Raw genomic sequence first — 49,749 nt, 5'->3', positions numbered from 1 at the left:
GGTAAATACCTTCATATCTCGAGCATTTCCAACTATTACAGGTAGATGCTTTATCAAAGAATCATAAATAGGAACCCAGAAATCACTTGTTGACTCACATGCAACAACATTACATTTTTCGGATATTACCCAATTTTTAAGGGCTAAAATTCCTTCGTCATCTCTGTTGAAACGTTGCTGTTGTTTTTCGCCAGATCTACTGAGAATTGTAGCAATGAAAAAGATTTTGTGAATGTCTAGACCACAAGCTTTGTTTATGACTTCAATCATATAACATCACCCAATTTATTTGGGCAGTCGAATTGCCTAAAAGGCCAATTTAGCATCCGTGATCAAAGTCACATTTGAGCCTTCGATGGCAATTCACTGATTAGTTTTCTGACGGTTTTGAGAAACCAAAATAAGGACAACCTTACTGCCCAAGGTAATAAGGGCTTAATAGTCAAAAAAGAGGGCGTAGAGTACTTTCATTGATTTGTGCATGTTATTCGAAGAATTTCATGTACGTTTTCTAACTTATAACTTTTAAATAAAGTTTAAATTGTATCTGGGGCCTGGAACTTTTTAAAAACTACCCTTCTAATGTTAACAGGCGAAAAGTATATACTTGTTAACAATTGTATATTAAAGAATTCTCATCAATGAAGATATATTGAGTACTTCATTTACGTCTGTAATATTGGTTTCCTCCGATTGCGGTTCCGGAATATCAGTCAAATATAACCGAAAACCCCCTCTTTCCGGTAAAAGCATAGAAAACCGTATTAAAACTGCAATCTGAGGACTTATGTACTTTACTCAAACGGATCAAAATCTTAACCCTGATAATTCCGGAATATCAAATGAAACCCTCCGGAATGACTGTTCAAAGTTTGCTATCAGGAATAGTAAACCCGGTTATTTTGATTCGATTTTAAGAGGTTCATCCATGAGTGTAAAAATTACCGAAACCATCCTCCGAGATGCACATCAATCTCTCCTGGCAACCAGAATGAGGACAAGAGATATGCTCGAAGTGGTTGAACAACTGGACCAGATAGGGTATTTCTCCCTTGAAATGTGGGGAGGTGCCACCTTTGACAGCTGTATCCGCTACCTTAACGAAGATCCCTGGCAGCGCCTGAAGGATATCAAGAAAGAAATGAAAGACACCTACGCTCAGATGTTGCTTAGGGGCCAGAACCTTGTAGGGTACAGGCACTATTCGGATGACGTGGTCGAGAAATTCGTTACTAAATCCTACCAGAATGGAATTGACATTTTCCGGATTTTTGATGCTGTCAATGATATCCGGAACATGGAATTCTCTATCAAAGTGGCAAAAGGTCTTGGTGCGCACGTACAGGGTACGGTCTGCTACACCATAAGTCCGGTACATACCGTTGAGAAATATGTTGAACTTGCAAAACAGCTTGAAGAATTGGAGTGCGATTCCATCTGTATCAAAGATATGGCAGGCCTTCTTTCCCCAAATGGTGCCGCACATATAATAAGTGCCATGAAAAAAGAAATCTCAATTCCGATTTCTCTGCACTGCCACTGCACTTCTGGAATGGCTCCAATGAGCTATATGGCAGCCTGTAAGGCAGGAGTCGATATTCTGGACACTGCACTTTCTCCCTTTGCCTGGGGAACTTCTCAGCCTCCAACCGAAACAGTAGTAGCTGCTCTCAAAGATACTCCTTATGATACCGGGCTGGATCTGAATGCTTTTGAAGAAGCCGTTAAATATTTCAAATCATTAAAAGAGAAATACCGGGGCATACTCGATCCTATTTCCGAACAGATCGATACTAATGTGCTCATTTACCAGATCCCGGGCGGAATGCTCTCTAACCTTGTATCTCAACTAAAAGAACAGAACGCTCTTGACAAATATGATGCGGTACTTGCTGAAATGCCCAGGGTTAGAAAGGAGCTTGGATATCCGCCTCTTGTCACTCCTACAAGCCAGATCGTGGGCACTCAATCAGTTCTTAACGTGCTCATGGGCGAACGCTACAAAGTTATTCCTAAAGAAGTGAAGGATTACGTTCGCGGCCTTTACGGGCGCCCTCCTGCTCCAATAAGCCCGGAAATAATAGGCAAGGTGATCGGGGACGAAGAGCCTATTCACTGCCGTCCTGCCGATCTCCTTAAACCTGAATATGAGAAAAGGAAGAAGGAAGCCGAAGAAATGGGTATTGCTAAATCTGAAGAAGATATACTTACCTATATTCTGTATCCGGCTATCGCTCCCAAGTTCCTGAGGGGAGAAATGGAAGAAGAAGCTCTAGCAGTAGTTGCATCTGCACCTGCAGTCCAGCAGGAACACAAAGTTCCAACTCATTTCAAGGTAGAAGTGGATGACGAAATCTATGAGGTCAGGATTGAACCTCTCGGTGGGGAAGTATCCATATCTGAAGCTTCTCCCAAAAAGCCGAGTGTCGAGTCCGTTAAAGGAGCTGTGAGCGTTTCAATGCAGGGCATGGTTCTCTCTCTTAAGGTCAAGGTCGAAGATACTGTTGCAGAAGGCGACACAATTGCTGTTATCGAAGCTATGAAAATGGAAAACACTGTTCATGCTGCCCATTCAGGCGTTGTAAGAGAGATTTTTGTTTCCGAAGGGGACACTGTATCTCCTGGCGACATAATCATGTCAATCGAATAATATAGTGAGGTGGAAGGCATTATGTTCAAAAAAGTACTCATTGCAAACCGCGGTGAGATTGCAATCAGGGTTATGCGTGCCTGCCGCGAACTTGGAATTTCCACGGTTGCGGTCTGTTCGGAAGCTGATAAAAATGCCCTTTTTGCCAAGTATGCAGATGAGGCCTACCTGATAGGCCCGGCCCCTTCCAGCCAGAGCTATCTGAACATGGAGGCTATTCTTGCAGTTGCAAAAAACACAGGAGCTGAAGCAATTCATCCGGGTTATGGCTTCCTCTCCGAAAATCCTGTCTTTGCAAAACGTTGTGAGGAAGAAGGAATTGTTTTCATAGGTCCTCCAAGCCATGTGATTGCCGAGATGGGAAGCAAGATCAGAGCCAGAAACCTTATGATGAAGGCTGGCGTTCCTGTTGTGCCCGGGACGAAAGATGCGGTTGAGGATCCTGTTGAGGCTGTAAAAATTGCAGAAGAGATCGGCTATCCTGTTTTGATTAAAGCCTCGGCAGGCGGCGGCGGAATTGGGATGAAAGTAGTTGATTCCAGCGATGAACTTGCTGCTGCACTCAGCTCTACCAGGCAAATGGCTGGCTCAGCGTTTGGTGATTCCTCAGTTTTCATTGAAAAGTATGTAGAGGAACCCAGGCACATAGAGATTCAGATTCTGGCAGACGGATATGGAAACACAATTTACCTCTCAGATAGGGAATGCTCCATTCAAAGAAGGCATCAGAAACTTATTGAAGAAGCGCCTTCCCCTATCATGACTCCTGAACTGAGGGCCCAGATGGGAGAAGCCGCGGTCAGGGTAGCAAAGACAATTGGTTATGTAAATGCAGGGACAGTGGAGTTTCTTTATTCAAAGGGCAACTTCTATTTCCTTGAAGTCAATACTCGCTTGCAGGTCGAACACGGAATAACTGAGATGGTTACAGGTGTTGATATTGTAAGAGAGCAACTCAGGATAGCCTGGGGAGAAAAGCTTGAATTTAATCAGGAAGATATCGTTATCAATGGACATTCTATTGAGTGCAGGATCAACGCAGAAGATCCGTTAAATGATTTTGCTCCTTCCCCCGGAAAAATCCGTGGATACCGGTCAGCAGGTGGGCCTGGAGTTCGAGTGGACAGTGGAGTACATACAGGTTACACCATTTCACCTTACTACGATTCAATGATTTCGAAACTTTGTGTCTGGGCAAAGACAAGAGATGTAGCGATTGCCAGGATGGAAAGGGCTCTTTACGAGTATGTGGTCGTTGGAGTAAAAACTAATATCCCCTTCCATAAAGCGGTTATGCGCAACCCTGCTTTCCGTAGAGGCGACCTTACAACGGCTTTTATTGAAGACCATAATATTCTGGAAGCCGTTGAAGAGGTTGTCAAAGCAGATGCTGAAAAAGGAGCTACTCTGGCTTCGGCTCTTCAAGCAAAAGACAAAAAAGTTGCGGCCATTACAGCTGCCGTGCACGCCTATGTGAGCATGGCACAGAATACACAGAGGTGACATGTGTCCTCCTGGGAAACAGGGACAGGATTCAGGTCAGTTTAATATGAAACGACTTAAACTAAAAAAATATATACGGTGTAACGCATACATCTGTATGGGGTACGAGGATGGGAGATAAAAGATCTCGAATTATCAAGGCACTTAAAGATGCACAGGAAAGTCCTGTTTCCGGAGAGGAATTGGGGCTTAAGTTAGGGATCTCGAGGACAATGGTCTGGAAATATATCAAGTCCCTTCAGGCTGATGGTTATGAGATAGAATCATCTCCGAAAAGAGGATATGTCCTGAAATCCGTACCTCAACTTCTGTACCCGGAAGAAATCCAGATGGGGCTTAAAACAACTCTTCTAGGAAAAAAAATCCACTATTTCGAAGAGGTAACTTCTACAAACAGTATTGCAAAAGAAATCGCGGCATCGGAAGAAGAAGGCGCGCTTGTAATTGCTGAAGTGCAGAAAGGAGGCAGAGGTCGGATGGGCAGAGAATGGGTCTCACCTCATGGCGGGATCTGGATATCTGTGATATTGAAACCCGGAATTCCTCTAAGGCATGCCTCAAGGCTAACTCTGGTTGCAGGGCTTGCAGTTGCAAACGTTATTCGCAATATGGGCCTTGATTCACGTATTAAATGGCCAAATGATGTCCGTATTAACGGGAAGAAAGTTTGTGGAATTCTTACCGAAGCAAAGGCCGAAGTGGATAGGGTAGATTATGTTGTGCTGGGAATAGGAATTAATGTAAACATGGATTTGAAAGATATCCCTGAATCTTTCCGTGCAGGCTCTACAACTTTGAAAGCCGAGCTTGGAACGCATATAAAAAGGGTTTCGTTCCTGCAAGATTTCCTTTTTGAGCTTGAGCAACAGTATATACTCTTTAAGACCCAGCCTTTCTCACACATTCTCAATGACTGGCTTGCTCTCTCCGACACCATAGGAAGAGAGGTAAAGGTCACGACGCCCTCACGAATTATAGAAGGCAAAGCCGTAGGAGTAACCCCGGACGGAGCTCTCGTAATAAGAAAAGCCGACGATACCAAAGAAGAAATCATTGCAGGCAGATGCATTTATGCGCGTTCCAGATGAAAAGAGAAGAAAGGAAATTAAGAGGATAAACCTTGTTTCCATATTTTCTTTTTTCCTTCTTATTTCCTTATGCTTCTCAGTCTTTTACTCGATAACACCTGTTTTAGCTGCTGCTGATAACGAAAAAAAATTTTCCATTATTCCTGCCGATAAATCCAGTCTTTCCATTATTGCTATCAATGGAGAGGAAATATATATCAGGTCAGGATATTCCCATAATTTTTTACAGGATTATCAACTTTACGTAAAAGGCGCGGACACCGAAGGCAAAAGAGTCTGGATTGAACTTAGTAGAAACGGAGTTCCCCTTCAGGATGATATCGTTACTGAAGGATCTCAGTTTGTATATTCTCAGAACTCTACCAAAATTCTTAACCTTACCGTAGATACGATATATGAAGGAGCGGATGGGGTACTTGTGAAATTTTCACCTGTGTACCAGTATATTGATCCCAGGCTTCCTGTACCTCAAACACCAACCGAATCTATTGACAACTCTTCGAATAATAATACCTCCTCTTCCGCCGACCCAGAACTGGAAACTCAAGCTGAAGGTTTTGATATGCCTCTCTTCCTCCTTGGGATGGGAGCCATGATTCTGGTAACAGGTTTCTTTGCAGGAAAAGTAAAGAGAAAATAAATTTTTTAGTGACTTTATGGGAAGACTTTATGGAAAAATTGATTTAGGAAAAATTGATTTAGGAAAAATCGATTTATGAAATAACAAAGGATTTTAATCAAGTAATGAAATAAAATTATTTAAATAGAGTAAATGGAAAGCCATTTTTTGTAGATACAAATAAAAATATTAAATAGAGTAAATAGAATGTCATTTTTTGTAGATATAAAGGAAAATTATTTAAATGGAGTAAACCGGGGATATTTTTAATGAAACTGATTTTTGTCTCCGGCCTCTGAATTTCACGAATTTTTAATCATTGGAGAATTTAACGTCCCCTTTCTCGATAAGGAGCTTAAGATCTTCAAGGCTCATACGAGCGTTTTTCTGAAGTTTTTCACGGGCATCGTTATGTTTCTGGCTTACTTTGTGCTCTTCTTTGGTAAGTTGCAGATCTTTTAACCTTTCTAAATATAAAGAGAGTGCCTTCCGGTTATTAGCAATACTGGTCTTAAGCGGGTCAATTTTTTCTTTAATCGTATTTATATTTGTGATTTTATCCGTAAGCTGGGCATGATATGTATTTGCTTCTTTGCGGATCTCATCCGCCAATTTGAAACTTTCTAGCATTTCCAGGTGGCAAGCCTGAGATTGGTCTGAAAGAGTCTGGATTTTTTCATGGAGTTCGTCTCCTCTCTTATGTATTCCTTTTGACTCTTTATAACTTTCCTGGATTTGCGCATGCAGTTCATTTGCCTTATTTGCAGCTTGCAGGCGTTTACTTATGTCAGTCAGTTTCTGGAATATTTTGATTTCCACTGCAAGAGGCAGTTCTTTATTAAGAAAAGCGTCAAGTTCGGCTTCATAAGCCTTTGTGAGAGATTCCACACTTCCATGGGAACATTTATTGTATTCGTCCCGCTGTTCCTTGAGTCCAGCAATTCCTGAAAACAGTTCTTGCGTCTTTAAGTTCACATTACTTCTTTTTCCTTTGTACTCACCGATTTCTTTGTTAATCTCGTCCCGCTTGTCTCTTAGTTCCTGTGCTTTTGCAACCTTTTCCTTAACCTGTTGGTTCAGAGAGTCTCTCTTTTCTTTCAGCTCGTCGATATCGGTCCTGTTAATCTTCAGTTCCCTAAAAATCGATGCCAACTGCCTTTCGCTTTTCTCTATCCTGCTCCTGAGCTCGTTTACCTTGCCCTTCAGCTCCCGTTCGTTAAGGTTTGAAAGGTCGGCCGTTGCAATTTCTGTGCTTGAAACGTCGTTGGTCATGTACTATCACCCGTATATTTTCGAAAAAGGGTTATACTTTTAATTTTTCCCAGTAGCTCAGTGCCTCTTCATGGTTTTTTATTCTGGTGCCAAGCCACTTATGCTGGGATTTGCTTTTAGAAATCTCTTCACTTTTGCTGCTGTCATCCTCTACAAGCTGTTTTTCAGAATTTTTTATTTCTTTTAATTCAACATTAGAGTTCCTGGCTTCCTCCATTCTGGCATTCGCTTGCAAGAGAACAGTTTCTCCAAGTCCAGCTGCCAGAATAGTTTCACGCAGGTTTTGCATAAATAAATCTTTAAGTTTCTGTTCCTCGTCAGGTTCGATCTGCCCTTTGAGTTTTTTAAGCTCTTCCCTGAGTCTGCTTGCAGTAATCGGGTCCAGTTTTGGGAAGATTTCTTTTTCAAGGAGTGCTTCGGTCTGATGGTAGAATAGCTGGCGTTTTTCCTTGAGGATTTCCTTTCTCTCTTCCATCCGGGTTCTGAAATTCTTTGCATTTTTTATATTTTCTTCGACCTGGTTTAAACTGCTGTCCAGTTCTCTAAACTCCTTTTTATTTTCTTCCAGAAACCGTCTATGTTTTTCCACAACTGCGGAGATCAGTTCCTCTTCTGTCAGCACTCTGATTCCGGCTTCGTCAATGTTCTCAGTCACTGTATCACAATCTGTATTTTATTTTATACATATGTTGTTCTGTTCCGGTATATAATCAGCCCTGAAAGCCAGTGGTTTGGCTTTCGCTGACTTATAATTTCTCAAGGATTAATAAGCAATTGGATTAAACCCTGAAGATCTGGGCATGAGGTACGCCGTCAATTATTATTACGGAGTCCGGATCTATTAACTCGCATTTTATAGCAAGATTGATTGTTTTTTCTCCAAAGAGATTTGCAGTCGTAGCTCCCTCAAGAGCTTTTTTGAATTCTTCTTCGGAAACGTATTTCCCTTCATAAAAGGCCCTGCTGATCTCCACTACGGTCTTGCCGCATTTCAGGGTCTTACCGAGCACTTCCTTATCGCAGGCTGCAACAAGCACATGCTCCCCATTTTTATATATCTTTATATACATATTCTCCCTTTTAAATAGTATTGCCTTTTAGTATTTACAGCTTAACCGTTCTCACATAATCGCTATGTATGTGTTGTGCAGGCTTTTTTACTTTCCAGGATCTGGAAAAAAGATCCTGGAACTTTCAGCGTTTTGCTTCGTTTCGTTTAAACAAACCTTAAACTTAAGCAAATCTTAGATTTAAACAAACCTTAAACTTAAGCAAATCTTAGATTTAAACAAACCTTAAACTTAAGCAAATCTTAGATTTAAACAAACCTTAAACTTAAACAAACCTTAAACTTAAACAAGTCTTATATGATTTTGATCCGGAGAAAGCAGGTCTCCCCTTTGTTTCATTTTCTTAATGTTCTCTTCAGCATGAACTCTATCAATCCCGTGTTCGCTTTCAGCTATTGCATAAACCTCTTCGAGAGGGGCTTTAGCTCCCGGATGTTTTTCACTTACCTTTTTAATTATATCTCTGAGGGTTTTTATCTTGTTTCTCTGGCTCATACTTGTGCCAGATGCAAGTATATCCGCATCAAGGGCTCCGGTCTCAGGGTCAACACCTACATTTTTCAGGCAGTTCATAGTAATTCGGATAGTTCTTTTTGCGTCTTCAAGTGTGACTGTATTGCTAAGGCGGACTCTTGCGCTTGCTTCCGAGAGGCGAACAAGTGCTTCAAGCTGCCTGGCAGTTACGGGTACAGGAGTGTTTTTGCTCTCTCCGGTTTTTCTGAGATCCGTATAGAATTTTATAAGATGAGCCCTTGCATCTTCCTCCATTACAGGAAACACGTTTTTCCGGGCATATGCAACGTATTTTCTCATTATTTCAGGCTGTATGACGGGTTCAATTACCTCCATTTCGGCTTTGACAAAATCTTCCTTTATACGGGACCCAGGAAGTTTTTCACGCTGCTCAAAGAGTTCTCCTGCATAATGAGACTGTATAATATGGTTCGCAATTTTTGTGTCCAGGTTATGGTCAGGAGTATCGAGCAAAACAAAGATAAGGTCAAAACGTGAAAGCAGTGCAGGCGGCATACTTATCTGCTCTGCAAGGCCTTCATACCGGTCAAAACGCCCGTATTTCGGATTTGCAGCTCCCAAAAGAGCACATCTGGATTTAAGCGTAGCAATAATTCCCGCTTTGGCAATACTTATCGTCTGCTGTTCCATTGCCTCGTGTAGGGCGCTTTTATCCTCGGTTTTCATTTTGTCCATTTCGTCAACAGCAGCAATTCCCATATCAGCCATGACAAGGGCACCGCCTTCGATTGTCCATCTTCCGTCGTTAAGGTCGTCTTTTACGGCTGCTGCAGTCAAACCGCTTGCTGACGCACTCCGCCCTGAAGTAAACACGCCTCTGGGAGAGAGTTTGACCACATAACGCAGGAGCTGGGATTTTGCAATTCCAGGGTCTCCTACAAGCATAATATGTATATCGCCCCTTATTCTGGAACCGTCAGGAAGGTTTTTCACAACTCCAGAAAACAGTTGAAGGGCGAGTGCCTCTTTTATGTCCTCGTATCCGTAGATCGAAGGTGCAACAGAGCTAACAATTTTACCATAGATTTCAGGATCACGGGAAAGTTCAAGGATATCTTCTTCATCTTCAGAAGTTATTTCGAGTTCGTCATAGTCCTTATCCAGGTGCTCTATGGAATTTGCTTCTAACACAAGGTCATAAAAGGTAGATTTTCCATCTTTGAGAGTACGCTGTCTGGATTTAAGGACTCCGTTAATTATAACCCTGTCTCCTGGTGTGACATCTCCTGTCAGGTCGTCTTCCGAGTCAACCTCAAGACTCTGGGGCTGGGAACCTCCTTTCAGGTTTTCGGGTGACTCCTGGATTTGCAGTTTCTGTGCATCTATAAAGGTAGAGTCCTCTATCCTTACCTTAAAGGGTCCTTTCTTTCCGCAGTTCTCGCCTTCGCAACCTGCAAATGGCTCCTCGAACTTGAAGCTGTTTTGGTCCACAAAAGTAAGATATCCGCACCTGAGGCATTCAAAAGCTGCTTTGGTAATTCTCGGTCTAACCTCAGTTGCTTTCCTTATCATACCCTCGATTGCAATAAAGCGTGAGAGGTGCTTGCTCCTTAACTCCCTTATAGATATTCGGTTTGGAGTTTTTATTACCCTTACATGAGCCTCTTCCAGGTTTTTTTCTACAGGAAGGTCAATTTCTATCAGGGCAGCTTCAGCCGCCTTTATAAGTTCTTCTGGGTGGTCAAGAAATTCTTTTGAAAGCTCTCTATCAAATTTTTCAATATCCGTAAAATCCACGCTAAGGCTTCGCTGATCCGGATACTCATTTGCAAGCTGGAGGATTTCATTCCAGTAATAGTCTTTAAAAAACCTCTTTAGCTTTTCATCCCACTTGCTTTCTGTTTCAGTCATATCATTCTCTATCTGGCTTTAGGCAAAACTTTCATTTGTCGTTACGGTTTTTGTCTGAAAAAGGATTTAAAAAAAGTAATAATAGGTATCACAAATTCTGATGTAAAAACAGGTTTATTCTCATATGAACTTTTCTATACTTGCCGAAGCTTCTGTTTCCTGGCCCTCAGGCTCGTTTAATGCATATCCCATTTTTCGCTCGGTTTTTCTGATTATACCCCTCAAAGTCTGAACTTCCCTGGGAGTTAACCCTGCCCTTCCAAAAATTCTCCGCAGCATCAGAAAAGTTTTATCTTTTTTATGAGGAGGATAATCGATTTCCTCCAGCAGCTCCTCCAGATGTTCGTATAAAAGCTGGAGGTCAAGTCCGTCGGCAAGGGGACTGTTTCCTCCTTCCAGGTCCGAGAGTTCGTAAAGCACCACTGCAACAGCGTGTGAGAGATTCATAATCGGATATATCTCAGAAGCTGGGATTGTAAAAAGCATATCAAAACTTTTGAGCTCATCGTTCCGGAAACCGGTATCTTCTCGTCCGAAAAGGATTGCAATTGTTCCGCTGTAATCTTTCAGTCTCTCTTTTAGTTCTCTGGAGGTATAAAGCGGAAGACGAATATGTTCCCCGGTTTTCAGGCTTGCCACCCCTGTAGTTCCTATCATCAGGTTTGCGCCTTTTACAGCCTCTTCAATCGTTGAGGCAATTCTTGCTCCTTCAAGGATATCTCTTGCATGCGATGACATGGCTCTTGCTTCTCCTTCTAGTTTACAGGGATTTACAAGCACCAGGTCAGTATATCCAAAGTTTTTCATTGCTCGTGCAACAGATCCGACATTTCCCTGATACATGGGCTCTACAAGTACTATACGAATCTTAAGTGACAAATTTCTCAATCCTTTTTTAAAATCAGTTTTCAAGGGTGATTGTTTCTTCCATGCAGACAGTTACATACATTCTGCAACCCAGGTAATAAGATGGTCCTTTAAAACGCAGACGTTGCTTCTATCTTTTTTGCTATTGGATAAAACCTGGATCTTTTGGGCAGGCAGCTTTTCATTTACAACAGCCTGTACATTTCTTCTCATCAATATATATTTTCATGCAGATTATTTTTAGTGTGTTCTGGCTTCATTGTGGTGTGCAATGGTTTTATTATGCTTCATTCTTATTATGCTTCGTTCTTATTGTGCTTCGTTCTTATTGTGCTTCATTCTTATTATGCTTCGTTCTTATTATGCTTCGTTCTTATTGTGCTTCGTTCTTATTATACTTCGGTCTTTTTGTGGTTTATTTCGGTTTTATTGTCATTTCTTTTTCCCATTTCAGTCCTTCCTGTTTTAGCTTTTGCTTTTTGTTTTTCTTCCTTGTAGTTTCTTCATTGTTCTAGTTCAGAAATCTTATTCCTCCTCACGTTACTCCCAGATATGTTAGTCTTAAGTCGCTGGCGAGATAGAAAGATGAGATTAAAATGAGATAGAAAGACGGATAGAAAGACGAGATAGAAAGACGAGATAGAAAAATGAGATCGAAATAAGATCAAGTTCTGGTATTGACATCAACTGTGGCTAAAACTTAAATTCAAAGACTACTCTATGTTTAAACTATAAAATTGGTTATTTTAAAAAGAAATGGTGATTTAATGACTCTTGAAGAAATCTTAAAAAACACATTTAAAGGAGAAACTACTGAAGTTGGCTGGTATCTTGCAATGTCAAAGATCGCTGAGCGAGAAGGATTTCCGGATGTTGCGGTTTATCTTCGTCAGGTCGCCATGGATGAAGCCTGGCACGCCACCGAGGTAGCTGAAATCCTGGGACTTGTTAAAGAAACAACTCTTGAAAATCTGGAAATGATGTTTGAAGGAGAGCGTAAAGCCGAAATTGAGAAAGCTGAAGCTGCAGAATTAGCCAGAAAGGAAGGTAATACAAAAGCTGCTCTTTTCTTTGAGAAGGCATCTCTGGATGAAGCCAGGCATAAAGCAGGGCTTAACGGATTTCTGGAAAGGATGAGAAAACAGCAATAAGAAAGGATCCTTTGATCCTTTTTCCGTTTTAAGTTACTAAACTGGCGTTTTTGATTGCTAACTATTTTTTATCGCTACTTACTATGCTTATCGAATTAAACTGGTTAATTCACTAAAGATTTAAAATTTTATTACAGCCTGCAATTTTTTAAAAATTCATGGGACTATATTAAACTCAGGTATTACGCCAAATGTAATTTCCAGTTATGTAGTTAATACCTGATTTATAATGTTATGACAGCCTGTAGAATATACCTGATTTATAATGTTATGACAGTTCTGTAGAAACATAAAAAGCTGAATTCTCTCAGGCATGCGATTTTATATTATTTCGAGAAATATAGTTTGGGTCTGAAAACTCTTCCTGGATTCTGGATGTATTTTAATCAGGAAAAGTGGTTGAATATCAGATTCTTCACCTTCTGCATTGGGGTCTAATTTCAGGGGAAGCCGAACTAGAACTAGGGGGAACTAAACCAGAACTTGCTGTGTCTGCTAACTGATTCAGTAATTTATCAGCTTTAATCTATGAACTTAGCTTTTGCTTCCTATTTTCAATACCAGTAGGTTAAGTTATTGTATTAAAATCTAAGACGGGCAGTAGTAAAATTGTAAAAAAGACCTCAAATCAAGTAAATTTTGAAAAATAACTATTAAATCGAGAAAATTCAAATTAAAGATTAAACTAAACAATCTGGAAGTAAATATGAGTCAACTAAGTTAGAGGAGTGTATAGTATGGTAAGTCGTGAGTATGTGAAAGGGGATCTTCCCGAAAAAGCTGCAATTCTACAAAGAGATGGTGAAACGTATGCGATTGCTCCCCATATTCCTGGAGGAATCGTATATCCGGAAACTCTTAGAAAAATAGCTGACATTGCAGAAAAGTATGGGGCTGCTGCCCTTAAAATTACCTCGGCCCAGAGGATTGCAATTGTAGGGTTAAAAGAAGAAGATCTGGATGCAGCTTGGGGAGAGCTGAACCTACAACCCGGAGCTGCTATAGGACTTTGTGTCCGCAGCGTTAAGATTTGTCCCGGAACTACGTTTTGCAAGAGAGGTAAACAGGACTCAGTCGGGCTTGGATTAAAACTTGATGAAAAGTACCATGGGATGCAGCTTCCTTCCAAATTTAAAATGGGGGTTTCCGGCTGCCAGAATTCATGTTCCGAACCTATGATAAAGGATATAGGGCTAATAGGTACGGCAAAAGGCTTTACTTTGTCCGTAGGGGGAAGCGCAGGCCCACGTCCGAGACTAGGTAGCATAGTGGCAAAAGATCTCACCGAAGAGCAGGCACTGGATCTTGTTGAAAGGATAATCAATTTCTACAAAAAATATCCGAGGCCAAGAAGAATCGGAGAAGTTATAGAAGAGATCGGGCTTGAGAAATTCAAAGAAGAAGTAGGATTGTAAAAAACTCTCTTAATTTTCAAAGGTTAATTTTCAAAGGCGTTTTTATTTTGGCCTGTTTTTATTTTGGCCTATATTTGTCGATCAACCGTTGCGCCGGTTGATCACGCCTATAGGGTTTGGGGATAAGGTTTAAAACTCAAACGTCAGTACGGTTCTCGATCAACCGTTGCGCCGGTTGATCACGCCGTCACGATGTTTTAGATTTAGCATTGATTTTCGGTCAAGCCTTTTTTGAAAAGGGTAGTGATCACACCGTCACGATGTTTTAGATTTAGCATTGATTTTCGGTCAAGCCTTTTTTGAAAAGGGTAGTGATCACACCGTCACGATGTTTTAGATTTAGCAGTTGTTTTCGCTCAAGCTTTTTTAAAAGGCTTGCAGGCAAGCAGTTTTTTAGAAGGATTGTTAGAAAAATCTCGTTTGAAAATTGTATTTTACTTTTTCTTTTCCTGCACTTTTACTTTTTACTTTTTTTGTTACTTAATTTCTTATTTTACCGTCCGTAAGAATTTTATGAGATCTTAATATCTTCATTATATTATAATTTTACTATTATTATTTATACTTACACTTTTTTCTTTCTCGTTTGATTGCTTTCACTCAACTCATTTTTGCAACCCAGTGGGCTTTTTAATATGTCGTTTAATAAAGATAATGTTTAAATATAATAGATACAAACACTAACAGACTATACTAACCTTATGTAGACAGTCGCTGCGGCTATCATTCTGTCTTTACTATCATTGATGTCCTGTAACGTGACAATTGTAAAAGAAGTATTGTTCCCAGTTTTTGATCCATACATAGGAGGAATAAATTATTAGTGAGGAAATGCTTTATTTTTCTGGGCTCTCGGATGCACTAAGGTTGACGTTTGTCCAGATTATGATATTCAGCGCAATAGCTATTTTAATTTTCTTATATGGTCTGATAGGTAACTTCCAGAAATGGGGGGCAGGAGTCACAGGCTATGGTCTTGAACCTCAGGAAGGAAAAAAAGGAAGTGCAATCACATTCTTAAAAACCTGGTGGAATCAGGTAACAGCAGAATCTCACCATCATGGAAAGCCTATTCTGGAGGTTCTTATACTTGATATCATCTTCCAGAGGAGAATTCTCAAGAGAAGTCCTTTCCGCTGGTTTATGCACATATTTATTTTTGGGGGCTGGATGACCCTCTTTGCTCTGTCAGGAATGATGTTTGCAGTTGAAATGACCGAAAAAATCGGAATTGAACTCCCATTCACCCCCGCAGAATTTAGAGATTTTCTCTCAATTCCGAACTATATCTTCGGGTATATCCTGCTTATCGGAATTCTTATAGCATTAGTAAGAAGACTGTTTGTCTCTGAAGTCAGGGAAGCTTCCATTATGTATGATTGGGTCTTGATCGGAGTAGTTTTCTTAGTTACTATTTCCGGTTTCATCGCCGATGGAATCCGAACAAGCTTTATATGGAGCTTTGGGCTTGACCCCTCAGCAGCACCACCGGCCGCTCTCTTCCATTCCATAATTTCCCTGCTCTTCTGTATTGCATTTATACCATACAGTAAATATATTCATGTAATCGCCATACCGCTTGCACTTCTTGCAAACAAAGGAGGCGAATAAAAATATGGCAAAACGTACCCCTTCAATCGATACGAAGAATCTTACTGCAGTCCAGCTCATGGAGCTTGATTCCTGCGTTCGCTGCGGTGAGTGTGTAAAATGGTGCCCGACTTATGCTGCTTCCGGCGGGAAACCAGGCTTGGCTCCAAGAGATAAGATCCTGCGCTGGAGACAGTACATGAACAAGTCCTATGGACTTAAAGCAAAACTCTTTGGTCCAGAGGAAATTCCTCAGTCAGAGCTTGAAGAATTCAAAGATGATGTCCACGGCTGTACTACATGCGGTGTCTGTGCAACAGTCTGTGAAGCAGGTATTAACACTGTGGAACTCTGGGAAGCTATGAGGACAAACCTTGTAAAGAAGGGTATAGGCCCTTATGGGAAGCAGAGCGCGTTCCCAAAACTTGTTGGGCAGTACCATAACCCTTACATGAAGGACCAGAAAGACAGACTTGCCTGGGTTCCCCCAGACGTGAAAATAGAAGATAAAGCAGACATTGTCTATTTCACTGGCTGTACTGCAGGGTACAATCAGCTCGCTCTGGCCTTTGCAACATCACGTGTGCTCAACAAGCTGGGCATTAAATTTGCCATGCTTGGTGAAGAGGAATGGTGCTGCGGCTCAGCTCTTATCAGGACAGGTCAGGTGCATGTCGATGATGTGGCCCGTGAACTTGCAAGACATAACGTCGAGGCACTCAAGAAAAAAGGTGCTAAAAAGGTTCTGTTTGCATGTGCAGGCTGTTTCCGTGCTGCAAAGATCGACTGGCCCAGGCTTCTTGGTGAAGAACTGCCTTTTGAGGTTATTCATATTACACAATTCCTTGCAGACCTGATAAAAGAGGACAAAATCAAATGGGAGAAGCCGATCAACAAGACGGTTACCTATCACGACCCCTGTCACCTTGGCCGTCATGTTGGTGTCTTTAATGCTCCCAGGTTTGTCCTTTCCCATATTCCTGGCATTAAGTTCGTTGAAATGGACAGGTCAAAGGAATTCCAGCGTTGCTGTGGAGCTGGCGGTGGTGTAAAAGCAGGAATACCTGACCTTGCCGTAGCAATGGGAGAAGCCAGAGTTAAGGACGCCCTTGAAACCAATGCAGATATCCTATCGAGTGCATGCCCCTTCTGTAAGAGGAACCTCTCGGATGGTCGGGATGCCCTCAAATCTGATATTGTTGTAGAAGACGTCATCGAGCTGGTTGCAGAGGCTCTGGGTCTTAGCACTACATAAGTGTGAAAATGAAGGCTGGATTTCCAGCTTTCTTATTTTTTTTTTCTTTCTCTCTTTTTATTGTTATATGGCAAAACTTAAATATCGATAGTTACTTCCCCTTGAACATGTATATTCCTTACGAATTTCTAGGAAAAATATTCACATATCTGGTTCTTTTTGCTCTTGCAGGAACAGGGATCGCTCTGCTCTTAGGGGCGTATTCTTTTAAAAAACGCAGGATAATCTTTCCGGGGTTCGTGCTGTTTACACTTTATCTTTTCTATTCTCCTTCAAAATTATTATGCAGATTTTTTAGAATCAGGGAAAATCTTGTAGATGATATTCTTATAGATTTAAGAAATGCCTTAATGTTGGATCGTTTTGTTCACACAAAAAAAAACAGGGTTGTGTTCCTTCCTCAGTGTATGAGACACCCGGAATGCAGGGCAAGGTGTGACCCTATTCATGGTTATGAATGCAAACGTTGTGGGAAATGTGATATTTCAAAGATATATGAGGCTGCAGATAAGTACAATTTCAAGGTTTTTATAATTCCTGGAAGTAGCTTTGTCAAAAAAATCTTCAAAGAATACAGGCCTCAATCTTGCCTGGGTGTTGCCTGTTACAATGAGCTTGCAGAAGATATGCAGGAAGTATCTTTTATCCCTGTTCAGGGCGTTCTTCTCCTTCGGGATGGTTGTTTCAATACCAAAGCTGATGTAGAAGAAATTATCCGAAAAATGGAGATATGTGATGTATAGTTTTATAGGAAAAGCTCTGCTTTTTACCATAACTTTTTCAATTTTAATCTCGATGTTTGCTCTCATAGTGAGTCGAATTAGCCTGAAAAGGAATGTATGGCTTGCAGGTTTCTTTTCAAATGTACTTGACTTTTTTTATTTGCCCTTAAAATACTTTTTCTGTAAATTATCAGATCCACGAATCCTGGATAAGTGGATAGTATCTTTGAAGAACATAGCTAATGCCTCAGATTTCTCAAAAACCAAAAATCGCATAATTATTGTTCCGCATTGTGTGCGTGCGTTAGATTGCCCTGCGTCGTCAACAGTCTTAGGAATTCAATGCCGGGACTGCGGGAAGTGCATTGTATCTCAATTAAGAAAAGATGCCAAAAAATATGGATACGACTTATATATAACTACCGGTTCTTCAGCTATTGCTAATATCCTTAAACATAAACCTGCAGATGGTATACTTGGAATAGCATGTGATTACGAAATAAACAAAGGAATGTGCGCTTTAAATGGGAAAAAAGTTGTGACTTATGGTGTCCCTCTGTTGAACGATGGTTGTTATAATACGAAAGTGGACTATGAGAAAGTAATTGAAATGCTCGAATATTTCGACAAGAAGAAGATATAACTAAAAGCTTCTCTATCGTTATACAAGACTGTAACCTTTTCAATTATTGGGACTTACTTACTTCTTTTTTATGGGATTTACTTACTTCTTTTTAGTATTGGGATTTACGCATTTCTTTTTTATTATTGGGACTTACTTACTTCTTTTTATTATTGGGACTTACATACTGATGTATAAAATCAACTTCAATGGCCATAATTGTTCAATACTTGGTATAAGTGATGTAAGGATGAGTTTTCGATCAGAAGTACAGCTTCATTAGTTTACCTTACCTTGAATAATGGTTTTCTTTTTACATTTTTTTATATATAATGAACTTGTCTACCAGGACCTAAGCATCTAACATGGCATGACCAGTCTTCTTTATTTAAAGATATTCCGAAAATGTTATCAATAAAAACATTGATTTTTCAAAAACAATGCAGACAATCATTTATAATCGTTTAGTCTGTTTATTTTTCCTTAACTTGGGATGCCTATGTATGACGTAATTATTGTCGGTGGTGGCCCTTCCGGTACTTCGGCCGGAAGAAGGGCAGGAAGACTTGGAATAAAGACACTGCTGCTTGAGAAAGAAAATTTTCCCAGATATAAGCCCTGCGGAGGTGGACTTTCGGAGCATGCGATGTCTTATCTCGATTTCGAACTTCCTCAAGATATTATTGAATGGGAAGTTACAGGGGCAAAGGTTATTTTCAAAGATCAGTCAGTCAACGTACACAAGGATCGTCGAGTATCTACGCTCGTATCCAGAAGCGAATTTGACAACTTCCTTCTTGAAAAAGCAAAAGAAACAGGGATTGAAATTCATACCGGAGAAAAAGTTCTATGCTGCAGGGAAATGTCCGACTTTGTTAAAGTGGATACTAGTCAGGGGACATACCAGGCAAAGTTTGCAATAATTGCAGAAGGTGCCCAGGGATTTGTCAAGACCTGTGTGCGGTCCGTGGATAATAAAGAGGAATATGGAATCTGCCTTGTTACTGAAGTTCCTGCAGACGAAAGAGAAATTGAAAAACGCCTGGGAAAAACCGTTGAACTGCATTTTGGGGTCGCAGGTGGTGGATATGGCTGGATTTTCCCTCATAAGACCTATTATTCCGTTGGAATAGGCGGAGTTGTCAAAGACTTCCCTCATCCTAAAGAGTCAATGCTTAACTTTCTCAAGGAAAATAGCTTTTTCGGAGAGTATAGACTTCACGGTCACAAGATTCCCTGGGGAGGAATTAAAAGAAAAGTGATGGGTTCAAGGATTCTCCTAAGTGGAGATGCTGCCGGATTTGTAGACGCTTTTTCAGGTGAGGGACTTGCCTATGCGATTCGTTCAGGGCAGATTGCGGCTGAGGTAATTGCAGGAATTTGTCTGCAAGGCAAAAACCCTGCAGACCTGAACGAATATAAGGCTCTTTGTCAGGCAGAGTTTGGAACTCATCTTAAGTATTCCCTTATTTTTTCCAGATTAATCCATAGTTTCCCGGAAAGGTCTTTCAAATTGCTTACAGGTAATAGAGAAATATTAGACAAATATCTTGAGGTTATGGATTTCAAGATTGATTATAAGGATTACTTGCGCTGGGCTCTTTTGAACTTCAAACTCAGGTAATCTCGAAGGTGGTTGGACATGTATGATCTAATAATAATTGGAGGAGGGCCTTCCGGAGCATCGGCTGGAAGAAGAGCAGGAAAGCTTGGCTTAAACACATTACTGCTTGAGAAAGACAAGTTTCCCAGATACAAACCCTGTGGAGGAGGACTTTCAACACATGCTATTTCTTATCTTGACTTCGAGCTTCCTCAGGATATTATAGAGTGGGAAGTCACGGGCATAAGGGGTGTTTTCAAAAATCAAATGACTGAGGTACACAAGGATCATAATATCTCTTTGCTGTTATCTCGAGCTGTTTTTGATGACTTCTTGCTCAAAAAGGCGGAAGAAACCGGAATTGAAATTCATACCGGAGAAATGGTTCTGAGCTGTACGGAAAAACCCGAATTTGTGGAAGTAATTACAAAAGAACAAACTTATCAGGCAAAATTTGCTATTGTTGCCGAAGGGGCACATGGACTCCTTAAAACCTGTGTTAGGCCTGCAGATACCAGGGAAGAGTACGGGATATCCGTAGTTACTGAAATTCCTGCTGAAGAAAGAGAAATTGAAGAGCGCCTGGGAAAAAGCGTTGAACTGCAGTTAGGGGTTGCAAGTGGCGGATACGGCTGGATTTTCCCTCATAAAACTTATTATTCCGTCGGAGTCTTTGGAATTGTCAAAGATTTTCCTCATTCTAAGGCTACAATGATTAAATTCCTGAAGAATAATGATTTTACCGGGGATTACAAATTGTCCGGGCATAAAATCCCTCTAGGTGGTATTAAAAGAAGAATTGCCGGTTCCAGAGTTCTTCTCGTTGGAGATGCTGCCGGATTTGTAGACGCTTTTTCGGGTGAAGGGTTAGCCTATGCCATTGGCTCAGGTCAATTTGCTGCCAACGTGCTTGCTGAGATTTGTCAGCAGAGAGGAAAGCTAAAAGACCTTCATAAGTATGAATCTATTTGTAAGGCAGAGTTCGGGACTCATCTTAAATATTCCCTTATTTTTTCCAGATTAATCCATAGTTTCCCGGAGAGGTCCTTTAAAATGTTTATAGACAATAGAGAGATTCTGGATAAGTATCTTGAGGTTGTGGATTTCACAATTGATTATAAAGATTATCTTCGTTGGTCCCTCTTTAATTTCAAGCTCAGGTAAGCTAACTGGATAATTTTTTTTAGATTTTGTGCTATTTCCCCTATCTTTTTATCGCTCCAGCCTTAATATATTTTAAGGATGGATTATTCCTGTCTATATACAATTGCACTTATTCCGTAAGCGGGTGTCTTAACATGTACGATCTGATCATAGTAGGAGGAGGACCTTCAGGAGCATCGGCAGGAAGGACAGCTGGGAAAAGGGGACTTTTAACCCTTTTAATCGAGAAAGAAAATTTTCCAAGGTATAAACCCTGTGGAGGAGCTCTTTCTTCCTATGGTTTATCTTGCCTGGACTTCAAATTGCCTGAGTCCATAATCGAGAGAAATATTCCAAAGGTAAGGGCTTATTTCAGGGACCGGTTTGTAGAAGAAATGAACGAAGATAACTTAGCCATACTGGTTTCCAGAAAAGTCTTTGATAACTTTTTGCTTGAAAAAGCCAGAAAAACCGGAATTGAAGTTCATACCGGAGAAGAGGTTCTTGACTTAACTGAAAAAGAAGATTGCGTTGAAGTCAGAACTACGGATAATACTTATCTGGGGAGGTTCGTTCTTATTTCCGAAGGTTCAGGTGGGACCCTTAAATACAAAGTAAGGCCGAGAGATAAAAAAACAGAACATAGGCTGGGACTGGTATCGGAAATTCCTGATGACGATGAAGTAATAAGGAACCGGTTTCCAGGCACCATAGATATTCATTTCGGAGTTGCACAGGGAGGGTATGGCTGGATCTTTCCCCATGCTGGATATTATTCTGCAGGAATTGTAGGGACAGCTCAACATCTTGAGCACCCAAAAAAAGTACTGATGGATTTTCTGAAGGAAAACGGGTTATCAGGAGAATTTCCGGTTCATTCCCATATTATCCCCAAAGGCGGGATTAAGAGAAAAATCCTCAATTCAAGGCTGCTTCTTAGCGGTGATGCTGCCGGATTTGTAGATGCTTTCACAGGAGAAGGCATTTCATATGCAATTCGATCAGGGCAGCTTGCTGCGGAGAGCGTTGCTGACCTTGTAATGTACAGCCTGAAATTAAGCAGCCTTAAAGCCTACGAGTCCGGTTGCAGGCAGGAATTCGGAAATTATCTTGCCAGTTCTCTTAAGCTGGAGAAAATAATGTATCGTTTTCCTGAGACCTCTTTTAAACTGGCTGTTAACAACAGGGAGATTCTGGATAAGTACCTTGATGAGGTGGTAACCAACAGGAATTATAAAGACTATGTCCGCTGGTTACTATTGAATTTCTGCCTGGCTGAACCTGTCTCCAGAATAAAATCTCTTACACTGGAAGGAAACGATAAGGACTGACTTAGAAATAAAAGAAAAAATAGAGGCAAGTAAAGGAAAAAGAAGTAACAGGGAATCAAACACAGGAAAACGAAATAACGGAGATGCAAATAAAGGAAAAAGAAATAACAGGAATCAAATACGGGAAAACGAAATAACGGAGACGAAAATAAAGAAACGGGAATAACGAAAAAATGAATAAGTAAATGACAATCATAAACAAAGAATAAAGAAATCGAGATAAGAAATAACAGGTAGAAAAAGGAAAAAAGAAAAGTAAGTTTATGCGAGTGAGGCACGTAAGCTCCCTTCTGTTCCTGCAAAGATTTTCTGCCACTCATCAGTGGAGAAAATGGTCCTAAGGACTCTTGCAGTGACGGCATTCGGCTATGCGTTTCCAAAAACAACCGGGAGATTCCGGAATTATCTTTTTCCCGATTTCCAACTTGCACCCACGAGGATTCGCCGTTTCATCCATTTGTCCTGAGACCTCAGCTTCCGCATCATCGCATTTTCAGGAGATGGTTCTCGTTTCTGTGCCAGGGCCCGGGCTCTCGCCCGACATCCTTTACAGATGTTCGTGTATCCGGAGCGGTGGGGAGACTTTCCTCAGACCAGAAGGCCCGTCAGCCGTCCAGCCTCTCTCGCATATTACCTTCTGTGACCACCATATATTTTTCTAATTATATATGTTTTTGGGGTGCCTTACTGCAAGAGATTGAGAAGAGTTTTGAGATTAAGAAGCGTTTTGAGTTAAGAAGAGTTTTGAGATTGAAATGGGTTTTACTATGAAGAAAAGTTTTTCTACTGGAACGGTATAATACTTTTATTAATATTACCATATTTTATTTCCCTCTCCGGGCAATTAAAGATATGCCCTTTCCTTATAGTTTATATAAATTTTATGTGTTTAAGTTGCGTCCAAATATTAATATATATGCATTATAATTCATAAGTTATGGATGGACTTTTTCCATCTTCAAGGCTTGTCCGAAAAAAGCTTATTGATACTTTATCTCGGGCAGTGACTATAATTTGTGTCGGTTTGCAGTCTTATTTTCAAGAGGTTAAACATGAGTGATTGTCTGTTCGATTTGCATATTGGATATGTCCGTTTTAAAAACCCTATTGCATTGGCGCCTATGGCAGGAATTGTCGATAGTGCTTTTGCCAACCAGTATGCAAGCAATGCCGGGCTGGTAGTTCTTGGAGCCTTCAATCTGGATAAGGCTTCAATAGCTGTTGCTTCAGCCCTCGTAGCCCGGGGTAGAAAAGAGTTTATTTCCGATGAATCTATGGAGCTTATAAAAAAGGAAATAAGGGCAGTAACATCCGGAAGTGCCGTAGCTGTAAATGTCAGGAGTACTACACTTGACCCCCTTATTGAAGCTGCAAAAATTGTCAAAGAAGAAGGAGCAATCCTTGAGTTAAACGCTCACTGCAGGCAGCCCGAAATGCTCGAAGCCGGGCTGGGGGAAGCTCTTCTCCATGATCTTCCAAGGCTTTCGGCGTGGATCAGAGCGATAAAGGAAACCGGAGTTGTGCTTTCAGTAAAAGTAAGGGCAAATGTGGTTGATGATATCGAACTTGCAAGGCTTATCGATAAGGCAGGTGCGGATATTATACATGTTGATGCCGGAACTGAAGGCTTCGGTACCGATCTTGATGCAATCCTTAGTTACAGGGACGCTACAAGGCTCTTTCTTATCGGAAATAATTCGGTCAAAGACTTTGAGACCGCAAAAGAGATGTTTACCCGAGGAGCCGATATGGTCTCTGCTGCCAGAGGAGTCCTTGAAAATTCCGGGCTTATACAGGAACTGGTAGAAAACGCTACTTCTTACCAGCAGTCAATAGGCTGGTATAATGCTCCCAAGCACATTTGCAGCGATGGGGACTTCAGGGGGCTAGCTTTCTGCTGCCTGCCTGTAAAACCCTGTCCTGTACATGAAAAGTTCCGAAAACTGGGATATACGGCAGAAGAGTTCGCCAGGACAAAACTTGACTTTGCGAAAGGTACAATGCTGGAGTATGGAGAAGATACATGCTTCGGAAGTCTTGTCTGGTGTTGTAAAATCACCAAGCCCTGCTGGATCAGAGATGGAGTGTTAAACACAATTGAGCTCTCTGATGCAGAATACATGAAGCTTAAAAAGCAACTTGCAAATCACGTACTGGACCATGCCAGAGTTCCGGTAAATGAATCCCATTGATACTGGTTTTATCTGCCCGGTTCCTGAACTGGCAGAAAACCCACAGATTTCAAGTCTTATTGCTCGTTGTGCCCAGCTTGCTATGCTACTTGAGGTCTCGGCCTCTCCAAAGCCAGGAAACGTCGATAGGGAGCATAACTATCCTGATACCTACTTTGAGCATTTTATATCGTCTTCAGTAAGCGTTTACCCTGTCATTGAGCTGGCTGCAAGATGCAGAAACGGGATAGGTGCACTTATCAGAAGTGCAGTTTGCGAGAGTTCTGCCTGGCAGAAAGGAGGAAACACACATTTCGGCGCCTTTCTACTACTTATTCCTCTTTCAATGGCTGCAGGGGAACTCTTCAATTCACGCGGAAAAACCCAGTATAAACTCTTACCTGACGAATTCGAAGCCCTTGCTGTGCATGCACACGCTTTTGTTCAGGCAACGGACTGTGAGGATGCTGTCGAATTCTACAGGGCTTTCGAAGTGGCAGGGGTGAGGGTTAACAGTGTGGATGAATTCAACCTTGGAGACCCAGAGTCAACATCTGAGTTAAGGGCTAAAGAAGTCACCCTTTATGAGCTTATGGATATTGCCAGAGGGTATGACCTGATTGCAAATGAATGGGTAACAGGCTTCAGACGCTGCCTTGAGGGGGCAAATTGTATAATTGAGTTCATGCAGGCTCAAAGTCCTGGAGCTGAGAATTCGGTTTCGAACTGCTCAGGCACAGGTATTAACGAAGCTATTGTGTATACTTTCTTGAGATTGCTGTCCCGCCACAGGGATACTTTCATCGAGACCAAATTCGATAAAGATACTGCAGATTACGTTTCGGCAAGGGCGGGTGAGATTCTTTCTGCCTGGGAGGGGGCTTCAGGTAATATTGAATCTTCTGATAATATCACTAGAGACTTTGAAGATCTGCTTCCTGCTGTACAGGAATTTGACTCCGAACTTCTTAAGAAAAGAATAAACCCGGGTTCAACAGCCGATATCATCATAGCCAGTCTTTTCATTGCTCTTCTGGGGGGATTGCGCTTTTGATCGAATTCCTTCCGAAATGCCGAAAAAACGGGAATGAATTCGATTTCTCCAAGGACGATCTGTCTTCATTTGGGATCAGGGAAGGCATTTCCGAAACGATTATTAGCACCGGTCTGGAATCCCCCAATGCTGCCCCTATCGGAATAATCGTAAAAAACGAAAGGATTTTTGTCCGGCTTTTCAAAGGTACCCATACCTGGGAAAATGTCTATAAAGAAAAGTATCTTGCCGCAAATGTAGTGTATGATCCCCTGCTTTTCGTGCGTTCAACTTTTTTCGATCTTGAACCCTCTGAATTTGACTATGTGCCTGTTCACGGACTCAGTCTTCCGATATTGAAATTAGCTTCCGCCTGGGTCGTTTTCGAATGTGTTGATCTTAAGAACACAGATCACGCTCTTGTGGCCGACCTTATTCCTGTAAAAGCAGGTTTCAACGAAGCTAACTGGAAAAGCCTGCCTGTACCCAACAGGGGATTCAACGCAGTGCTTGAGGCGACTGTCCATGCAACTCGCTACCAGCTTACAGGAGAAGAAAAATATCTCGAGCTGATACGCCACTATGAATCACTGGCTTCCAAATGCGGGGGAGAAAATGAGAAAAAGGCTATGAAGTTGCTTTATGAGGTTCTGGGGCTGTGAATTTTGTTTAGTTGTGATTGTTTAGTTGTGATTGTTTAGTTGTGATGTTTAGTTGTGGAGGACTTCGATAAACCCAGCTTTTTGGCTAGTTGCTTATAAAGGGTATATAAGTAATATGTTGAAATCAGAGGTTTATCGAAGTCCTCGTGATTGTTTAGTTGTGATTGTTTAGTTGTGATGGCTTCCCAAACAAAGTTTAACTTCTCGGCCTCAGTTAAAGTTTGTGACTTCTCTTTTTCATTGTCCTGAGTCTTTTTTAGAAAATTATATTATCCTCTTGGGCATGACTTCTTTCCATGAGTCTTCAGAGAATCGCGTGGGGTATTACAGGTGCCGGACATTTCCTGGACCGCAGTTATCAGGTCTTTAAGGAAATCAAGCTCAGAAACCCTGAAGTTTCCGTAAACACGTTTATTTCCAGGGCTGCAGAGGAAGTGCTGCGCATGTACGGGCTTGAGCAAAAGCTTGTTAAAATCTCCGGCGGAGACTACCTCGAAGAAATTTTCCGGGAAAGCGAACAGGGTTCTAGTTCTCCTAAAGTCGGACGCTTCGGTCTTGACCGATATGATGCCTTATTTGTCACGCCTGCAACCTCAAACACGGTTTCGAAAATCGCTTATGGAATTGCGGATTCCCTTGTTACCAATGCTGTTGCCCAGGCTGTAAAAGGAAGAGTACCTGTTTACGTCGTTCCCGTGGATATTGAAGGTTCAATCATATCCGAGATGCCCTATAATATTGACCGAAAACAGTGTAAGCATTGCGAGGACTGCCCTCCAAGAGAAAGCTGCCCTCAGGAAGCAATCACTACGAAAAACGGTTTCACAGACCAGATAGACCTTCTGAAGTGCAAAGGCTGTGGAATCTGCAAGGAACTCTGTCCCTATAAAGCAATTAAAGGAGGGCCTGTCGAAGTCCTGGTACGGGATGTGGACATGCGCAATGTTGAAACCGTAAAAAACTTGCAGGGAATTACAGTACTTGAAAGCCCTGAAAAAATTCTGGATCTCTTTTGAATAATTAATATTCAGTATTTTTTAGAGTTTGTAAGGAAGTTTGTACTGGTAGTTATGAGAAATAATTCAGATTTTGAAATATTTCACTCAATTACTCTTAACTGCCCGCTCTCAAGCAGTCCGCAGGTATCTGACATAAAACGGATTACAGCTTGATCATGTGAGATCAGGATATAACCTATATTCTTCTCGGTCTGAACATTTTTAAGCATGTGCAGGATCTGGGCCTGGACCGAGACGTCAAGAGCTGAAGTTGGCTCGTCAAGTATGATATACTCGGGTTCGAGCAGAAGGATTCGGCCGATGGCAAGGCGCTGGAGCTGGCCTCCTGAAAGCTGTGAAGGATAGCGAGAGAGCACTTCTTCTGAAAGGCCTATGGTTATAAGCATCTCTTTTGTTTTTGAAGCGTGTTCTATATTGGGAATTTTGAGAAGTTTCAGAACATCAAAAACTGAGCTTCCTATTCTTTTTCGAGGGTTAAACGCGCCAGTAGGGTCTTGAAACATTATCTGGACCTTGCGGCGAAAAGCCATATATTTGGTTTTTTTCATTTCGGAGAGCGACGAATCCTCATAGTACACAGTGCCGTATGTGGGCTTCTCAATCCCTGCAATAACTCTCCCCAGTGTGCTTTTTCCTTCTCCGGAAGGCCCCGTCAATCCAAAGGTCTCCCCTGGCCTGATTTCAAACGAAACATTCTGAAAAACACATCTTCCTTCGCTTAACAGGCCTGCTCCGTATATCTTTGATATGCTGTCTGCTCTCAGGGATATAGAAAACACCTCACAGCCTTTTCACCGGTTTCTTTAATTTCGGGATGAACCCGAATGCAGCGCTTTTCCCTTAAAGGGCATCTAGGATGGAACCTGCAGCCCGAAGGAAGGCTATTAAGAGGCGGAGAAAATCCGGGTATGGGAATAAAGCCCTTTTCAGGTAAGCTGTTGAGGAGACCTCTTGTGTAGGGATGTAGGGGATTCTCAAATAGACTTGAAGAATTAGCGAGTTCAACAATTTCCCCTGCATACATAACGGCAATTCTGTCTGCAAGCCTCCGCACAAAATCGAGGTCGTGGCTTATTAGAAGTAGGGCACTCTTACTTTCCATTTTCAGATTCTTAAGTTCAGCTTCCAGTTCAGTTATGCATTTTTTGTCAAGTCCTTTGCTGGGTTCGTCTGCTATAAGGAGTGCAGGGTTAAGTATTGTTGAAGCAGCAATCAAAAAGCGCTGGTTCATTCCTCCTGAACACCATGAAGGATAGTAGTTCATGCATTCAGAGAAGTTTACAAAACCCATACGTTTCAGAGCTAATGCGACTCTATAAAGAGCAGTTTTTTTCTTTTCCTTCTGGTGCACACACAGAGGTTCTACAAGCTGGTGTCCTATGGAATACACAGGGTTTAGGGCAAGAGAAGGGTTCTGAAAAATAATAGCAATTTCTCTTCCTCTTATCTTTGCCATTTCTTTTTCGTTCATCTCTGACAGACTTTTTCCCCTGAATTCTATGTTCCCTTTCACCCTTGACTCAGGAGGCAGGAGGTTCATAATTGCATGTGCGACGACAGATTTCCCGCATCCGGTCTCTCCTACAAGGGCCAGAGTTTCACTTTCTTTTATCGAGAACGAAATTCCCGAAAGTACGGTTACGGTTTCCATTCCCTGAAATGAGACCTCAAGGTCCCTTACTTCAAGCAACGTATTCCTTTCAAGTAATGTGTTCCTTTCAAGTAATGTGTTCCTTTCAAGTAATGTGTTCCTTTCAAGTAATGTGTTCCTTTCAAGTAATGTGTTCCTTTCAAGTAATGTGTTCCTTTCAAGTAATGTGTTCCTTTCAAGTAATGTGTTCCTGGGAAGGATTTTCATAGTGTATTTGCACCTTCTTTAAAGTGTTCTCCTTCCTTTGCTTCAAGCCCGAATCCTATTAGTGCGATAGACAGTACGCATAAGGTAATACAGATCCCCGGAGGCATATACCACCACCACATGTCTCGAATAAAACCGCCTTGAGAAAAAGCAAAAGAAAGCATCATTCCCCAGCTTTTCATGCTTAAATCACCAAGTCCCAGGAAAGAAAGAGATGCTTCAGAAATCATTGCCGAAGCAGTTGCCAGCATGAACTTTGGAAATAGGATGTGGATGATGTTTGGGAATATATCCGATTTCATAATGTGGTAAGAGGAAAAACCCATGCACTGGGCACTTTTTACGTAACCTGCTCCCCTTAGCTGTAAGGTCTTTGAACGGGTGACTCTGGCAGTGGATTCCCAGGAAAGAAGCCCTAGAATAGAGATCAGGATCCAGATGCTCGGCCGTAGAAACGCTCCCATGACTATGATAAGGGGGATTTTGGGGATAACAAGGACAACATCAGTAAAGCCCATTAACAGCTCATCAAGGGCTCCCCTGAAATAGCCTGCACAGAGACCTAATGCAGTCCCGATGAGAGTTGAGATCAGGGCTGCCATAAAACCTACTGTCATTGAGATCCGTGCCCCAAAAGCCAGTTCTGAAAGGATATCATTTCCTATGTCGTTTGTCCCTAGCAGGTGTTCTTCCGAAGGGGCTTCGTAGGGTATGAAACGTTCTTCCGGAGCATAAGGAGCAAAAACGGATGGGAAAAGCGCCATAAGAACAAAAAGTATAAAGAGGAAAACGCCTATCCGGTTGAACAGTCCCTGGAAACCTTTATGTTTTTGAAAAATCCAGTACGAAGTTTCTTCAGGAAATTCGAAGTTCGAGCCTTCGGATTTTTTTTCAGAAAAACCTTCAATGCCCGCTTCTTTCATGCAGGAATTATCGGTACAGTCAAACTGATTCATCCATGCTTCCTCCTCTTACTCTGGGGTCAATTAAGATATAAAGCAGGTCAGCAAACATATTTGCTAGCAGGGCAGTAAAGGCAATTACCAGAAATGCTCCTTGAAGCAGAGGGTAATCTTTTCCCATTATTGCATTGTATATCATGACCCCCATCCCGTTTAAGGAAAAAATGATTTCTATGAACAGTGCTCCGCTGAAGAGAAAACCGAAATCCAGGGCAAGCAGGGTAATTATCGGAAGAGAGGCATTTTTTATGATATGTCTGAAAAGTATATCGGTATTGTACAGGCCTTTTGCTCTGGCATACAGTGCGTAGAGCTGTTCCTTTTCCTGAATTACGCTTCCTCGCATGACCAGAAAGTTTCTGGATGCTGAAAACACAGACATTACACAGACAGGTAAGAAAAGGTGATGCAGCACACTTCCTATTTCAGGGGTATCATAAAAGCCTTTGGAGGGAAAGAGCCCCAGTTTAAAAGAAAAGATATAGAGAGTCAGGAGGGCAAGAAAGTAAGGTGGGATGCAGGAGAGTACCACAAAAGTGAAACTGGTGAAGTGACTCGCTTTTCTTTCCGGTTTCCATCCTGCAAGGGCACCGAGAAAACATCCAAGCAAGGTCCCAATAACCACTGACACTCCCACGAAAATCAGTGTCCAGCTCATCTTGTTCAGAAGGATCTCTGCTACAGGAGCATGGAGGTGATAGGAATATCCCAGGTCAAAGTGCAGGAGGTTTGAAGTATAGGAAATGAACTGCTCGGAAAAGGGCAGATTAAGCCCTAATTCCGCCCTCAGTTCTTCCATTACTTCTTCTGAAACATAAGCGTCTTCACCAATCAGGTTCTTTACCGGGTCTCCAGGCATGAGCCTTGGGAGGATAAAGTTGATGATGATTATCAGCACCAGTGAAGTAAAATATCTGGTTACTTTTCTTGCTATTTCTGACATCGTTCTTACTACTCTGTTCTTGCTGTCTCTAACATCTTCCTTATTTTTCCTACCTTATTCTTCTGTCTGATTTCTTCAGAGACTAATTTTTACGCCTTTCTTCAGAGACTAGTTTTTACGCCTCCACCTTCGTTACATTTGTAAAAGTATCCAGGTTATATATCCCGTAAAGGGGATCCGCGTACCAGCCTTCAAAATGCCTGTTAAAAGGAGTAACCGACTTGCTCCAGTAGAGGGGAATTGCAGGCAGATTATCTGCATAGTAGTCCTGTAACTCATATGCATACTTCTGGAGTTCGGCAGAATCAGTGGTAGCAAGGATATTATCGCAGAGCTGCAGGAACGCAGGATCTTCCAGATTATGCATAACTCCCTGGCCTGTCCGTCTGGAATCAAAATAGCCGCTTCCCCAACTTGAGTGCATAAGCATACCCCAGGGAGTGGAACGTGTTACTGTCAGGTCATAATTGTAACTGTCTTTAAGAGTGATCCAGGTGTCCGAATCCACAGTTTTGAGGTCTGCAGAAAGCCCAATCTGCTCAAAGTATTCATCGAGAAGTTCGCCTGTTCGGGCGTAATCAGGTCGGATGAGGATTTCAAGCTTTATATCTTTTCCATCTTTTCCTTCAAGTATTCCATTCCCGTTGCTGTCCGAGTATCCGGCTTTTTTCAGGATCTCTCTAGCTTTTTCGGGACTGTACTCCAGTTTTTCGGTTTCCTTATAATTCTCCATGGCTGATGGCACAAAGCCACTATTTGGAACTTCTCCATACCCCAGAGTTTCAAGCCTTGCAAGCTCTTCGTAATTTATGGAATCTGCCAGTGCTTCCCTGAATTTCGGGTCCGAAAACGGGGCTTTTTTCAAATTCGGGGCAAGGAAAACAAGCCCGACGTTAGTCTTTTCCAGAAAGTCGAAATTTCCTGTTTTTTCAAGCTGCTCAATACCGGAGTAAGGGTATGACCCTGCGTACTTGTAATAACTGTCAGCTTCCCCGTTTTTAAGAGCCAGAGTGGCAACGTCAACATTTGAGTAAAAATGGATTTCTACAGTTTCGAACTCAGGCATCTTTCCTTTCCAGTAGGGGTTCTTTTCAAAAATGAGTTTTCCGGCATTGAGGTCTATCAACTTGAGATAATAGGGTCCGCAGCCGACATAAGGGCCGTTGCTTGTGTATTCTACCGGGTTCTCTATTTTTTTCCACACATGAGCAGGGAGGATATCATAGGTTGCAAACTCCATATTGACTCGAGTGTAAGGCTTGTTAAACTTGAATGTCACGGAATTGTCGGCATCCGAAACCGTTGAATTTTCCAGGGTATCGTTGATCCAACTTGCCCAGGGGGTTTTTTCTCCGTAGTAACGGATTGAGAACTCAACATCTTCTGGTGTTACTTTTTCTCCATCGCTCCAGTAGAGGTCGTCTCTAATGTAGAAGGTCCATCGCGTGTTGTTTTCCGATACGCTATAATTTTCTGCGAGCTGCCCTACAATATGTCCTTCAGCATCCATTTTCATGAGTGGTGGGTTTGAAAGATGAGCAAAAATTCCCAGACTTGTATCTCCAACCAGGGATGCAGACTTTATTACATCCGGAGTTGCAATTTTCAGGACTGCTTGTTCAGGCTCAGCTGACTGTTGAATGTCTGCAGCACCGGTTTTGGGAATTTCTCCTGAGCTATGCAGTTTTCCTTCTTCCCCTGAGAAAAGGTTTTTTACGTATGTGATAAATCGGTTAAAAAATCCTTCGTCTGAAACTGGTTGATTGTTTTCGGTATCTTCCTGCCCTGCCGCTCCTGAAGAAAATATGGTTAAGCAAAAGGTAAGAACAAGTATTGCAAGGATAATCGTTCGCTTTAGTCTTGCTTTTAATTCCAGCCCCATTAGGTGTTTTATTTGTTTCATCTACTTCTTTCCCCTGTTTTGAGCTCTTATCATCCGGATTAAAACATATTTTGCAGATCCAAAATATTTTGCAGGTCCAACATATTTTACAGGTCCAACATATTTTACAGGTCCAAAATATCTTATATACCCAAAAATATTTTACAAGTCTAAACTATTTTATAGTTCTAAAATTGGTTCAGTCCTAAAATATTCTTACAAGTCCTAATTGATTATAGAATAACATAGTCATAACCGAATCAGATTCTTTTTTCACCGTAGTAAATTGTTAGCAGTAATGCCCAAGACTGTAATTAAAAATAATACGAATTCTGAATTTTTTATGCTACATAATCTAAACAATTTCATAATATAAACTTTTTGATATTTTCTTATCCGAAAAATAGACTGGGGAAAGCCCTTTTTATGTAGGCTAATTGGAGCTGTTACAAAAAAACTGAAAAATACGCTTTTACTTTCACTTCTCAATTTCAATCTGTCTTTCTATTTCCTTTGCCAGATTTTCTGCAGAATGAATGTAAAATGATGCAGGAAGCCCTGTATTTGAGATCATATAGAACAGGTTCATGGTTGTCCTGTTAAGACCAGGGAAACAGCTCAATAGGGTGCTTCTTGAGATTTTGACCATCGTATCCAGAGATTTTATTCCGGTAAGGTAATTTTCTGCGCTTCTGCTTTTCTGGCTTTTTTCAAAAATCAGATCTATCCAGGTATTCATTTCGTCGATCAGAAGCTCTCTGGTAAGGTCTTCAGGAACTATGTAACTTTTTCCTTTTGCTATATTTCTGAAAAACTCTTTGAAATTCTCTCCTTTCGCGAGAGTATATACCTTTCCCAGGCTGCCTGTATGGGTATCGGTTGTTGCGGCAATACCTTTGCCAAAGCTCTCAGCAAGAGCAATTGTAAGTTCGTTTTTCTGCTTGAGTTCGTGCATATTGTACTCCAGTACAGGGAAAAGTTTTGCTAGCCTTGGGACTGAAGACGGATTCGGGTCACTATGAAACTCAAACCAGAAAGGATGGTTGTAAATAAAAGGAAGTTTATTCCGCTTGAGGTATCTGATAAAGCTTCTCAGGTCATGTTCGATTTCCGCAATTTCCATAAGCTCAAAGAACTGTTCTCTGTCAAACTCGAAGATATTAATATGCAGTGAATGCCCTACAAATTCCGGATCATAGATATTTATTTCAACTCCAGGGACAAGTTTTTCACGGTTCCACCCTAGAATTTCGTATGCCTCAATGGTATCGTGATCTGTAAATGTCACGTAATCCATTCCCATCTTTAGAGCCTTCTCATAAAGGTTTTCCGGGTGCAGGTCTCTTACAGGAAGCACGTCAAAGGAACAGCTTGTATGAACGTGCAGGTCTGCCCGCCTCCAGCCTTCTTCCATAAGCTCAACTGCTTGTTCCGGAGTTATCAGTTTCTCCTCGTAGTTTCTTGGCCTTCTCCCCATAGGCATAAAACCTTGCAGTTTAATCTCATTTCAATTATTTTTATAAACTTTTTAATTTATCCCCAATATAGTATATCCTTTTTTTAGATTAAGGTTTTCCGAAAGAATTCCTGAAAACCTTTATGAAAAATATTTATAAAAATATTTTCATAAATATTTGTAGGAGAATTGTGGTAATAATTGTGGAAAATCATAAGAAAATTTGAGGATAGATCTCGGTGAGAAAACCAGATGACTGAAAAAAATATTCTGCATTTCCTTTAAAGAGATAAGTTCTTCACTTCCTATAAAAATCGTTGAGAAATTTCTACATAGCTCAAAAATTATCTGGATAAATATATGTCGAAATAATTTTAATTGATAACAACAGTCGATATATTTTAAACTAATGAAAGATATTCTATTATTATACACTATTTGGAGGTTTATTACGGGACTTGTTGGCAAACTTAAAAGAGCAGTTGAAGTCTTGAAAGAAGACGAGTCCGTAGAAAAGGGAAACGATTTTGAAAAGTATGTTGTGAACCTTTTCGACAACAAGTACTTTTCGATTGTGCAATGGAGCACAGATACTACGCGGAAGCACGACAGATTTGTGGAATCTGATGCCGGTCCAGATCTTATTGTCCGTTATCTACCGAAAGATGAGATTTTTTGCGTTGAGTGTAAGTTCAGATCCTGCCTGTTTGAGGGTAAACTACAGTGGTCCGATCCTCAACAATTAAAACGTTATCAGGGTTTTGCCAGGGAAAAGAAGCTTCCTTTCTTTGTTGTCATCGGATTTGGCGGAGATTCGTCCTATCCAGAAAGGATGTTCTGTATTCCACTTGAGGAAGCAAAGTATCCTGGGCTTTTTCCAGAAGCGTTTAAAAAATTCGAAAGAAACCCTTGCAAGCCTTTTTTCTGGAAAAATGGTGTATTGAAATAATCTGTAATAGATTTATATGTTATTTGAATCGGCATTCAGTTTCTCCCAAAAACGAATATCTACATTTTAAATTTTATAGATTTCTCTACTAATTTTATTTCTCCTTATTCATAACAATGGAAATCTTAATACTATTAATAACTCTTTTTGGAGGAGAGTATGAAACTTAAGTCCATTAACTCTTATACCGAAGAAGTAAACTGGGAGTAGGATTCCTTTTCTATCGGGCATAGAACGAACTGAAAAATCCAAGGCTGCTTATTAGCCGGATAAATAAATCCGGAGTGGGATGAGAACTTTCACATTATAGGCTCAGGGAATTTGTGAATATAAAACTGTTGTTAACAGATAAACAGAGGCTTTAAGGTACATATTGCTGATTATATTATACTAAATTTAAGGTAAGGGGGAATATATTGTCCGAGTTAGCTGAGCAGGATGTAATGTCCAGGTTAATCAGGCTGGAACAAAAAATGAATGACCTGGATAGGAGCGTGGATGCCCTGATAGACGAATTAGAGAGTCTGGAGGCTGTAGCTAGAGAATTAAAGTTGATGGAATCGGTAGATAAATTCGATAAATATATCGAGGAGGTAGGGCAAATCAAAGAAGACTTAAGCTGCAAATTATCGGATGAGATCGAAAATGAACAAATGAGGGAACTGGTAGAGGCAAGGATGAAAACTGTACCAGCAGATATCGAAACTCTAAAAAATGAATATAGTTCTGCTCGCGGTAAACTGGCAGAGCTCCGGGAAGAATTAAGAAAAAGCAGATCGAGTAAGTCGGATTAAGCACTCAGGAATTTCAGCAATTGAAGAAATTTTTCTGTAATAAAGGCTGAATGAAAGTACTGACGACTGAACTCAATTGTTCATACCTGAACAATTGTATAAGGATTTTTATCAAAAAAGTATAAAACGGAAAAAAGCCTTCATGCATTGATTTTAGTCTGGTAGTAGGCCACGCCTGAAGGTTGCAGGACATTATTTTTCAGGACAAAAAGGAAAGGAAAGAAAAAATGAAATTACTTTTCTAATCAGGGTGACTTCTTTCGTTTTAACACTAAAAACGTAAGGGCTACAGTCACAGATGCAAATATCCAAAATATAATGGTAAATGGATTTATTGCTTTTTTGAGCACGTTTATCTTATTTTTTAGCCATAGCAGGTTCACTTAGTCCAGCTCCACGAAATCTTTGGCTACGTAATCATAAATCTTTGGCTACGTAATTATATGTCTTATATTGAATACTAGTACCATTAGCAAGGTAGAATGTATTGATTTAGATCTTTCCGATAATAGAGCTGTATGAAAAGTCAGTAACCAAACGGTGTAAAATTATAATCGGTCTAAATATTCGTACATTCTTTCCGATTTTGCATCTTACACGTTCTTAAAGCAACACTAAATAACCACTTTTCGTACAGTATCTAAGTTGCAGGGTATTCTTTTTTCATGAAATTTTCGAACTTTGCTTAAATTTCTACCAATATTCATCTCTATTTATTTTGTCATCTGCTAATCTAACAACGCATATATCTTTCTATCGAAAGTTACTCAGATCTAAGGGTAATTCAATAATTAAATGAGCAATTTAATATAAGTATCATATCATTTAAAACTACAATGCTCAACATAATTCTAAAAAATGATAAGTTATGACAAAGTTCTGGCTTATGACAAAGTTCTGGCAATAGATATTCAGTTGATAGCCTCCTTACTTTTTGAGTATTTTTCTTCTATCTATACTTTTCCAAATTCGATTTTTCGGTATCAAGTAAGGAACTGAAGGTCTTATAAAACAGATAAACTTAATTGGAAATTAGTTAAGCTGGAAGGATAACAAGTTAAGCCAGCTTAACGAGATTGCATAAAAGCAAGTAGTTGACATTCAAAGTCTGCCCTACTTTCAAATCTTAATTATGGATAGTATTAATCAGCTTTTCAAGTTCATTTCTGTCAACTAAATCAATAAAATTCGCTTCAGCTAATTGTTTGGCAGAATCGGTAAAGTAGTTATTTGTAACTACCATGCCCTCAGTGCACTTGTAAAAACCTTTTGCAGCTACAACTTCCTGTACTGCACTATTTGAGACTTTACTCGAATATCGTTTAACCTGGACGGCGATTTTTGTTTTTCCTTTTGATGTTAGAATAAGATCTGCACCCTGATCACCTGAGAATGGAGTATGATAGACTGAATATCCTAAGTATTCATAAACACATTTCATAAATTCTTCAAATTTGTATCCGTCCATTTCATCAATTTCGGCTAATGTAGGTAGTACTGGTTTTGATGAATTTTGGGGAAGTCGTTTTACAATTCTATAAGGTAAGTGAATTAAAAAACTGAGAAATAGACATAATGATTTCAGTATATGCATTAATAAACTAAACAGCTGCCACATTACTTTCAGTAAGTGAATCAAGAAACTAAACAATAGCCTCATTGCTTTCAGTAAGTAAATTGGAAAACTAAACAACAGCTTTATTGATTTTAGAAAAAGATATAACAAAATCTTAAATGTTCCAGTAACAAAGCTGTGTTGTTTTCTTCGTTTTCCTCTCTTTGACATTTTCATCAATGTACTTCCTTCTGTTTTTAAGAGCCTACCGATAAGTTTGTGAGGTATGTTGAAAAATTACAATAAGCCTATGATATCAGGGTATTCATTCATATCAGAATATCATGCTGGTTTTTCATTCTGCTATTCTAAAAGTTACAGTAGATAACCACTTTTCGGATAGGTTTTAAATGAGGGATATTTTTTTCATGAAGTTTGAGAACTTCATTTAAATTTCAACCAAGATTTATCTTTGTATGACATTTGCATAATATGAAATTCTACAAATACCTATTTAGAGAAAGGTAATTCAAATCTGAAAGCAGTTTCTCAATTAAAAGAATGATTTAATATAAATATACTGTCGTTTGAAATGAAAGTACTCTACTTTATCTATTTTGATTATCTTTACCTATTTTGACTGTCTATTTTTTTTATGTACATTTTTGGTTATGCTCTGGTTATGTTTTAGTATGCTTTTCTAAACTAAATAATTCCAATATATTTCTGAAGATGTTAGAATAACTCAATTCCTTCCCTGAAAAATCTAATCGAGAGCCAGAATATAATCCGATGAGTATTACAACCCAACACACTAACATTTAAAATCAATAAATTACTATAAAATGTAATAAAATATAGGGAGGAATGAGAAGTGAAAACAATTCGGAAGACAGCAATTGCGTTGAGTCTTTCCCTGGCAATTGTTTTTTTAATTGCAGGAACAGCCACTGCGAGTTGTGTTTGTCCTGAACCCCCGATGACAGATATCGGATTAAAGCAAGTGCCATATAATATCAATGGTGTTTTTACAACCGTGTCGGGTATTTCCTACGACTCCGTATCCGGTGGATTTGTCACAAACAACTCCGGAGAAGTTTACAACGTCACTCAGTATGATCGGCTGTTTAAGATCGTGGAGAATAACTCCTGCTCTCCTTTGTTCTTTGTCATTGACGATAAACACGGTACGCATTTCTTCAGCCATATAAAGAATGGAAATGCAACATTGTTCCGAAGTGGTGTCATCGAGTCAAAAAATGTTTTTTCAACGGGAACTATCTCCAGTTCAGGTGGAGTTGTCATGGTGCAGACGGCTCTCGCAGTTCGTAACAGAACGACAGTTCCCACTGACAGTATAGCAAGCCCTAATCTCACCGGCAACTGGACGACTGCTCAGAATAGTGTTTACCAGATAAACAGCCAGGAAGGAAACGTGTTTTCCGGTAAAATTTTCGCAAACGGAAAAACAACATTCACACCATTTGCCGGATATATCGACGAGGTTGATGAGGACGGTACAGCCGATATTGTTATGCTCTGTGTGAAAGGCAACTTCATCTTAGGCGATGCCAACATAAGCACGCATAATATAACCATTCCCTATGTTCTCTATGCTGATGGCAGAATTTCATCTTCACCCCACGAGACTGAGTGGCCTGAGACTAATATGTCGTACAACGTTACCCAGAAATATGCCACAGTTCTGAATAGTTGCGGGATTACCAAAAATACCTCAAAACAGACCCTGTTGCTGTCGGTCACTGATGACAGTAAAGGCCAGTATAATCTGACCTCTGCTTCCGACAACATAACAGTCATAGGCATTGCCAAGGGAGACAATTCATTTATCGAGTATTCTCCAGAAACCGGACTTATCCGCGGTTTTGTTAAATGTAATAAAAAATATGATTTCCATGGAGGGTCTGATTTATCAGAAGCTTCGGTTCATAATTTGAAGCAGAAGAAAGGATAAGAATCAGAGGAACTCCTGGTAAAGCACCAGATCTGAAAAATTGATTTTAAGAAATTCCCTTTTTCAAGGGAATTTTTAGATTTAACTCTTTAAAGCCAGAAGAAGAAACATTGTTTAAGAATTAAACGCATATGAAACTCTTTGAGTAACAGGCACAAAGAAGTGGAAGTACTTTTCACCTTACCCTTTTTGACTATTGATTTTCTTCATTATCCTGGACAGTAGGGTTGTCTTGAGTTTGTTTTTTAAAATCGTCGCTAAATTAATCAGTAATTGTCATCAAAGGCTTAAACGTGATTAGGGGTAGAAAATGATAACGTCTTTAGATATCGAATATTGATTTTGATGAAAACTGGATTCTTCTTGCGAATTCAGATTTTCAATCAAAAAACATAAAAATTACTAGGATTTTGGACCAAAGTCTTTTCCACTCAACAAATATATAAACTCCCCAAAGTATCTTTTATCCATGACCCTTGAGCCCGTGCATATGCATAAGATCTCGGAGCTTGCAAAAAAGATTGACCGTTCGTTTGAATCTGAGGAGGTAAAAACGGCTTCGGATATCTATTCTTTGCTTGAGGAGCTAAGGCTTGATGGTAGGGTCATTCTTAAAGCTATAGACAGGCTCTTTCGTGGGATTGTAAGGACTCAACTGATGGCACAGGGAGATGACCCGTATCCGCTTACTTACGCCTGCGACAGCGGAAGTACAAACCCAAGGACTTATGACAGCGGGCTTTTTGTAGATTTCTGCCACTGCGGGCTGGCTGCAACGCCTACTAGCCTTGATATTCAGAGATTCAGAACAATCGTATGCGCTGCTTATTCTTCTTCCCATAGGATATCCATGCAGGCTACTCAAGGCTGGGAAACCTTCGATGAAGGATTTGGAAGGGCAAAGCTGGTTACAATCGCGCCCGATGAGTTAAAAAGAAAAGTTTCTGACATGGTCCACAGTTTTGCAATGTACCTGGCAGAATCCGAACATATTCTTTTCATGAAAGACAGGCTTGAACCTGAGAGTTTTTTCATAATGGACGGGCCGGTTTATCCAAAACAGTTAATGTACTGGATGGTACTGGATGACGAAGACGTAAGGGTCCGGCAGAACAACGACGCCCAAAAAATTCTCCAGAACTACATCGATATCATGGATCATTTCCTGAAAAACCGGCAGCCAGTGGTTGGTTTTGTAAAAAACCCTACTGACGTGCAGATCATGGACAGCGTCCGGAAAAAAAGGGAAGCTTTCGACCTGCCCTGGATGCTGGATTCACAGTTTTTCAGGAATCTGCTCTCCCTGGAAAAAGTTGACAATGCTTCAGGGCACAATGGAAAAAATTCTAAAAATAATGGGAAGAACGGCAAGCACAACGGCTCCAAAAATGATTATATTACTTACACTAACTGGTTTTTGCAGCCCAACAGGTTTTATGAAAAATTGCTTAACGGGACTTCGCCTCTTGCAGCCGCAGATCCGCTTCAGAAGGAACTCAGACATACTTTCCCGTCTGAAGATTATGCTCTTTGCTTTTTCATGCTTTATGTACCCTACAAAGACGTGGTTTTCAAGGTTGAGGCCCCGTATGGGCTTGTTAAAGACGACTCTCTCCGTATGCAAATTACCAAAAAAGTGCTCTTTGACCTTTCTTTGTATGGTTTTCCTCTTACCCTCACAAAAGCAGACCATCTGGCAAAAATCAGGAAAGTAGAGAGGGAAGAGATTGATAAATTCTTTGAAAATATGAGTCCCGATACTACTTATAATGACACCAGGTGGAATAAGATTAATGAAATATGAAAATGTCGACATTTTTACTTTTAACTCTTGCAAACCGAAAAAGGAGCAGGCTTCTGTGGATTCAGGAACTGAAGAGAATGCAGGTTCAAAGGAAAGCCCTGCTGAGCTAAAAAATGAAAGTCTTGCTGAGCTTGGAAATGACAGTCCTGATGAGATAAGTCCTGAAAACAGAAATATGAGCAAGACAGCAAATTCCATCGAAGATGCTCCCGATCTGGTCACATCTAATCTAGTCACCTCTATACTCACATCTGATACTGAGGAAACACTGCAACCCCCATTGTTCGAGGATATGAGGAAAGATTGTCTTGAGAATGTACCCGATTTAACCCCAACTAAATCTAGCATTGAATCTGATATCAAATCTGATATTGAATCTGATCTCGAATTTGACATTCTTTCAGGTCATGCCGAAGCAATTTTAAAATCTTCATCTCTATCTACGACCGCTCATGTGTCTAAGACTGCTTCTCTGCCCCTTTCAGACCTCTCTTTTGAATCCGAAGTTCTTGGGAGTTCCGGAAATAAAGCTTTTCCCTTTGAAGGCTTTGCCGGATGTGATGATAATGTATTGAAGGCTGCTCCGGTTTCAGAAGCTTTCGGGATTGTCACTACAGGCATAGAACCTCTTGAATTAACTCCTTCAGGAGCTGTAATTACCGGTTATATTACATCAGCTCGTCGAAGTGAGATAAGGCTAGGTACATACGTTGTTGTGCCTTACGAAAACAGAGAAAAACTCTTTGCCAGGGTAGGAAAACTTCAGTACAGGCAGGAGTTTATGGTAGACGACGCAACTGAAATTCACTCAAGGCGCATGCTCAGTGCTGGTGGAAACCCCGTAAATGAAGACGATTACAAGTTCCTTGCCTGTCTTGATCCACTCTGTATTCTGTACCGAAAGGCCGACGGCAAACTCACGCGGCGGATGGCAGACCGAATTCCTCACCCTAACACTCCTATTCTGCCTGTTACTGACAGGCTTGAAGTCCAGACAGGGCTTAATATTCCTGAAGAAGGAATCTTTCTCGGCCACTTGAGTGTAGGGGGTGAGCTTTTAAAAACTAATTCCGAACCAGAAACGGTTGCATATTACCTGAGAAACGACTATTCTATGGGCGACCCCCTTATTTTCAGACATATGCTTATTTGCGGAAGCACAGGTACAGGAAAAACATTCCTCTCAAAAAATATTCTTCGTCAGTTCCTGAGAGAAGACAACAGGTACAGGCTGCGAAGTTCTCCTGACAAGGCACGGAAAAACCCTTGCCTGGTAATTATGGATCCTCAGGATGAATATTCCCAGCTTTTTGAGGACAACGAGACCTTGACTGAGGACGATAAATTCCAGTTTGAATCCGAAAATGTAACTTATGGTCGAGTTCTCTCTACAAGGGCTTTCGTGGCGAAAGTTGACGGTCAAAGATACCCCGGGGATAAATCCAGAGCCGAGCAGATTGAATTTACAATTCCTTTTTCGCTTGTAGAACATAATTCCTGGCTTATTGCAGCAGCCGGAATGTCAGAACTCCAGTATATCGGGCTTGAAGTGCTTCTTGGAGATTTCTTCAAATCAAGCGTACCCCATACTTACCAGAATTTCGTCAACCATATTGATAATGAAGGTACACGTTCCTACTATGTTGACAGCGGAAAGCTGCATGAGTCTTCATATGACGGTATTGTAAGAAGAGTAAGAAACCCCTTCTTTTCGAAGGTCTTTGATCGGGATGCGACTTCAATTATTGACCTTGTGGAATAGATCTTCAAGCCAGGGCAGATTTCAGTCTTCCCGACTGAATATATAAGTGCCCCGAGAATCCGCGATCTCATAGTGCTCACAATCATGAGCCTGATCGTGGACAACAAACTAAATACAACGGGAAAGGAAGCTATTAAAGAAACTCCAATAATTCTCGCTCTGGATGAAGCTCATCGATATCTCTCAAATGCAAATGGAGAACACTCTCGCCTTATTATCTCACGTTTTGCAGATGCAGCTCGCCAGGGCCGAAAAGAAGGACTGGGGCTTTTCTTAATCACCCAGGACCCTCAGGATATCGATGATACGGTTTTCAAGCAAATAAATACGAAACTGATCCTTAATCTCAACAACGACGCAGCTATTACATCTTTGAAAGTTCCGAAGGAATATGAACGGAGAATTCCCTATCTCAAGAAAGGACAGATGATAATTCATTCTCCTGATAACAGTGATATTGTCGAGATAATCGGGCTATCAAACTGTGTAGTCCGGCATCGATGATCTTTATCGGTTTGACGATCAACAAATTTACTGAGAAAATTTGGCTGCTCAGGCAGGATTCAGGCACAATGAGAATCAACAACACGAAAGCCTGAAACTTCCTAAACTTAATCTGAATTAAACTTCCTAAACTTAATCTGAATTAGTTGTGAGGATGAGTTATTGAAAACAGTAAGTGAATAATCTATGTTGTAAAGTTTTAAATTAAGGGATAATCTATGTTTTTCCATAAAATAAAAAATATGTCTGTTCTCAAATCTGGTAAGATAAGGCAAAGATAATATTGTTGTCAGATTTGATAAAAATGATTCCCCCACTCCTTCAGCTCTTATTTTTTTCTCTTTTTTCAATTTAAGGGCTTACTTACTTTCAGCGTATATACCAGGTCTTGTATTTGTTGTCACTGTTATGTAATTTGTCTTCGTTATTGTACTGCTGCCTGCCGAATTGCTTACTGTAAATGTGATCTTATATTTTCCTGCCTGTAAATACTGATGTTTCGGATTCTTTTCTCTTGAAACTGTCCCGTCTCCAAAACTCCATTTGTATGCAGTTGGATTTCCTGAGCTCTTGTCAGTAAATGCAACAGTTAACGGGGCTTTTCCTGAAGTTGGATATGCAGAAAACGCAGCAGCAGGTTTTGATACTACTACTATATAATTTGTCTTTGTTACAGTGTTACTGCCGACAGCATTTGCTGCTGTAAGAGCCACAGTATAATTCCCTGCTTTGGAATACTTATGCTTTGGATTCTGCTGGACTGAAGTTGTTCCGTCTCCAAAACTCCATTTCCACTTTGTCGGTGTTCCTGTGCTTGTATCAGTAAAGGCAACTGTTAATGGCATTTTTCCTGAGGTCGGGGTAGCCGAAAACGCAGCAGAAGGTTTTGATACTACTAGTACATAATTTGTCTTTGTTACCATATTACTGCCGGCAGTATTTGCTGCTGTAAGAGCCACAGTATAATTCCCTGCTTTGGAATACTTATGAATCGGGTTCTGCTGGACTGAGGTTGTTCCGTCTCCAAAACTCCATTTCCACTTCGTCGGTGTTCCTGTGCTTGTATCAGTAAAGGCAACTGTTAATGGCACTTTTCCTGAGGTAGGAGATGCAGAAAAGTTTGCTACTGGAGAGCTTGAAGTGCTGCCAAACACTGCTTTGTATGCATTGACCAGTCCTGATCCATAGTCATTATCCTTTCCTGTAGATCCAAGATCCTTAGCTGTACTTTCTAGTTTCTTTTTTACCTCAGATGGCTTCATTGTAGGGTTCTTTTGAAGTATTAACGCTGCAGTTCCGGAAACATGCGGTGTTGCCATGGAAGTTCCGGATCCAGATGCATATCCATCACCTGGATATGTTGAAGGAACAGACACTCCAGGCGCAGAAACATCAGGTTTAATGTATGTCTGATCATTTAAAGTGACAGGACCCCGGCTGCTAAAGTATGCTATTGAATTGGAGGAATCTGTTGCACCGACAGTGACTGAATTGAGCTCATCACCTGGGCAGTTGATTGTGCCAGATCCATACAAACCATCATTACCAGCCGCTATAACAGGAACTATACCTGCTGCTACAACTTTGTTTATTGTAGTTGTAAATAATGAACTATGTTCTGAAGATCCCCCGCTATAACTTATAATATTGGCATTATTATTAACCGCCCACTCAAAGCCAAGAATACTGTCAGATAAATATCCAGAGCCTTCTGAATCAAACACTTTTGCTACAATCAGCTTAGTGCCTGGTGCAACTCCGGTTTGTATGCCATTAGCTCCGGTTCCTGAAATCGTTCCGGATACATGAGTGCCGTGTCCGTTGTCATCATATGCAGATGACTCTGAGCTTACATAGTCAATCCAGCCGACAACTTTCGGGTCGTTTGTACTGGAACTGTCATCAAGATCGTCAAGATCGGGGTGTGTCGCATCAATTCCTGTGTCCACGACAGCAACAGTTATTCCTTTCCCAGTTATACCCCGTTGCCATACTGCAGGCGCATCAATTTTATCGACTCCCCACGCATTTGTGGATGCTGCATTAGTCTGGGTAGTTAATGTCTTTATTTTTTCCAAAGAAGTTTCGGACCCTACCAGAGAGATAACATCATCAGGCTCGATTCTCGCAACATCAGATCTTTTGGCAAGAGAAGCTGCAACTCCAGGGGTTACTTTTACAGCAATAGCATTAATTAGTTTAATAGATTTTATTTCCTGTGCGTTGCTTTTTGATTTTTCACTCTCAAGAAACTTTACGAGATTTTTCTGTTCACTCTCTATTTGAGATTTTCCAGCAGCAGTATTAAATTTAATACTCTGATTTGGTAACTCTATAATTACCGGAACTTTCTCAGTTTCTGAGATTTCTCCAAGTTTAGAAGATAAACTCGTTGAGATCTTATCATTTGAACTTATACTGGAAGACGAGTTTGTATCTTCAGCCAGGGCGGTAAACGAAAATAAAGATACTAATAACGATGATATACATATGAAACATAACAGTTCAGAAATTGTTTTTCTTAAAGGCTTTCGGACATTTTTTTCCACTTATTCTCACTCCTTTCAAAGTTACTTCCTTTATTATTAAGGGACACGTTTTTCTGTAACCAAAATATTTGTGTTTTCCAGACCCTGCATTCAAAAGTATTGCAATAAACAAGCATCAAGTAACTAAATTTTTGTAACTAATATGCAGGCGTTCAACTCTATTAGGATGTAAAACCCTATAGAGATCTGGTTCTAAATATAAAATACTTATGAGGTTCAAAGGTCTAATATTTAATTTAATCTCGAAATATGCTTAAAAGAGGAATTACTACGAATATTAGTCGTATTAACTTCTTCAATAAACAGTAAATATAACTAACATTAAAAAAATTCAGAAAATAGAGAGAAAGTGAGATTGCTACTATCAAGGTTCCATGAGAAACTAAAAATTAGAATTTTGCATATTATAGGAACCAATAAGACTAATTAGAGTAGTTTTGCCGGAAAGTTAGAATCTAAAGCTAAATAATCCGAGAAAACTACTTTTATGGAAAGTTGGACAATTTATCTTATTTATTCACTAATAGGAAACGTATGAATCTGATTTTCTATAATCTGATTTTCTATGTTAGATAACGGAAATATCACTATTGCGGAGCAAAGTATTAATATTGACATTAATACTGTAATCAATATCAAAAATCTTACTTCAAAGCCAAATTTATTCATTTATCTGACATCTATAGAGTGTGGGGAAGACTTGGAACTTGTTCTGAAAAAAGGAATAAACCAGGAAGTTTCTTCCTAAAACAGAGTTGCCATGATGTTTTTTATTCAAGTTGAATAGTTACTTTTATATTTTCCTTTGAATATGAGTCACGACATATACGCAAATAAATAATTTGTCATCAAATTATTAAACAGTCAAAATATTGGAAAATAATCCAGACTCAAAATTATTTGAAAATTGCACTGTTAGAGAGTATGGGCATAAAAGTTATAAAGAATTAGAAAAGAGGAGTTTATGAAGTTCGGATTATCTGGAAAATACTTTTGAACTCTATAGTAAATACCTTAAGAAGGCATGACTAAGTTAGCTTTGCGTATATTTAAGCTTACTTAGTCCTGTCTCCTGGAAATAAAGGGGTAAAAATAATGTTTAAAAAGAAATTTAGAATAGGGACGCTAATTTTAGTAGTACTACTGATAAGCGTGGCATCTGTGCCGGCTGCAAATGCTGAAGAACCCCGTGAAGATGTAAATGGATCAGAAGCTAATCTGACCTCAGAGCAGCTCTTGTATATCTATAACGATCCAATTACAGAAAATAGCCCTTATTGGTACTTGCTTGCAGCAAATACGAATGAGAAACAAACCCTATTTCAGTACATTGACAATTGTAGCGTTTCCGATCAAGAAAAAATATCTATGAAACACTCTATGACAGACATATGGAGTCGATATCCTGATAATATTACAGAAGAAGACAATCAAACACTCGAATACATTGATACTACAGTGGGAGAATATCTTAGCAACAAGTATAGTATTTTTACAATTCAATGGAATGGAAAACAGTATAAAGATATGATATACCTTGCAGCAATGGACTGGAAAATAAAAGATACCTATGCGAATATTGCAAAGGATGCATCAGTTGTACCTGAATACTTGGAGTAATAGTCAGATCTGGCATTCTTATAATCACTAACTACGATCCAGAAGCAAAGCAAGGATCAGGTGCAGCTAACGCTTATACTTATGCAATACAAGCAAAAAGCTATTATGGTAAAAGACAACTCCAAAATGCATATACTTATCTTGGTTACTCAAGCCACTTTTTTGCAGATTTAAGTAATCCGTTGCACACAGGTCAAGCTTATCAACAAATTAAACCTAAAAACCGATGGATCCATTCTACTTATGAAGATTATGTGTCTAACAACTGGAATTCAGGCTATAAATTTAATAACAGTGTAAGTAGCGTTACTACCTATTATATAATAACAGACCCTTCAAAATCTGCAGTAAGCTTGGCAACTTATACTCATCAATATTCGAAGTATATATTTAATAAAATATACTATAACCCAACGAAATTTAAATCAGATTCTAATCTTATTAAGTATACGCGGAATTGCTGATTGCTGGTGAAAAATTTAACAGTGGGCTTGTGAAATATATGAGAAGTTAAGCTTTTCAATATTTTTAAATGGGAATTTCAGAAAATGTGATAAGTAACATAAATTTAAATGTATCTCTTCACGTTTCATCAAGGAGAAAATGACTCATTTTATATCCAATTCTCCTCGAAAAGAGGAAATTGTAGCCTTAACAAGGCTACCTGAATAGTTACATAATAAACATGGGCTCTTCATCGTTTTGTGTGGCTATCCTCACAATGTCTTCATAAAAACCAATGCGGTCTTGAATTGAAAATCATCTGATCTATAGGAAATGACGAAGAGCCATAAACATTTCCCTACTACTTTATCTTGATTTTTTTCTTTTTCAAATTAAGTGTTTACTTACTTTCAGCGTATATACCAGGTCTTGTATTTGTTGTCACTGTTATGTATTTTGTCTTCGTTATAGTACTGCTGCCTGCTGCATTGCTTACTGTAAATGTGATCTTATATTTTCCTGCCTGTAAATACTGATGTTTTGGATTCTTTTCTCTTGAAATTGTCCCGTCTCCAAAACTCCATTTGTATGCCGTGGGGTTTCCTGAGCTCTTGTCAGTAAATGCAACAGTTAACGGGGTTTTTCCTGAAGTTGGATATGCAGAAAATGCAGCAGCAGGTTTTGATACTACTACTATATAATTTGTCTTTGTTACCGTGTTACTGCCTACGGCATTTGCTGCTGTAAGAGCCACAGTATAATTTCCTGCTTTGGAATACTTATGCTTTGGATTCTGCTGGACTGAAGTTGTTCCGTCCCCAAAACTCCATTTCCATTTTGTCGGTGTTCCTGTGCTTGTATCAGTAAAGGCAACTGTTAATGGCACTTTTCCTGAGGTAGGAGTAGCCGAAAACGCGGCAATCGGTTTTTGTGCAGGTGTTTTCACAATTATATGGTTCTTTATTGTTTTCGTACTTGTTCCTGCTGCACTTTTTACTGTTAAACTGACAGTGTAATTTCCGGCTTTACTGTACGTGTATGCAGGATTCTTTGCTGTTGAAGTTTTTCCATCTCCAAAGCTCCATTTCCATGAAGTTGGTGTTCCTGTACTTTTATCTATAAAATTAACTTTCAGCGGAATGTTTCCTGAAGTTCGGGATACAGAGAAATCAGCTGTTGGTGATTTTTCATTTTCTAGAGTCAGAAGGTATATACCACGTTCTCCTCCTCTATCAGACCAAAAAGCAATTTTTTTGCCATCTGGACTCCATACCGGAAACGAATCCTTTGCTGAACCTGATGTTAACTGAACTTTGTTTTTTCCATTGGCATCCATAATCCATATATCTTCACTTCCAGCTCTGTTTGACACATATATAATTTTTTTACCATCAGGTGAATACATAGGATAGTTATCTTTTGCCGAATCTGAAGTGAGTTGAGTTTTACCGGTTCCGTCAGCTTTTATCCTAGATTCGGCAGGTAAACATATAAGTTAATATAATTATTCTCACATCTTTT

Annotated in this window: 36 protein-coding genes, 1 other RNA gene and 3 pseudogenes; 23 read left to right on the top strand and 17 right to left on the bottom strand. The window is 40.2% G+C overall.

All coding sequences use genetic code 11. From position 1 onward, the window contains the following. Positions 1–270 (bottom strand): annotated as a pseudogene (locus ASJ81_RS02365) (IS110 family transposase); the annotation flags it as partial. Positions 271–928: 658 nt separating this feature from the next. Between ASJ81_RS02365 and oadA the strand changes: the two are divergent. The 4 genes from oadA (at position 929) to ASJ81_RS02345 (ending at position 5,881) form a co-directional block, all read left to right on the top strand. Beyond that, positions 929–2,650, top strand: a complete 1,722-nt coding sequence (oadA, locus tag ASJ81_RS02360; protein WP_095643080.1) for a sodium-extruding oxaloacetate decarboxylase subunit alpha — start codon at positions 929–931, stop codon at positions 2,648–2,650. A 21-nt stretch (positions 2,651–2,671) separates the two neighbouring features. Further along, the gene (locus ASJ81_RS02355) at positions 2,672–4,153 is read left to right on the top strand and encodes an acetyl-CoA carboxylase biotin carboxylase subunit (protein WP_095643073.1); all 1,482 of its coding nucleotides are present in this window, start codon (positions 2,672–2,674) and stop codon (positions 4,151–4,153) included. A gap of 110 nt (positions 4,154–4,263) precedes the next feature. After that, positions 4,264–5,241 (top strand): biotin--[acetyl-CoA-carboxylase] ligase, encoded by a 978-nt coding sequence (locus ASJ81_RS02350; protein ID WP_095643072.1) that lies wholly within the window; start codon positions 4,264–4,266, stop codon positions 5,239–5,241. Beyond that, entirely contained in the window at positions 5,225–5,881 is a 657-nt protein-coding gene (locus tag ASJ81_RS02345) for an S-layer protein domain-containing protein (protein WP_095643071.1), read from the top strand. Before ASJ81_RS02350 ends, ASJ81_RS02345 begins: the two co-directional genes overlap by 17 nt. A gap of 291 nt (positions 5,882–6,172) precedes the next feature. Here ASJ81_RS02345 and ASJ81_RS02340 read toward each other — a convergent pair whose 3' ends face one another. The 6 genes from ASJ81_RS02340 to ASJ81_RS02315 all read right to left on the bottom strand — a co-directional run bounded on the left by ASJ81_RS02340 (position 6,173) and on the right by ASJ81_RS02315 (position 11,667). Further along, positions 6,173–7,132 (bottom strand): coiled-coil protein, encoded by a 960-nt coding sequence (locus tag ASJ81_RS02340; RefSeq protein ID WP_095643070.1) that lies wholly within the window; start codon positions 7,130–7,132, stop codon positions 6,173–6,175. A gap of 31 nt (positions 7,133–7,163) precedes the next feature. Further along, entirely contained in the window at positions 7,164–7,787 is a 624-nt protein-coding gene (locus tag ASJ81_RS02335; protein WP_095643069.1) for a hypothetical protein, read from the bottom strand. 124 nt (positions 7,788–7,911) lie between these two features. Beyond that, positions 7,912–8,202: a DUF424 domain-containing protein gene (locus tag ASJ81_RS02330; protein ID WP_095643068.1), complete on the bottom strand. Its 291-nt coding sequence runs from the start codon at positions 8,200–8,202 to the stop codon at positions 7,912–7,914. A gap of 282 nt (positions 8,203–8,484) precedes the next feature. Beyond that, positions 8,485–10,587: a minichromosome maintenance protein MCM gene (locus tag ASJ81_RS02325; RefSeq protein WP_095643067.1), complete on the bottom strand. Its 2,103-nt coding sequence runs from the start codon at positions 10,585–10,587 to the stop codon at positions 8,485–8,487. 120 nt (positions 10,588–10,707) lie between these two features. After that, positions 10,708–11,466 carry an RNA methyltransferase gene (locus ASJ81_RS02320; protein ID WP_245859719.1) on the bottom strand — a complete coding sequence of 253 codons (759 nt, stop codon included), beginning with the start codon at positions 11,464–11,466 and terminating at the stop codon, positions 10,708–10,710. Positions 11,467–11,526: 60 nt separating this feature from the next. After that, on the bottom strand, positions 11,527–11,667 hold the full coding sequence (locus ASJ81_RS02315) for a hypothetical protein (RefSeq protein WP_170943155.1): 141 nt from the start codon (positions 11,665–11,667) through the stop codon (positions 11,527–11,529). A gap of 554 nt (positions 11,668–12,221) precedes the next feature. Between ASJ81_RS02315 and ASJ81_RS02310 the strand changes: the two genes are divergently transcribed. The 9 genes from ASJ81_RS02310 (at position 12,222) to ASJ81_RS02270 (ending at position 22,286) form a co-directional block, all read left to right on the top strand. Continuing rightward, positions 12,222–12,605, top strand: coding sequence for a ferritin-like domain-containing protein (locus ASJ81_RS02310; RefSeq protein ID WP_095643066.1), 384 nt, complete (start codon positions 12,222–12,224; stop codon positions 12,603–12,605). A gap of 737 nt (positions 12,606–13,342) precedes the next feature. Beyond that, the gene (locus ASJ81_RS02305; RefSeq protein WP_095643065.1) at positions 13,343–14,020 is read left to right on the top strand and encodes an NAD(P)/FAD-dependent oxidoreductase; all 678 of its coding nucleotides are present in this window, start codon (positions 13,343–13,345) and stop codon (positions 14,018–14,020) included. 831 nt (positions 14,021–14,851) lie between these two features. Next, positions 14,852–15,631, top strand: coding sequence for a dihydromethanophenazine:CoB--CoM heterodisulfide reductase subunit HdrE (gene hdrE / locus ASJ81_RS02300; RefSeq protein ID WP_095643064.1), 780 nt, complete (start codon positions 14,852–14,854; stop codon positions 15,629–15,631). 4 nt (positions 15,632–15,635) lie between these two features. Beyond that, a complete protein-coding gene (hdrD, locus tag ASJ81_RS02295; RefSeq protein WP_095643063.1) occupies positions 15,636–16,865 on the top strand; it encodes a dihydromethanophenazine:CoB--CoM heterodisulfide reductase subunit HdrD in 1,230 nt (409 codons plus the stop codon). Positions 16,866–16,972: 107 nt separating this feature from the next. Further along, positions 16,973–17,608: a DUF116 domain-containing protein gene (locus ASJ81_RS02290; RefSeq protein ID WP_095643078.1), complete on the top strand. Its 636-nt coding sequence runs from the start codon at positions 16,973–16,975 to the stop codon at positions 17,606–17,608. Beyond that, positions 17,601–18,230 carry a DUF116 domain-containing protein gene (locus ASJ81_RS02285; RefSeq protein ID WP_095643062.1) on the top strand — a complete coding sequence of 210 codons (630 nt, stop codon included), beginning with the start codon at positions 17,601–17,603 and terminating at the stop codon, positions 18,228–18,230. The genes ASJ81_RS02290 and ASJ81_RS02285 overlap by 8 nt, the downstream gene beginning before the upstream one ends. A gap of 478 nt (positions 18,231–18,708) precedes the next feature. Further along, on the top strand, positions 18,709–19,833 hold the full coding sequence (locus ASJ81_RS02280) for a geranylgeranyl reductase family protein (protein ID WP_095643061.1): 1,125 nt from the start codon (positions 18,709–18,711) through the stop codon (positions 19,831–19,833). Between the two features lie 18 nt (positions 19,834–19,851). Then, positions 19,852–20,976 (top strand): geranylgeranyl reductase family protein, encoded by a 1,125-nt coding sequence (locus tag ASJ81_RS02275; protein WP_095643060.1) that lies wholly within the window; start codon positions 19,852–19,854, stop codon positions 20,974–20,976. Positions 20,977–21,110: 134 nt separating this feature from the next. Then, a complete protein-coding gene (locus tag ASJ81_RS02270; protein WP_095643059.1) occupies positions 21,111–22,286 on the top strand; it encodes a geranylgeranyl reductase family protein in 1,176 nt (391 codons plus the stop codon). Positions 22,287–22,553: 267 nt separating this feature from the next. On the opposite strand, the gene rnpB is transcribed toward ASJ81_RS02270, so the two are convergent. Further along, an RNA gene (gene rnpB / locus ASJ81_RS02265) (RNase P RNA component) lies at positions 22,554–22,911 on the bottom strand. 427 nt (positions 22,912–23,338) lie between these two features. Here rnpB and ASJ81_RS02260 point away from each other — a divergent pair. From ASJ81_RS02260 to ASJ81_RS02245, 4 genes are all read left to right on the top strand, one after another. After that, entirely contained in the window at positions 23,339–24,478 is a 1,140-nt protein-coding gene (locus ASJ81_RS02260) for a methanogenesis marker 9 domain-containing protein (protein WP_095643058.1), read from the top strand. Further along, positions 24,465–25,511: a triphosphoribosyl-dephospho-CoA synthase gene (locus ASJ81_RS02255; protein ID WP_095643057.1), complete on the top strand. Its 1,047-nt coding sequence runs from the start codon at positions 24,465–24,467 to the stop codon at positions 25,509–25,511. Before ASJ81_RS02260 ends, ASJ81_RS02255 begins: the two co-directional genes overlap by 14 nt. Then, the gene (locus ASJ81_RS02250) at positions 25,511–26,152 is read left to right on the top strand and encodes a DUF447 domain-containing protein (protein WP_394339129.1); all 642 of its coding nucleotides are present in this window, start codon (positions 25,511–25,513) and stop codon (positions 26,150–26,152) included. The genes ASJ81_RS02255 and ASJ81_RS02250 overlap by 1 nt, the downstream gene beginning before the upstream one ends. Before the next feature lie 296 nt (positions 26,153–26,448). Then, entirely contained in the window at positions 26,449–27,168 is a 720-nt protein-coding gene (locus ASJ81_RS02245; protein ID WP_095643055.1) for a dihydromethanopterin reductase (acceptor), read from the top strand. A gap of 83 nt (positions 27,169–27,251) precedes the next feature. Here ASJ81_RS02245 and ASJ81_RS02240 read toward each other — a convergent pair whose 3' ends face one another. The 6 genes from ASJ81_RS02240 to ASJ81_RS02215 form a co-directional block, all read right to left on the bottom strand. Then, positions 27,252–27,950: an ABC transporter ATP-binding protein gene (locus ASJ81_RS02240; RefSeq protein WP_095643054.1), complete on the bottom strand. Its 699-nt coding sequence runs from the start codon at positions 27,948–27,950 to the stop codon at positions 27,252–27,254. Then, the gene (locus ASJ81_RS02235; protein WP_095643053.1) at positions 27,932–29,029 is read right to left on the bottom strand and encodes an ABC transporter ATP-binding protein; all 1,098 of its coding nucleotides are present in this window, start codon (positions 29,027–29,029) and stop codon (positions 27,932–27,934) included. The genes ASJ81_RS02240 and ASJ81_RS02235 overlap by 19 nt, the downstream gene beginning before the upstream one ends. Continuing rightward, positions 29,026–29,985, bottom strand: coding sequence for an ABC transporter permease (locus ASJ81_RS02230; RefSeq protein WP_095643052.1), 960 nt, complete (start codon positions 29,983–29,985; stop codon positions 29,026–29,028). Before ASJ81_RS02230 ends, ASJ81_RS02235 begins: the two co-directional genes overlap by 4 nt. Then, complete coding sequence (locus ASJ81_RS02225; protein WP_095643051.1) at positions 29,972–30,934, bottom strand: ABC transporter permease; 963 nt, start codon at positions 30,932–30,934, stop codon at positions 29,972–29,974. Before ASJ81_RS02225 ends, ASJ81_RS02230 begins: the two co-directional genes overlap by 14 nt. A gap of 115 nt (positions 30,935–31,049) precedes the next feature. Beyond that, positions 31,050–32,837: an ABC transporter substrate-binding protein gene (locus tag ASJ81_RS02220; protein WP_245859716.1), complete on the bottom strand. Its 1,788-nt coding sequence runs from the start codon at positions 32,835–32,837 to the stop codon at positions 31,050–31,052. A gap of 457 nt (positions 32,838–33,294) precedes the next feature. After that, positions 33,295–34,293 (bottom strand): PHP domain-containing protein, encoded by a 999-nt coding sequence (locus ASJ81_RS02215; protein ID WP_170943154.1) that lies wholly within the window; start codon positions 34,291–34,293, stop codon positions 33,295–33,297. Between the two features lie 469 nt (positions 34,294–34,762). Here ASJ81_RS02215 and ASJ81_RS02210 point away from each other — a divergent pair, with 469 nt between their 5' ends. Together ASJ81_RS02210 and ASJ81_RS02205 are read left to right on the top strand one after the other, a co-directional pair. Then, a complete protein-coding gene (locus ASJ81_RS02210; RefSeq protein ID WP_245859713.1) occupies positions 34,763–35,221 on the top strand; it encodes a hypothetical protein in 459 nt (152 codons plus the stop codon). A gap of 416 nt (positions 35,222–35,637) precedes the next feature. Beyond that, positions 35,638–36,015 carry a hypothetical protein gene (locus tag ASJ81_RS02205; RefSeq protein ID WP_095643049.1) on the top strand — a complete coding sequence of 126 codons (378 nt, stop codon included), beginning with the start codon at positions 35,638–35,640 and terminating at the stop codon, positions 36,013–36,015. Between the two features lie 1,126 nt (positions 36,016–37,141). Here ASJ81_RS02205 and ASJ81_RS23515 read toward each other — a convergent pair. Further along, positions 37,142–37,807: a restriction endonuclease gene (locus ASJ81_RS23515; RefSeq protein ID WP_245859712.1), complete on the bottom strand. Its 666-nt coding sequence runs from the start codon at positions 37,805–37,807 to the stop codon at positions 37,142–37,144. Positions 37,808–38,444: 637 nt separating this feature from the next. On the opposite strand from ASJ81_RS23515, the gene ASJ81_RS02195 reads away from it, so the two are divergent. From ASJ81_RS02195 to ASJ81_RS02185, 3 genes and pseudogenes are all read left to right on the top strand, one after another. Continuing rightward, a complete protein-coding gene (locus tag ASJ81_RS02195) occupies positions 38,445–39,545 on the top strand; it encodes a hypothetical protein (RefSeq protein WP_245859711.1) in 1,101 nt (366 codons plus the stop codon). 469 nt (positions 39,546–40,014) lie between these two features. Continuing rightward, a complete protein-coding gene (locus ASJ81_RS02190; RefSeq protein WP_095643048.1) occupies positions 40,015–41,349 on the top strand; it encodes a DNA double-strand break repair nuclease NurA in 1,335 nt (444 codons plus the stop codon). 292 nt (positions 41,350–41,641) lie between these two features. Further along, positions 41,642–43,615: pseudogene (locus ASJ81_RS02185) on the top strand (ATP-binding protein). A 359-nt stretch (positions 43,616–43,974) separates the two neighbouring features. Here ASJ81_RS02185 and ASJ81_RS02180 read toward each other — a convergent pair. Beyond that, a complete protein-coding gene (locus tag ASJ81_RS02180; protein WP_095643047.1) occupies positions 43,975–46,164 on the bottom strand; it encodes a S8 family peptidase in 2,190 nt (729 codons plus the stop codon). A gap of 1,095 nt (positions 46,165–47,259) precedes the next feature. On the opposite strand from ASJ81_RS02180, the gene ASJ81_RS02170 reads away from it, so the two are divergent. Then, complete coding sequence (locus ASJ81_RS02170; RefSeq protein WP_095643045.1) at positions 47,260–47,784, top strand: hypothetical protein; 525 nt, start codon at positions 47,260–47,262, stop codon at positions 47,782–47,784. 844 nt (positions 47,785–48,628) lie between these two features. On the opposite strand, the pseudogene ASJ81_RS02165 reads toward ASJ81_RS02170, so the two are convergent. Beyond that, a pseudogene (locus ASJ81_RS02165) lies at positions 48,629–49,408 on the bottom strand (PKD domain-containing protein); the annotation flags it as partial. Positions 49,409–49,749: the final 341 nt, after the last annotated feature.

The sequence above is a fragment of the Methanosarcina spelaei genome (assembly GCF_002287235.1).
Classification (GTDB): domain Archaea; phylum Halobacteriota; class Methanosarcinia; order Methanosarcinales; family Methanosarcinaceae; genus Methanosarcina; species Methanosarcina spelaei.
The sequence above is the reverse complement of the archived record's forward strand: the minus strand, read 5'-3'. Positions and strand labels throughout refer to the sequence as shown.

Excerpts from the sequence above, each read along its gene's own strand:
- oadA (WP_095643080.1), top strand. The coding sequence starts at position 929 with ATGAGTGTAAAAATTACCGAAACCATCCTCCGAGATGCACATCAATCT.
- ASJ81_RS02355 (WP_095643073.1), top strand. The coding sequence starts at position 2,672 with ATGTTCAAAAAAGTACTCATTGCAAACCGCGGTGAGATTGCAATCAGG.
- ASJ81_RS02350 (WP_095643072.1), top strand. The coding sequence starts at position 4,264 with ATGGGAGATAAAAGATCTCGAATTATCAAGGCACTTAAAGATGCACAG.
- ASJ81_RS02345 (WP_095643071.1), top strand. The coding sequence starts at position 5,225 with ATGCGCGTTCCAGATGAAAAGAGAAGAAAGGAAATTAAGAGGATAAAC.
- ASJ81_RS02340 (WP_095643070.1), bottom strand. The coding sequence starts at position 7,132 with ATGACCAACGACGTTTCAAGCACAGAAATTGCAACGGCCGACCTTTCA.
- ASJ81_RS02330 (WP_095643068.1), bottom strand. The coding sequence starts at position 8,202 with ATGTATATAAAGATATATAAAAATGGGGAGCATGTGCTTGTTGCAGCC.
- ASJ81_RS02325 (WP_095643067.1), bottom strand. The coding sequence starts at position 10,587 with ATGACTGAAACAGAAAGCAAGTGGGATGAAAAGCTAAAGAGGTTTTTT.
- ASJ81_RS02315 (WP_170943155.1), bottom strand. The coding sequence starts at position 11,667 with ATGAGAAGAAATGTACAGGCTGTTGTAAATGAAAAGCTGCCTGCCCAA.
- ASJ81_RS02310 (WP_095643066.1), top strand. The coding sequence starts at position 12,222 with ATGACTCTTGAAGAAATCTTAAAAAACACATTTAAAGGAGAAACTACT.
- ASJ81_RS02305 (WP_095643065.1), top strand. The coding sequence starts at position 13,343 with ATGGTAAGTCGTGAGTATGTGAAAGGGGATCTTCCCGAAAAAGCTGCA.
- hdrE (WP_095643064.1), top strand. The coding sequence starts at position 14,852 with ATGCTTTATTTTTCTGGGCTCTCGGATGCACTAAGGTTGACGTTTGTC.
- hdrD (WP_095643063.1), top strand. The coding sequence starts at position 15,636 with ATGGCAAAACGTACCCCTTCAATCGATACGAAGAATCTTACTGCAGTC.
- ASJ81_RS02290 (WP_095643078.1), top strand. The coding sequence starts at position 16,973 with ATGTATATTCCTTACGAATTTCTAGGAAAAATATTCACATATCTGGTT.
- ASJ81_RS02285 (WP_095643062.1), top strand. The coding sequence starts at position 17,601 with ATGTATAGTTTTATAGGAAAAGCTCTGCTTTTTACCATAACTTTTTCA.
- ASJ81_RS02280 (WP_095643061.1), top strand. The coding sequence starts at position 18,709 with ATGTATGACGTAATTATTGTCGGTGGTGGCCCTTCCGGTACTTCGGCC.
- ASJ81_RS02275 (WP_095643060.1), top strand. The coding sequence starts at position 19,852 with ATGTATGATCTAATAATAATTGGAGGAGGGCCTTCCGGAGCATCGGCT.
- ASJ81_RS02270 (WP_095643059.1), top strand. The coding sequence starts at position 21,111 with ATGTACGATCTGATCATAGTAGGAGGAGGACCTTCAGGAGCATCGGCA.
- ASJ81_RS02260 (WP_095643058.1), top strand. The coding sequence starts at position 23,339 with ATGAGTGATTGTCTGTTCGATTTGCATATTGGATATGTCCGTTTTAAA.
- ASJ81_RS02255 (WP_095643057.1), top strand. The coding sequence starts at position 24,465 with ATGAATCCCATTGATACTGGTTTTATCTGCCCGGTTCCTGAACTGGCA.
- ASJ81_RS02245 (WP_095643055.1), top strand. The coding sequence starts at position 26,449 with ATGAGTCTTCAGAGAATCGCGTGGGGTATTACAGGTGCCGGACATTTC.
- ASJ81_RS02235 (WP_095643053.1), bottom strand. The coding sequence starts at position 29,029 with ATGAAAATCCTTCCCAGGAACACATTACTTGAAAGGAACACATTACTT.
- ASJ81_RS02230 (WP_095643052.1), bottom strand. The coding sequence starts at position 29,985 with ATGAATCAGTTTGACTGTACCGATAATTCCTGCATGAAAGAAGCGGGC.
- ASJ81_RS02225 (WP_095643051.1), bottom strand. The coding sequence starts at position 30,934 with ATGTCAGAAATAGCAAGAAAAGTAACCAGATATTTTACTTCACTGGTG.
- ASJ81_RS02220 (WP_245859716.1), bottom strand. The coding sequence starts at position 32,837 with ATGAAACAAATAAAACACCTAATGGGGCTGGAATTAAAAGCAAGACTA.
- ASJ81_RS02215 (WP_170943154.1), bottom strand. The coding sequence starts at position 34,293 with ATGGGGAGAAGGCCAAGAAACTACGAGGAGAAACTGATAACTCCGGAA.
- ASJ81_RS23515 (WP_245859712.1), bottom strand. The coding sequence starts at position 37,807 with ATGAAAATGTCAAAGAGAGGAAAACGAAGAAAACAACACAGCTTTGTT.
- ASJ81_RS02190 (WP_095643048.1), top strand. The coding sequence starts at position 40,015 with ATGACCCTTGAGCCCGTGCATATGCATAAGATCTCGGAGCTTGCAAAA.
- ASJ81_RS02170 (WP_095643045.1), top strand. The coding sequence starts at position 47,260 with ATGTTTAAAAAGAAATTTAGAATAGGGACGCTAATTTTAGTAGTACTA.